Source organism: Enterococcus sp. DIV0421, assembly GCF_051713745.1.
Lineage (GTDB): Bacteria > Bacillota > Bacilli > Lactobacillales > Enterococcaceae > Enterococcus_D > Enterococcus_D casseliflavus.
In genome coordinates, this window is sequence record NZ_JBIOQM010000001.1 from 490,172 (window position 1) to 547,842 (window position 57,671).

Sequence of the window (57,671 nt, forward strand, 5' to 3'; positions counted from 1 at the left end):
CTTTGTTAAGGGAATTGGTTTACGTGCATGGCTTCGCTTGATTGGGATTAACCCTTAGCTAGAAAAGCATTCAACCAATGCTGGTTGATAGATCTCGTTGTATTTTGCCACAACTCGTCCACAACGTTCTTCAAGCTCGTCATGATCGGTCTCTTCATAACGGATCACATGCAAAACGGCACAACGTTCCATTTTTCTGACCACTTCTCCGATAACGCGGCTTTCTAAGCCAACTGGTTTACATTCATATGCTTTACCTAATACAATTGTTTCTGCTTCCATAATGCGCTCCTTACTACTCGTTTCTCTAATTGTATTATCATCTTATCATCTAATTCTAATAAAATAAAGCGATATGCATGTCTATTTAAAACAAAAATGAAAAAAGTGCCCATTATTCAATGAACACTTGCTTTGTAAACGTTATATTGTTTTTTGCTAATTATTAAGAAATGACGATTTATTTACGACTCGCTACTAGGATCGCCGCAAATTCTTCAAGATATTTCTGATCGATCGCATCATAGCTGTTCGTTTTGCCACTATCGATATCCAACACACCAATCAATTGATCATCAGCTATCATAGGAACAACGATTTCAGACATAGCTGCCGAGTCACAAGAGATATAGTTCTCATGTTCTTTGACATTCGGGACGATCAATGTCGTTTGTTTTGCGGCTGACTCCCCACAAACCCCTTTGCCCATAGTGATTCTAGTGCAAGATACTCTTCCTTGGAACGGGCCTAAGATCAGTTCGCCTTCTTCAAACAAATAGTAGCCGGCAAACACCGTATCTTCCAATGTTTCATTTAATAAAGCAGAAGAGTTTGCTAGATTAGCGATCCAATTACTCTCTGCTTCTAGTAATCCTTTTAATTGCAGAAGCATCAATTCATACGCTTCGATTTTTTTATTCATTTTCTCACCTCTGTCCTTGATTATAAGCAAAGACAGAGGATTTGTCTTGTCTAAATTACTGAGTATGGGAAACAATAATGTGAAAAAAGAACTGTTGCCTAAAATAGCCTATCCATCCACTCGTACCAATAGTCAACGCTACTCATAGCATTTCCTTCTCAGTCGTCTTTGAAAACTTACTAGGCATCAATCACAGTAAAGCGAGTGTTTTCATGTTGTACTGTTTCGATCTCATCGATAATTGCCTTAGCTAACGTACCGCTAGATGTCACCGATTCCTTTTGTTCGTTGAATAGTAAGTGATCTTTCCCTAAAATCGCTGGTTTAGCTGGTCCTTCTTGAAAGACATTCCCAGGAGAAATCCCCACCCAAGGGACATTTTTGACTGTTTCTAAAAAGAGATATTCGTCTAGCTGATTTTCTGGAATCGCAATCCAACTTTCGCTTCCTGGTGCTTTTTTCAACTCAGAGAGATTACGTTCCCCCGCTTCATTGAATAAACTGCCGGCTCCTAAGATGAAGAACAAACGAGTGTTTTTTTCTCGAAACAGGTGCACTAATTTTGCTGCCAGATCCACATGCAAGTAAGCTTTGTCAGGACTTGTCGCAAACGCGTCAACAAGCACATCAAAGTCACTGAGCTCTTCTTCTGTGAGAGAAAAAGCATCCTTTGTAAGTGTTTTGACCGTCTCACCAAGTTGTTCTTTGGCCTTCGCTTCATTTCTCACGATAGCAGTCACTTCGTGTCCTCTCTGTACTGCTTCTTGATAAATTGCTGAACCTGCATTCCCTGTTGCGCCAATAATACCGATTTTCATAATGATCATCCTTCCTACTTTTGTTTTTTTCAAAATCAGTTGTTACTAATTAAGTTACAACTAGAGTATAAAAGAAACTTTCTTCCCTGTCAAGAATTTGCCTAGCAGGTGAAAGTTCTTTTTTTACAGCCTTTTATGTGACACTTTTAATGATTGGCTTCTACTTGAATGCCGTCAATGATGGATTGTAGCGAGATAGCGCTCATTTCCTGCTCAATTTTCTTTTGCAGCACATCGTAAGTTTCCTCTAATACCGTTTGGATATTCCCCCCAATCAAGCAATTGGGATTGGTCTTTTTGTCCGCATGTAAAAGATGCTGATCTTTTTCAACACTCGCATAGATGTCCAACAAAGAAATCTCATTTGGTTCCTTCGTTAGTTTAGGGTTTGGTTTTCCTCTTTGGCTTTCGATCAATCCGGCAATACGCAGATCACTCATAATCCGGCGAACATAAGCAGGATTCGTTTCAACACTCTGGGCGATCCGATCACTTGATAGATCAGTTCCTTTAAAGAGGTGGATGTAAGCGAGGATGTGAATGGCGTCGCTGTATTTCGTTGAATATTTCACTTCGTCTCCACTCCTTTTTCTTGTATCATACCTCTTTTTTCAGATTTAGACAAAGGGTACTGACCAATCTTACAAAACTCGAGGATCCCATCAAGAAAAAGCAGCCCTCAAAAAGTTAGCACAAAAGCCTAACTTCTTGAGGGAACTGCATACTGAACCATTTTTTTCCTTTTTATTTAAACGAGCACTTTGCTAATAGCCCTTCATCCAAGCAGACTCAATCTGATTGCCGTCAGGATCAACGATTTCATAGCCGACCATCATGTCCTCTGGAATCCCCATATCAACTTGGAACGACTGTCCACCATTTTCTTCAGCGATTTTTGCAAAATTCTTTGCTTCTTCTGGTGTGTCAAAACTAAATGCGATCAATGCGCCACTCGTCTTCTTTGTATCTGCAATACTTCTACCATTTAGAAATTGTTGGTAAAACGCATGTTCTAACAGCATTAACCAAATCGATTCACTCCAAACCATTCCACTGCTGGTCTCGTTTGAGAACTCTTCATTTTTTACAAACCCCAGCGCTTCATAAAAGGATGTTGCACGTTTGATATCAGTGACAGGCAAGTTAATAAACACCATTTTGTTCGCCATTTTCTTGCTTCCTTTCTTTGGTAAGCTGCACTGCTGAATCCGTTCTCATTATAGCACCTATCGGTTCATTCACAAAAACATCAGTCTTTGTCCTCTGCTGCTAGTCTGAATAACCTGATCCAAAATTTTTTTCAAGTAAAAAAAGGCCTTGCACACATAGGCCTTTTAGCTTTTCTCATCTATGAAAAAGTAACTTGATAAGCATTAGCAAAGAATCATGTTTTCGCTAATACAATCAGCCCAAACTACTTTATTTAATACTCAAAGCTCGAGTCTTGAGTCGATCACGGTTACTTTCCCACGATAAATTTTTCGATACTCTTTGGGCGTATAAGAAGTTGCTTTTTTAAATTTCTTACTAAAATAATTTGGATCATTGAATCCTACTCTAACAGAAATTTCACTGATTGATCGATCACTTGTTGAGAGTTCTTTTTTGGCAACTTCAATACGATAAATCATCAAGTACAATGAAAAGGTCATTCCTAATGTATTCTTGATCAAACGGCTGGTGTGATACCGACTTAAATGCAGGTGATCTGCTAAAGTGTCTAACGTAATATGTTCTCTATAATTTTCATGAATATAGCGCAATATCTTATGTCTTAAAGAAAGCGAAGGAGAAGCTTCATTGTTTTTCTCGACGTGCAGCAAGGAAATCTGATTGATGGATTGAATCCCTCGGTCCAATGCATAAACAAAATCATTGGTGATCGGTTCGACCAAATAATCAATCAAGCCGTAACGTAACGCTTTTTGAGCGATAGCAAAGCTTTCTACTGCAGAATACAAAATTGCTTTTGCATTCGGGTAAAAAGAGAGCAATTCTTTGTATAATTCAAAACAGTCCTCTTCACCATCTGCATTAATCACTGCAATCTCAACCATCTGCTCAAGACAGGTACGCTGAAGTGCTTTTTTCGAATCAACCATTGGAAGCAAGATGACATTTGGGAAATGACGATCAATCAAACGAACCATCTCGCTAACTGCTCTTCGCTCTTCGCTGTCAATGATCAATAAATTACACACGAAATTTTCTCCTTCGCTAAAAATTCATAGTCGGTTTCTCTATTTTCGTTTATTTTTCTTGAAAATCAATGACCATTCGTCCTTTGATTTTTCCTGAAAGCATTTCATCAAAAATATCGTTGATCTCTTCTAACTGACGCATGACTACTTTAGGAACGACTTTCCCTTCCGCTGCAAATTGGAAAGCTTCTGCTAAATCAGTTCGTGTTCCAACAAGGGAACCGACAATCTTAATCCCATCCAATACAAGTCGAGGAATGTTCAAGTCCATGCTTTCTGGTGGGAGACCGACCGCTACAATCGTACCGCCCGCACGAACAGCATCAACAGCAGAATTGAAGGCTGCTTTTGAAACAGCTGTTACTACGGCTGCATGTGCGCCGCCGGTTGCTTCTTGAATGATTTTTGCCGCATCTTCTTTCGCAGGATTGATTACAAGATCAGCGCCGTGATCTTTTGCGAAGTCCAACTGTTTGTCGTTGATATCGATTCCAATCACTTTTGCATTAAAGACATTTTTAGCATATTGTAAGGCTAGGTTTCCTAGTCCCCCTAAACCATAGATGGCGATCCATTGACCTGGTTTAATGTCAGAAACTTTTACCGCTTTATATGTGGTTACACCTGCACAAGTAATGCTGCTGGCTTCAGCAGAACCTAAGTCCTCTGGAACTTTCACTGCATAGTCAGCTACAACGATACATTCTTCAGCCATACCACCATCTACAGAATAGCCGGCATTTCTAACCGAACGGCATAATGATTCATTCCCGTTCACACAGTATTCGCATGATCCACAGCTTTCATACAACCAAGCGACACTTGCACGGTCACCGATTGCTAGAGAAGTAACATCATCACCGATTGCAACCACTTTACCGATTCCCTCGTGTCCGAGTACGATCCCAGATGCATCTCCAAAGTCGCCATCTTTTACATGCAAGTCAGTATGGCAGACACCGCAACACTCCATTTTCAATAATGCTTCATTCGGACGAAGCGCTCTTAATTCTTTTTCCTCGATTTTTACAACCTTATCTTTTGATACTACAGCTGCTTTCACAAAGACACCTCTTTCAATTCGATTAAATAAAGAACTTCCTTTTATTTGTGAAGTAGTTAACTAACGCATAGAGGTCAGTAATAGCTAGATAAAAGAAAGTTCTCTATCGAGAAGATTACCATAGAAATCATCAAAAAAAGGGGAATTTATTGCTTTTTTTCTGTAATCATTTATTAGAAAACAATAATGAAATCATTCAAAATTTTTTCTTTATTTCCAGATTACATAAAATTAAAAATTAAAAAGATAGAGATAATTCATCTCTATAAATAACAATCGTTTCAATAAAAAACATCAAGACGATCTGATAGAAGACTGTAGGATGATTTGTACTCACTGTTCTTCTATCCTTCTATTTTTATCCCTTCGATGACTTGCGATTTATTTTCTTTCAGGCGCTGAATGTCCTATTGGTATTTAGCAAGATGTCCCTCGTCAATGTTTTTCTGAAAATTTCCATTCCCTTCTTCTCCTTTTCTACTCATAAAAGCAACTAGTGCACAAAGGCGGTCGATCAAACAATCGACAATCTGTACTCTGTCATTATTGGACAGCCGATAAGTATCCACAAAAAGTTTCAATCGATGGCATTGCGTTTCACTCAGACGACTGTTCCCACCAAAATACAAGGGTACCCAGCGGTACGCAGCATAAGAAACATCCCATAACCTGCTTCCTGGCCTTACTGTGTCAAAATCAAAAAGCCCAAAAGGCTCCCCAACTACGATCGGCACATAATACGGAAAAACATAGTAATCAATCAGCAACTACCTAATCACTCAAAATGAACTTCTACAGCCTAAATGTGTAGTGAACGTTTAATTAAAATCTCCGTTTATTGCCTCTTTGCCTTTTTTATAAAAAACTGCTGATCAGTAACAGTTGTTGAGAGGGAAATAAACTGGAATCTGAAGAAAGTATTCTGTCTTCGCAAAACTTTAGACGATCATTTCATGGTATCCTCTGCTAGATAAGCTAAAATCATTTATGAAAAAAGTTACTCTGACGTACATGTAATTTTTGTTGCACCAAATGAAGCATTGAGGGAAGTTGGATAGAAGTTTCAGAAACAACAGGCGGTTTGAATGACAAACCGTCTCCAGGCGTCATTTGCGCATGCTCCACTTGAAACATCGTAAGAAACGGCTAACGAATAGAAATAATTATTTTTGTTAGCACTACGTTTGCTCTTGAAGGAAAACCTGAATGGAATTTTTTAGAGAACGTCATTTCTTGATGTGTCTTTTTCTTGACCTAAAGTTAACTTCAACATTTATACTAACAATACTAACTTAAGAAAGAAGGATTTATATGAGAGCAGCAATTTTTGAAAAAGCAGGATTAGTTAAAGTGGAAGAAGTAAAAAAGCCAACTTTGCAAGCAGCCGATGATGTTATTATTAAAGTTGTCCGAGCATGTGTTTGCGGTTCTGATCTTTGGTCGTATGCCCATGGCGATAGTAAAGAACCTCATTCAGTTAATGATGGTCATGAGGCATTAGGCATCGTTGAAGAAATCGGTCCAGACATTACGACTGTGAAACCTGGAGATTTTGTCATCGTCCCCTTCACCCATGGTTGTGGTGAATGTGATGCTTGCCGTGCCGGCTTTGATGGCACATGCGACCGTCATCAAGGTACAACGAATTGGTCTAACGGTTTCCAATCTGAGTATATCAACTTCCATTACGGCAACTGGGCCCTTGTAAAAGTTCCAGGTCAGCCAGCTGATTATACGGAAGGTATGATCAAGTCTCTTTTAACTTTGGCAGATGTTATGCCCACAGGATATCATGCGGCACGTTGTGCACATGTAGAAAAAGGGGATAAAGTCGTCGTGATTGGCGATGGTGCCGTAGGACAATGTGCTGTCATCGCGGCAAAAATGCGTGGGGCTTCCCAAATTATTTTAATGAGCCGTCATAAAGATCGACAAGAAATGGCTCTTCAATCAGGTGCTACAGCTGTTGTGGCTGAGCGTGGTGAAGAGGGAATCGCGAAGGTACGCGAGATCCTTGGCGGAGGCGCGGATGCTGCTCTTGAATGTGTTGGTACAGAAGCTGCCATTACACAAGCCCTTGGTGTATTGCATAATGGTGGTCGTGTAGGTTATGTCGGCGTCCCTCACTATGACGATCGACCAATCGGTTCCACTTTTGCTCAAAACATTTCCATTGCAGGAGGATCTGCATCGGTCACAACATATGATAAGGAAATCCTGTTAAAAGCGGTGCTTGATGGTACTATCAATCCAGGCCGCGTTTTCACCCAAACCTATGATTTAGATGATATCAACCAAGCCTATGCCGATATGCAGGAACGAAAAACGATCAAATCTATGGTTGTTGTTTCAAGGGATGAATAGACAATGCTAATTAAAAAACGCTCGTCCGAACAATGGACAGCCTCTCGATAGACAAAGTACTAAAACCAGTACTTTGTCTTTTTATCCATGAAGAAAGAAAACACTGTAACAGCCTACCCTTTTTCCACAATTAATCAATTCTAGAACTTTAAAATGATAGAACATAACGCCGAACAAAAGAAAAAAGCCCTTGAAATCAAGGGCTTTTGCTTCATCTGATAATAAATGATTAACGACGAATTTCTTTGATACGAGCTGCTTTTCCGTGTAATGCACGCAAGTAGTACAATTTTGCACGACGTACTTTACCGTAACGAACAACTTCGATTTGTGCAACACGTGGTGTGTGCAATGGGAAGGTACGTTCAACACCTACACCGTTTGATACTTTACGAACTGTATAAGTTTCGCTGATACCAGCACCGCGGCGTTTGATGACAACACCTTCAAATAACTGGATACGTTCGCGAGTTCCTTCGACAACTTTCGCGTGAACGCGAACAGTGTCCCCAGGACGGAAAGCTGGGATGTCAGTACGTAATTGTTCTTGAGTTAGTTCTTGAATCAATGGATTCATGTTTATCATTCTCCTTATTCCCAAACATTCTTAAAGCATGAAAGCTCCAGCGGAACATCGTAATAGTTGAGTTTACACTCACTGAAATATCTTACCACAGTCGACCATAGGCTGTAAAGAGAATTTTCTTGTCATGGCGCAGAATATCAAAAAAACTGGCACTATTTTAGTTGCCAGTCTTCGCTTCGTCTTCAATTTCTTTTAAAAGCTTCTGCATTTCAGCGGTCAGCGGATAAGTTTCCAGCATATCTGGACGTCGCTGATACGTTCGGCGCAAGGATTCTTTTAATTGCCACTGCTCGATCAATTTATGATTGCCATTCATCAAAACTTCCGGCACTTTCATGCCTTTGAACTCTGCCGGGCGTGTATATTGCGGATGCTCTAATAAACCAGTGGAATGAGAATCAGTTTGTGCGGAGGTTTGATTGCCCAAAACTTCTGGTAATAGCCTGACCGTCGCATCGATCATAACCATTGCCCCCAATTCGCCGCCAGTCAAGACGTAATCGCCCAGTGACACTTCATCAGTGACCAATGAACGGATTCGTTCATCATAGCCTTCATAGTGACCGCAAATAAAAACAAGGTGCTCTTCGGTAGAGAATTCTTCCGCCATCTTTTGATCAAAGGGTTTTCCCGCTGGGTCTAATAGGATCACCCGCTTTTTCGTTTCTGGTGTCGCTTCTTCGATCGCTTTGATATTGTCATAGACAGGTTGGACTTTTAATAACATTCCTGCTCCGCCACCATAAGGATAGTCATCCACTGTTTGATGCTTGTTGTCAGAATAATCACGGAAATTAGAGACATTGATTTCTAACAATCCCTTTTCCCGTGCTTTACCGATGATCGATTCTCCAAGAGGCCCTTCAAACATTCGTGGAAATAGTGTCAGCACATCAATTCTCATCGTCTAACAACCCTTCTGGGATCTCAACGATGACCTGACCATTTTCAAGATCGATGGTATGAACAACAGATTCGATATAAGGAATCAAGGCATCCTTCTTCCCTTTTCGCTGTACCACCCAAACATCATTGGCGCCTGGTGAAAGGATCTCTTTGACTTTACCAATGACTGTGCCATCTTCTTCGACGACTTCCAGACCAATAATTTCATGGTAGTAAAACTCATTTTCTGCTAGATCCACCAAATCATCCTTGGTAACTTTTAAAATGCCGTTACGAAACGGTTCAACGTCGTTGATGTTGGGATAGCCCTCAAACGTTAACAAATCAAAATTTTTATGTTTGCGATGACCTGAAACAATCAATGGTAATGGCTCTTTATTTTCACGAAAAAGTGTCAATTCAGCCCCTTTACGGTAGCGTTCTTCTGGAAAATCCGTTTGTGATATCACTCGTACTTCTCCACGGATCCCATGTGTATTGACGATTTTCCCTACGTTTAAATATTCTGTCACGTTCGTTCCCCATTTCTTCTAACTTCTGTTCTATTTTAGCATAGCAAAGTAGCGAATTCTAGCCGTTTCCTAGCGCCCCCTGTTTTCCTCAAAATCATCGCACGAAAAACGCCCCTTCGACGCTTGATCAAAGGGGCAATGTCCTAATCTGAAACTTATTGATTCATTGAAACGGCCATTTCCAATGCTGAACGTGCATCTTGATGTTGCACCGTTCGAAGCATCTTTTCTTGTTGCCAGACCACGGTAGTTGCTGTATGGTCATTTTTTCCCATATCGATGGTGATTTGACCGACCTCAGGTGCTGGAAGCATGGCTTCTTCTAGATACGCTACCACTTCTTTGGCAACCGGAACTGGATCTTGTTCCTCTTGGTTGACTGCTCGAACAGTCAATGACCAATTTCCTTCTTGCCAGCTCAAATAACTGGAGCCAGCAGCTCCTTGCATATGCCCAGTAATGCCATAGCCGAGATCGACGGCTTGTCCGCCATCATCCGCTGTTACATTGACCGCTGCAGCCGCTTCATCCGCTGATTGATACTCTTTTGATTGAAAAGCAGCAAGCGGTGTTTCTTCGTTCAATGCCTTGTCATTGAGAGACAATTGCTGATCAAGTCCATAATAAAGAATCGAGACATCGGATTGACTGCCAGCTGTGGCAGCATTCAACACTTTACCCGAAGCAAGCGGAACGTCCTTTGGCAAGACAAGATCAGGGAATACCGCTTGTATTTGGCTATAGATGTCTGTGGTGCTACTCGTATTTGAAGAATCCTCAGAAACCGCCTGACTAGTCGATGCAGTTGATTGACTGGTTTCTGACTGACTACTTTTTTGTGTTTGGGTACTTTCCACCATAGTCGTTGCTGTTGTTTCAGCTGTACTGGCTTGACTGGTTTCTTGGTCTTTTTGATTAGTACAGCCAGCCAAGGTTCCGATCGCTAGCAGCGTAACAAATAATCCTAGTTCTTTTTTCATGATGTTCCCCTCCTTATACAAAGGATACCCCTCAATAAAAAAAATGACAAACAAGTCAGATTGTCTGTCATTTTTTTGTCGATTTTTTAAAGATTAGTGACCCAATTTTGCAGTGATTGGAAGCCGTCCTTGATCCATTGCCAAACTTGATTGGCGATCGTCGATAGGTCGCCCCAACGAAAGTTTTGTGTCCATTGGTTCAATTGGGTCATGATCTCCTCACGATAGACCCAAATTAAAAAGAGCAACAACAAGATCCCTAGCGTTCGCCAAAGAAAAGAACCGATTTTATAAATAAAGACGAGAATCAAAAGAACGACGATCCATGCGATTAGTTGAGACATACAAGCACCTCCTCATTTTTGATTATCTCAAAACCATCCTTTTTTGTCCTCCATCTTAAGCATGAATTTTACAAAAAAAGCATTTCTCTTTGAGAAATGCTTTACACTCTTGCTTATTTACCATCAATGATATTCAAACGAACTTTTTTCGGTCCATTTGTCCGTACACTGTAAACGATCGTTCGAATTGCTTTGGCAACCCGACCTTGTTTACCGATGATACGGCCAATATCTTCTGGTGCCACAGTAAGATTATATTCCAAGAAATCATCTGACTCTACCAGCTCAAGCTTGATATCCTCAGGTTTGGTAACAAGTGGTGAAACGATCGTTAAGACTAATTCTTGCAAATCTTTCATCCAAAGTCACCTTATTTCTTAGTGAATTTTGCTTCGTGGTGTTTTTTCATAACGCCTTCTTTAGAAAGGATGTTACGAACTGTATCTGAAGGTTGCGCACCTTTAGATAACCAATCAAGAACTAGATCTTCTTTGATTGTTACTTCAGCTGGGTCTAGTAAAGGATTGTAAGTACCAACTGTTTCGATGAAACGTCCGTCACGAGGAGAACGTGAATCTGCTACGACGATACGGTAAAAAGGTTTCTTTTTAGAACCCATGCGTTTTAAACGAATTTTTACTGCCATTATTTACACCTCCATTGATTTAATCACAAGAGCTAGTTTAACAGGTTTTTCTGATGGTGTAAAGAGTTTTTTCTTTACAGCTGAAAAAAGTTTTTCTTTCCTGTTTTTTCGGCATGGTTATCTTTTGCCAGAATGAATTTGGACGCGTATCATGAATACTAGAGAAACCTTTTTAAGGTCAAATCGTTTTATTTGCACCATTCACTTACTTTTGGTAAGCTAAATGAGTAGAAAACAACAAGGAGGAATTTTACATGACAAAAAAAATCGGTTTTATCGTCGGCAGCTTGCGGGAAGGTTCTTACAATAAACTCGTAGCGAAAAAATTCGCATCACTATTACCAGAAGGTTTTGAAGCATCTTTCATCGAGATCGGCAACTTGCCTTTTTACAATGAAGATTTGGAAGTTGAAGGAAAAGTTCCTGCTGAATGGACAGCATTTCGTGAAGCATTAAGCGCCGTTGATGGTGTCTTCTTCTTTACACCAGAATACAACCGCTCTGTTCCTGCAGCCTTGAAAAATGCTTTAGATGTTGGTTCTCGTCCTTACGGTGCGAGCAGTTGGGGCGGCAAACCAGCCTTAGTCGTCAGCGTTTCTCCAGGAGCGATCGCTGGATTTGGTGCGAACCATCATTTGCGTCAATCATTAGTCTTTTTGGATATGCCTACTCTGCAACAACCAGAAGCCTACATTGGCGGTATCACAAACTTGATCGATGAAAACAATGAAATCAATCCAGATACAGTAAGCTTCTTCGAAACGATCCTTGCAAAATATATTGAATTCTTTCAACGATTCAACTAATGAAGATTCCATACAAAAAGACCAAGAAACTCGGCACTGAGTTTCTTGGTCTTTTTTACTGTGAAGAATAATCGTTTGCGCTTTTTACTCGCTGCCTGACACAGACTTTCGGACAAAATGGAGTTCTGTCAGTTCTCCCATCTGTTTTGTTTCAACAAACGTCAAGCGTCTCGAATATCCCCCCGGTTCAAACAGCCGCTTGCCTTCTCCTAAAAACACCGGCGCGATTTGAATAAACCATTCATCGATCAAATCAGCTTCCAGCAATGGTTTTAATAAGGAACCTCCCCCTACTACCCATACGTTTTCCTCTTGTTTTAATGCTGAAACAAATGCCACTGGATCCGTTGACACTAGCGTTGCATCTGGCAACGGTTCTTTTTGTGTACGGGAAAAAACATAATTTGTCGTTTCAGGATACAACAGTCCACCATCCATAAGTTTCTTTGCTTCTTGATAGGTCTTTCTCCCCATCACTGTCGCATCGATGGTTGCAAAAAATGCTTCATAAGTCGTGGCGACACCGGTATCAGTTTGAAACAGCCAGTCCAGTTGATCCTTCAGACCTGCTAAATAGCCATCGAGGCTGATCGCACCATAGAATATCACTTTTCCCATTATGCTCGCTCCTTTATTCTTTGTTTGCTGCTGATGTTCGACAAACACAAGTGACTAAATGGTCGTTGACCATGCCGACAGCTTCCATAAAGGCGTAAATAATGGTCGTTCCGACAAATTTAAACCCTCGCTTTTTCAAATCTTTCGCTAGCTGATCAGAGATTTCCGAATGGGTCGGTACATCGGATTGCTGCTCAAATTCATTAATGATCGGCTGATGATCGACATATCGCCACAAGAATGCGGAGAAACTACCATATTCTTGCTGGATTTTTAAAACTTCTTGGGCATTGCTGATCGCCGCTTCAATCTTTCGCCGATTGCGGATGATTCCTGGATTCATCATCAGTTCTTCCACTTTTTCTTCCGTATAGTTCGCTACTTTGGCGATTTCAAACTGATCATACGCCGTATCAAAATTCGCCATTTTATTTAAAATCGTTTGCCAGCTCAACCCTGCTTGATTCATATCTAACACCAATTTTCGAAACAACTGCTGATCCTCATACTCAGGTTTCCCCCAGATTGTATCATGATACTCCTGCATCGCTGGTGTACTGTTGGCCCACTCACATCGTTCCATTGTCCTCATCAGCTCCTTTTTGTTTATTTTATCATAAAAGACTTTACTTCCACTAGTGTACTACGTATACTAGTACACATAAATGAAAGGAGCTGATTTTGTGGTTCGCATTAACAAAGCCAGCAGCAAACCTTACTATGAGCAATTGGTTTTAAGTATCAAAGAAGATATTCTGAACGGTGTTCTAACCGCTGGAGATCAAGTACCTTCGGTTCGTGAAATGGCCAAGCACCTGTTGATGAATCCAAATACCGTCAGCAAAGCCTACAAAGTATTGGAAAATGAGCAAGTGCTTGTCACCATCAAAGGAAAAGGCACCTTTGTGAAAGTTACTGAGGATCTGCCACGCGATGAGATTCGGATCTTACAAGTGAAAGAACGTTTGAAAGAATTGGTGATCGAAGCACGCCATTTACAGATCAGCATGCGTGAGCTGAGCGATTGGATGAATGGCTTTGAACAAGAGTTAGGAGGCGATCCACAGTGAAGATCGAACATGTGACCAAGAAAATGGAACAAACAATTATCTTAGAAAACGTGAACTTCTCTTTGGAAAAAGGAGAACTCGTAGGATTGATCGGCCGCAATGGTTCTGGGAAAACCACGCTGTTTCGGACGGTCGCTGGACATTATTTACTAGATGATGGCGAGATTTCAATCGATAACCAACGCCTGGATCAGCACCCGGAATTAAAAGAACAGCTTTTTTATATCGATGAAAAAGAAAACTTTCTGGCTGCCTACTCGTTAAAAAAAATCAATCAATTTTATCGGCTTGCTTATCCGAATTTTGATCAAAATCTTTATTTAGAATTGATGCAAAGCCATGGTCTGCCGCTAACGCTTTCTTACCGGCGAATGTCAAAAGGAATGCAAGGTCTTTATAAGATGATTCTAGCGATCGCTTCAAATGCGACGTTCTTACTGTTAGACGAACCTTTTGATGGGCTTGATGTGATCGTCCGTAAAAAAGTGATCGGACTATTGCTGGAAAGCCTCAGTGAGTCGAATCGTACCGCATTGATCGCTTCCCATAATCTAAATGAATTAGAGCATATTATTGATCGTGCCTTGTTGATCAAAGGGAAAACGATTGAAGGAGACTACCGTTTGGAAACGATTCGCGAACAATCTCGCAAACTTCAACTCGTCTTTCGCAGCAAGCAGATTCCTCCCCTTATCAAGCAGCGCTCCAAGCTGATTCAAAAACAAGGTCGAGTCTTGACCGCTTTGTTTGACAATTACACAAAAGAGCTGGCGGCTGAGATCCAGCAGCTTGATCCTTTGGTTTTCGAAGAATTGCCATTGACCTTGGAAGATCTGTTTGAAGCAAATTTACGACAAGAGGCATTAGTGGAAGGATAGAGGTGGAAAACGATGTTAAGCAATATATTTAAAGAACGCTACGGCAAGCTGCTGATCGGCTTTTGTTTTGTCTTACTCTTAATGTATCTTGGTGATGGCTGGCAATCACAAAAAGCCTGGCATCAGCAAGAACGCTATTTGACATCTGAAGAATTTATCAAAGATTTCAACGAAAATCGAGAGTACTATGTCAAAAGCTACAAGGGTGAAACCCCGGTTTACTTTGATTCGGCAACAGAGTACCGCGATGCGGTATTGACGATCAGCAATGAGTCCCCTGATGAGATTTATTACAATCGCCCTTATATGACCACCATGAATCAATTTGTGATTGTCTTCCTGTTTATTTGGGGCTTCTTGTCCTTTTTTGTCGATGGCCGCACCAATTTCAATCGCTTTTTATTTGCTTTACCCTTTAGCAGAAAGCACGTCTTTCACAAGAAACTGCTTTTTATCGGCTTACCCTTGACCGCTTGTTTAGTCTTGGGTCTGTTAGGTCATATCCTGATCGAATACACGATGATCCCAGCTCGCTATCTCGCTGTGCCGCTTCAAGACGTGCTGCTTTCTGCCCTTAGTACCTTGGCAACGAATCTGCTAGTATTTGCTGCAGGTCTCTTGTTAGGCGTTTTGCTGGGGAATCTGTTTACTGGCGTGCTCTCGGTCTTCTTCACTATTTCGCTAGGATCAATGGGGTATAGCTTTTTCCAATGTACCCGCGAGTTTTTTAGTTTTGTGTTTCTTGGTCATGGGGATTTTCTGATTCCTTTTCAAACCTGGATCGATTGGCCGCAAGGATATGTCTACCCTTGGTGGCTGCTGCTCCTTTACCTCGGCTTGAGCGGCTTGCTGATTCTTGCTGCCGAAAAAGTGTTCTCGAAAATCTCTTTAGAAAATGACGGTGATTATTTAACGATCCCTAAATTGCGCGCACCAGTTTATTGGCTGCTTTCTTTGGGAACCTGGTTCTATTTATCCATGATTTCTTATTACCCACTAGAAATTTTTTACCGTAATCTCTATGAGGGGTATGATGTCAGTCTTTGGAACATCGCCCTTCGGCTCGGTTTATTACTGCTTGCCTGCTTATTCATCAGTTTGCTGCTTGTCTATCCTAAAGCGCTGATGAATTGGTGGTACAAACGAAAAAACAAACAAATCAGTGGAATATAAAAAAGCATCCCTGCAACATGTTCTTGTTGCAGGGATGCTTTTAAGTTTAATGTCTAGGTTTGTCGTCGTCTTTTTTGTCAAAGAAGTCATTTACTTTACGAGAAACATCATCCGCAAAATCTTCAACCTTATCTTTGGCTTTCCCATATTTATTTTGGGTTTTGCCTTTTAATTCTTCGGAGTCATCTCCTGTAAGTTTCCCTTTTGTTTCGGTTACTTTTCCTTCAATGCGATCTTTGTTTGTCATCGTAAAAAACTCCTTTCATACTTGCTATAAATTAATAGTAGCACCATTTAACAGAAAGCACGAATGTTCTGCTTCTATCCTATTCTTAGAGTTGTCCGCAACGATAGTTGATCGCTATTTTTGACTCTTGGACGATTTGAGATATTCGGTAGAAAGCTGGCTTTCTCTATAAAAAAGGATGTTCTCTAGATGTTCTATTTGATGTTCTTTGAAGGAGTTCATTTAAAGAGGACGCTGTGAGCATAAAAAACCATGACCTGAAGAAGGCAATCTGAGGAGCTGCAGTTGCTAGAATTAGCAGGTACAGCTTCTCGATTTGGTGCCTTTTCAGATCATGTTTTTTTAATTACACGAAGATAAGGTTCAGTTCTCAGTTCCTATCAGTGTTAAACGATTATTTGCGTTTTTTCTTTTTCTTCTTTTGTTTCTTGACCATGCGGTTCATGGCCATTTTTCCAAGTTTCCCTTTGACCCCACCGCCAAACATTTGATCCATGCCAGGAATGTTCATATTCCCTTTACTCATTTGCTGCATCATTTTGCGAGATTCTTTGAATTGTTTGATCATACGGTTGACTTCGACGACACTATTTCCAGAACCAGCAGCAATACGGCGGCGACGGCTTGGATTTAACAAATCAGGATTTTCCCGTTCAGCTGGTGTCATAGAATAAACCATGGCTTTTTGTCGAGCAATTTGTTTCGGATCAACTTTGACATTTTCGATACCAGGCATTTGACTCATTCCCGGAATCATTTTTAAGAGATCTTCAATTGGGCCCATGCCCATAACTTGATCGATCTGTTCGACAAAGTCATTGAAGTCGAAGGAGTTTTCCTTCATTTTTTGAGCAAGCTCTTCTGCTTTTTTCTCGTCGTAATCTTGCTGTGCTTTTTCGATCAAAGTCAGCATATCACCCATACCGAGAATCCGACTAGACATCCGATCTGGATGGAATACTTCAAGGTCGGTCAATTTTTCACCGGTACCAGTGAACTTGATTGGAGCGCCCGTAACTTGACGAATCGACAATGCCGCCCCGCCACGAGTATCGCCATCTAGTTTGGTGATGACTACCCCTGTGATCCCCAGTTGTTGATTGAAGCTTTCCGCCACGTTGACAGCATCTTGTCCTGTCATCGCATCCACTACCAGTAAAATTTCATTTGGCTGTGCCAAGTCCTTGATTTGTTTTAGCTCTTCCATCAAGTTTTCATCGATATGCAAGCGACCTGCCGTATCGATCAAAACGTAGTCATTTTTCTTTTCCCGAGCCAAAGCCAATCCTTGGCGGACGATTTCAACTGGACTGACATCAGTTCCCATATCAAAAACAGGTACATCCAATTGCTGCCCTAATACTTTCAACTGGTCGATCGCAGCTGGACGGTACACGTCACCAGCGATCATTAATGGACGTGCGTTTTCGGTTTTGATCAAATGGTTGGCTAATTTCCCAGCAAAGGTGGTTTTCCCTGCCCCTTGCAAACCAGCCATCATGATGATCGTTGGGATCTTCGGTGATTTTTCGATCCCAACTGTTTCTGATCCTAATGTTTTGGTTAATTCTTCATCAACGATCTTAACGATTTGTTGCGCTGGAGATAGGCTTTCTAATACTTCTACCCCCACTGCCCGTTCACGGACATTTTTGGTAAACTCTTTTACAACTTGCAGATTGACGTCGGCTTCTAATAAAGCTAGACGAATCTCACGCATCATTTCTTTTACATCTGCTTCAGATACTTTTCCTTTTCTGCGCAGTTTGCTCATTGCCTGCTGGAGGCGTTCAGTTAAACTTTCAAATGCCATTTTTTTTCATTCCTTTATTCTTCAATTTCTTGGAGCTGTTGAATAAACCCCTGTAAGGTTTCGTCTTTTGGATAGTGGGTTTTCGTATACTCGCTTAGCTGATCCAGCAAGTCTTCCCGCATGATATAATCCGAAAACATATGTAGTTTTTTTTCATAGTCTTCTAAAATACGTTCGGTGCGTTTGATGTTGTCATAGACTGCTTGACGGCTAACTTGATACTCTTCAGCGATTTCTCCTAGAGAAAAATCATCTGCGTAATACAATTCCATGTAATTCATCTGTTTTTCCGTCAATAACGTGGAATAAAACTCAAACAACGCATTCATGCGATTGGTCTTTTCAATTTCCATTTGCTTCCTCCTGTTTTGCAAGCCATTCGACATCGGACAAAACAGTCATGCCTTGTTGTCGAAAATAGGCACAAGCGACACCGACCCCTGTTTTTTTGATTCCAGAAAAATTGCCATCATAAATCGTCTGACTGCCACAAGAGGGACTTTTCTCTTTTAAGATCAGTTGGGTGATGCCTTGCTCTTGTAATTTTTGATAAGCAATTTTCGCGCCTTTAGTAAATTGTTCCGTCACGTCTTCTCCTGAAATGGTGACGACCTTCGCTCGTTGCGCCCAAACATCCACCCCATCGCCACCGACGATTTCGGCCGGTTCACGTGGAATCGGCAAGCCGCCAAGAACTTCTGGACAGACCATCATGGCTTGACCCGCACGAACAAGTTCGATCAATTGTGGTACTGCTTGATGTTTTCCATCGTAGCGGCAAAGGGCACCGCCTAGACACGCACTGATTCCAATCATTTAGCACCCTCAGCTTTCCTATGAAATCGTCCTTTATTATAGCATTTATTTAGTGGTTGCAATAGTACCAATTGTCTATTCATGCTAAAATAGGACTTGTTCGTTGAAATTTAATCGTTTCTTGAAAAAAAGAAACGAAAGGAGTCTATCATGAAAAAAATACTCGTTGTCGATGATGAACCTTCAATCGTCACACTTTTAACCTTTAATTTAGAAAAAGAGGGCTACCAAGTCGTTTCCGCCTCAGATGGTCAAAAAGCCTTCGACTTGGCGTTGTCAAAACCTTTTGACTTTATCATCTTGGATGTCATGCTGCCGAATTTGGACGGTATCGAAATCACAAAGAAATTACGTCAAGAAAAAATCGAGACACCGATCCTCGTCTTGACCGCAAAAGATGATCCGATCGACCGGATCTTGGGCTTAGAGATCGGGGCTGACGACTATCTGACGAAACCCTTCAGCCCTCGAGAAGTATTGGCTCGAATGAAGGCCATCTTCCGTCGCTTAGAACCTCGTCAACAAGCACGAGAAGAAGATCAACCTGCAGAAATCTTGCAAATCGGCGGAATCCAAGCCGATCTGACCAATTTTCAGGTCAGTGTGGATGGGGAGAAAATCTTCCTGACACCGAAAGAGTTCGAGTTGCTGGTTTACTTTATGAAACGTAAAGGCCGTGTGATCGATCGCGATACCTTACTCAATCGTATTTGGAATTTCGACTTTGATGGACAAAGTCGCATCGTGGATGTTCACATCAGTCATTTAAGAGAAAAATTGGAAGCTGATCCAAAGCGTCCAGAATACTTGGTGACCGTTCGAGGATTTGGGTATAAATTTCAGGAGCCGACCCAATGAAAAAACGCTATGGCTATGGTTTATGGTCAATCGGTCTATTGCTGATTTTTTTCCTGTGTTGGCAAGTTCTAAGCAGTTTTTACCGTCAGCAAGTCATCGCCCAGCAAGTGGATTTTCTGCAAGAGAAAGCCGCTGTGTTTTTGAATCTCTCAGATAACCAAACCGCAGCGCTCGAACAATTTGCCGATGCCTATGTTCAAGACAGCAATAGCCGCATCACTTTGTTAGATGATCAAGGCCAAATCATTTTCGATACTTATGATCATACTCTCCATGAAAATCGCTCCGATCGTCCAGAAGTTCAAGCCGTTTTGCGCGGAAGCGCCGTTGGTCAATCGTTGCGGGAAAGCGACACCTTGCATGAAGAATTGCTTTACGTGGCGATTCCTGTCAAAGAAGATGGAAACTTAACTCAAATCTTGCGGATCGCAGAACCGACTGCTGCTTTTTTTGCGAAAAACCAAGGAATCAAGCAATCGATCTTGATTGTCTATCTTGTCTTTTGTTTCTTGATCAGCCTGCTGATTTTTCACACGCTGCGTCAGCGGAATCGTCCAATCCAAACGATTCTGCCCGTCGTAAAAAAAATGATCACCTCGCCCGATCAACAAGCAATCATTATGCAAGAAACCCCTGAACATGACGAGTTGTATCAACTGATCAATCAGCTGAGCGAACAAATGAGCCAGACCTATCGTGCCTATGCGGCATCTGAACAACAGCTGTACGGCTTGCTCAGTGAACTGATGATCGGTGTCTTTATCATTAATGAAGAAAATCAACTGCTGCTGTTGAATCCGACGATGCAAGAACAGTTGGGGATGGAAACTGCGCCAACCTTGCCGCAGCCCTTCACTGAAGTGATTCATGACACACAACTGATCCAATTGATCTATCAATTTAACGACGAGACCCCTATTTTCCATGCGGAAACCACCCTTAGCGGAGAACGTTCAAAAGTCTTGGATGTTACCTTGCGAAGCTTCCAAGAAAACCAGTTGATTGGTATTTCTTATGACTTGACGCGCATCCGACAATTAGAAAAAATGCAAAAAGATTTTGTCGGCAATGTTTCCCATGAATTAAAAACGCCGGTAACTTCCTTGATTGGGTTTACCGAAACACTGCTGGACGGCGCCAAAGAAGACCCAGAAACATTGCAGACCTTTTTAGAGATCATTCAAAAAGATGCTTATCGCTTGAAAAATCTAATACAAGATATCATCCAACTGTCTCAAGACAGTGATTCTTTCCAGTATGTCGACCAACCGATCAACTTTTCTGAGCTGCTGCAACAAGTCGTTCAAACCTATGGTCCCGCAGCTGGTAAGAAGCAATTGACCTTTCAATTTGAAGGACCCGAACCCTTCATTTTATCTACCAAAAAAGAGCTGCTGCAGCCCATCGTAAAAAATCTGGTAGAAAATGCTGTCACCTATTCAAAACCTGGTGGTGTCATCACATTATCCTATTCAGAGCAAGACGACCAGCTGTTATTTCAAGTGCAGGATCAAGGCATCGGCATCGATGAAGAAGATCAGGAACGGATTTTTGAGCGGTTTTATCGGGTGGACAAAGCCCGCGCTCGCAATTCTGGCGGCACTGGACTTGGGCTGGCTATCGTCAAAGACTATACCAAATTATTAGGCGGCAGCATCAAGGTTGACAGTTTCCCCAAAATTGGTTCTACCTTTACGGTGACTTTGCCGCTTCATGAAAAAGATGATTATTGATAAAAAACAGCCGATAACAGGTGAATAATTGTTATCGGCTGTTTTTGTAGTTGTTTTTCATTACCAAATGAAGCACCAGCTAATAGCATCTTCTTGATGCTCTAAACAAAAAAAGAAGGAGCATTCTCCTTCTTCGGTCATTTCACTATTCAACATTCGTTACTTCGCCGTCTACACTGCGTTCTACTTTCATATCAGTGATTGGCAAGTAACCTAATTCGATAACGATTCCTTGTTGGACATCGTCTGTCATGATGTAATCAAGAAAGGCTTTGACGTTTGCATCTGGCTCGCCGTTCGTGTACATATGCTCGTAAGACCAGATTGGCCATTTGTTATCTGCAATATTTTCAGGAGTCGCTTCTACCCCATCAAGAGATAGCGCTTGGATCGAATCGTCCAAATAGGATAAAGCAAGGTAGCTGATTGCTCCTGGTGTTTCAGCAACGATTTTACGGACTGTTCCAGAAGAATCTTGCTCTTGTGTTTGGATCGTCTCTGCACCATCTAAGCCCCATTTTTCAAAGGTCGCTCTCGTACCGCTGCCTGATGCGCGGTTGATTACAGAGATTTCTTGATCTGCTCCGCCTAGTTCAGACCAATTCTTCACTTTGCCTGTAAAAATATCGATTAAATCTTGTTGGCTAAGGTCCGTAACGCCTGCGTCTTTATTTACCACTGGTGCCATACCAACTACGGCTACTTTATGGTCAACTAATTTGCTAGCATCCACACCATCTTTTTCATCCGCAAACACATCGGAATTGCCGATCGTCACCGCGCCTGCTTCTACTTGACTTAAGCCAGTTCCGCTGCCGCCACCTTGAACCGTAATTGTATAATTGGGATTGTCTGCTGAGAAGCTTTCACCTGCTGCTTCAACCAAGGGTTGCAATGCCGTTGAGCCCACAGCTAAAATTTCTACATTTTCATTTGATGCGGCACCTGATGAAGATCCGCCTGATGCTTGACTGCTCTCAGTGCTTGCGCCACCGCTCCCACAGCCAGCTAATAATAATCCAGTTGCAAAAAATAAAAGTCCCAATTTTTTCATTTAGTAAATCTCCTTTCGTTATATGCTTAGTTTAGCAAGGCGGTGTAAACCCTTGATGGATTTCATGTAAAGAATCGATAAAGCGATGTAAATCTTTTGTAAAGTTCGTCGATTGCCTAAAAAAGCCCCCGCTGCATCCAGCAGAGGGGGCTTACTTTATCTAACACTTATGAACTAAAGAAACGTTTGTAGAATCAATTGCTTTGCATATAGCGTGTCAAGCGATCCATCGCTTCCACCAAGTTTTCTATACTTGCCGCATAGCTTAAACGAACATAGCCTTCTGCTTCGGGACCAAAGGCGATCCCTGGAATGATTGCTAATTGATTCTTTTCGGCTAAGTCGACACAAAAAGCCATGGAATCTTGGTTGAAACCTGCTGGTATTTTGGCAAAAATGTAGAATGCACCAGATGGCTTCGCCATTTCAAAACCAAGGGCAGTCATCTTTTCAAACAAGTAATCTCGGCGTTCACGGTAATCGGCTTTCATGACTTCTGCATCGTTGATGCCTTCGATCAATGCCCGCACTGCGGCTTTTTGAGAAATCGTTGATGCCGCGGTCACTAAGTATTGGTGGACCTTAATGATCTGAGCAGTCAACGCTGCTGGTGCAAAAATGAAGCCGACGCGCCAACCAGTCATCGCGTGTGATTTCGACAAGCCGTTGATCACGATCGTTTGATCCCGCAAGTATTCAGCAATGGATACGTGGGTTTCATCATAAGTCAACTCACTATAAATTTCATCGCTAATAACAAAAACGGGGTATTTTTCTAAAACTTCTGCCAATGCTTTGACTTGTTCTCGGGTATAAACGACCCCTGTTGGATTGCTAGGATAATTTAAAATGACTGCCTTGACTTGCTCCCCATGTTCTTTTAAGGCTGCTTCCAAAACTTCTGGCGCTAAAACAAAGTCATTATCCGTCGTATCAAGATAAATCGGTTTGGCATGAGCTAAATGGATGACTGGTTCATAGCCTGGATAAATTGGTGCTGGTAAAATCACTTTATCACCAGGTTCTAACGTAGCTAATAACGAAGCTGAGATTGCTTCCGTTGCACCGATCGTCACTAATACTTCTGATTGAAAGTCGTAATCAAGCTGATATTTATTTTTCAAAAAGAGACTGGCTGCTTGCCGAACATCTGCTAAGCCTGCCATTCCAGAATAGTGGCTGAAATTTTGTTCGATTGCTTGGACACCCGATTTTTTCACGTGCTCCGGTGTGTTGAAATCCGGCTCGCCTAACGTTAACTTTAAAATATCAGGAATTGAAGAAACCCGTTCATCAAATTTACGAATCAATGAAACAGCTATATTGTACACTTCATGATTGAAGCGTTGGCTTACGTCTGCCATAGTATCACTCCTTTGAATTAAGCAAATTCATTCGCTATTGTTGTTAATCCTAACACAAAAAGGCGACGATTTTAAGCAACGGATGAAATTAATCTAATAACGATAAATCCGTTTGCTTATTTACAAACAAATCCAAATTATGTTAGTATATATCTAAACAACAAAAGGAGAATCCAAAATGAAACCTTATCAAGAGTTTACCCTTTCTGATTATCAGCAAGGATATGTCGCAACACCAACGGATTATTGTTGCGTCTTTTGTCAGGAGACCTTCGACAAAGAAGAAATCTATCCCATTGATGGCGCCTTTTTTACAGCAAAAAAACGAATGATGCAGCATATCACTGAGCATCACGGAACCGTTTTATCCGCATTGTTGACTTTACCCAAAGAACAAACAGGCTTATCAGAAAGCCAACAGGAGATTTTACAACTGTTTGCCCAAGATGTTAGCGACACTGTGATTGCCCAGCGCTTAGGTATCTCTTCTTCGACTGTCAGGAATCATCGCTTTAAGCTAAAAGAAAAACAGCGACAAGCGACTGTTTTTTTAAGCATCATGTCCTTGTTGCAAGATACCCCGTTGCTGCCGCCTCACAAAGGGGCGACGATGCTTGATGATCGCTATGCCATTACGGCTAGTGAAAGAGAAAAGATCATTGCTACTTATTTTGATGAAACGGGGTTTATCAAACAGTTTCCCAGCAAAGAAAAGCGCAAGATCGTTGTCTTGAGTGTACTGGCACAAAAATTTGATCCGAAGAAAAATTATTCAGAAGCTGCCGTCAATGATGTATTAAAACAAGCGATCACCGATTACGTCACTGTCCGACGTTATTTGATCGAATACGGATTTATGCAACGGACGAAAGACGGGAAAACTTACTGGCTGACTTAAAACCTAGTCTGTAACTGGCTGGAACTTTTGTTGGTTGGATGAGCAATATCTTTCACAGTTTTAAAAAAATTAACAAGCTCCAGTATTTTATAGAAAAAAAGACAAAGTACGAACACATCCGTACTTTGTCTACCGTCTGAAACGCTGGGACAAGTTCCAGCGTTTATTTTTCTTTTAGAAAGATTTTTTTGATGATCAATTTATCAAATAATTGCGTTTGATTGTCTTGTTCTCCAATGACTTCAGCGGTCACCGATTTACCATCTTGTTTTTTACGTAGCTGGTAAACGATCTTGCCTGTTTCTTTCAATTCGTTCACCATGTCAACGACACCGCCAAAACCAGTTTTACGAGTGATGAACCCTAACGCCACCATTCGCTCATCTAAATTTTTTGCCGAGATGCTCGCACCGGTGATCAGCGCTTGCCGCATGATTTGTAAGAATTCCTCTAGCCCTGCCACTGGCGGCTGTTCGGGTTCTTCTTCCATCATCGGTCGCTGACGCAAATAATCTAATTCCTGCAATAACGTTTCATACTGCTCTTGTGTCAACATGACCCCCGCCACTTTTTCACGATTGAATACATATACTGCTGTTCCTGCTTCTCGCGCTTGATTAAATACATCCATCGGAGATTTTTTTACTTCAGTAATTGAAGTAGTGGGAACATCCAATTTCTTCAGTTCCATAATCAACGTCCTCCTTGTCTCAACGAACACATTATAGCATAAATCCAGAAGCAGATTATAGAGGTATTTCACTGCTCCTAGGAAAAGAAACAAAAAAGCGGCTAATCGCCGCTTTTTTCGATTGATAAGGTCATTGCATTGATGGCAACGATGATCGTGCTCATAGACATCAAGACAGCTCCGACTGCTGGGTTCAAAATGATCCCGATCGGTGCGAGGACGCCAGCTGCCAAAGGAATGGCAAAAATATTGTATCCTGCGCCCCACCAGAGATTTTGAATCATCTTGCGTCTTGTTTTTTTCGCCAAAGTCAAGAAGTGCAAGATGTCTTGAGGTTCGCTATTCGTCAAAACGACATCGGCTGAATCGATCGCTACATCGGTACCAGCTCCGATCGCAATCCCGATCGTCGCTCTTGCAAGACTTGGGGCGTCATTGATCCCATCGCCTACCATTACGATGCGCTTGCCCTCTTTGACATAGTCACTGACTAGACGTTCTTTATCGTCTGGCAACATTGCCGCATGGAAGGCTTCGATTCCTAGGTAATCGGCTACGGCTTGCGCCGCTTCTTGGTTGTCTCCAGTAGCCATAACTGGTGTGATGCCTAAGTCTTTCACTTTTTGAATAAATTGACTCGCTTCTGGTTTCACCTTATCCCCTAATGCGACGATTCCTTCCACTTTGCCGTCATGAACCAAATAGCTGATGGTATTGCCCTGTTCTTGATAATTTTCCAAGGAGTTCCCTTGATACTGAATGGCTAATTGCTCCAATCCTTTTTGATTGACGATCGCCCACTTCTGCCCATCGATCACGCCTTCCAGACCAATCCCTGTCCTTGTTTGAACAACAGTCGCCTTTTTGGCTGTGATGTTTTCCTTTTCAGCTTGGGCTAAAATACCTTCTGCGATCGGATGATTGGCGGTTTTCTCAAGACCTGCTAGGTAAGCTAGTACTTCTGATGCAGAAAGACTGCCTGTCGCCTCGATGCCAGTTACGGTAAACGTTCCTTCTGTTAACGTACCGGTCTTATCGAGGATCAGATAATCAACATGATGCGCATTCTCCAGTGCGTTGCGATTTTTTAAGAGCAAGCCATTTTTGGCAGCGATCGATGTCGAGCGAGCAACCACAAGGGGAATCGCTAGCCCTAACGCATGGGGACAGGCAATGACGAATACCGTGACCATTCGATCAAGAGCAGTCGGTAGGTCAGCAACAAACAGCCATACAGCAAATGCCAAGACACCAGCAACTAACGCAATATAAAACAGCCATTTTGCCACTTTGTCCGAAAGTGCTTCTAAGCGGGATTTATCTGCTTGGGCTTTTCGCACCATTTCCATGACTTTCGCTAAGTAGCTGTCTTCCCCAGTTCCTGTGACTTCCATCGTGATGGTACCATTGCCGTTGACAGATCCTCCAATGACAGTACTGCCGACGGTTTTAGGTACCCGTCTGGATTCACCAGTCACTGCCGACTCATCGATTGTTGTTTCTCCTTCAAGGATCGTTCCGTCGGTAGGAATCTTATCTCCTGAGCGAACGATCAACTGTGTTTTGTTGGTCACTTCTTCTAATGGAATCTGTTCTTCTGATCCATCCGCATTTTTCCGAATCACTTCTTTTGGCAATAGTTCTGCTAATTTCTGTAATGCATTGCCAGCATTAGAAACGGCATTCATCTCGATCCAATGGCCCAACAACATGATCACGATCAAAGTCGCTAGTTCCCAGAAGAAATCCATTACATGAGGAACAGCAAGAAAATGATTGGCGATAAATGCGTAAAGACTATAAAAATAAGAAACCGTGATCCCCATAGCAATCAACGTCATCATGGCTGGGCTTTTTTGTTTCAATTCCATTTTCGCACCACTTAAAAACGGCTGCCCTCCATAGAAAAACAGGATCGTTCCTAAAAGCAATACGACCCAATCTGAGCCAGGAAACGTGAAATGAAAGGGCAATTCGATGCCCATCATTGGTGATAAAATGACGATTGGAATCGCCAAAACCAAGGATAGCCAAAACTTTTGCTTAAAATTTCCCATATGCATACTATGATCCATGCCACCCATTCCATGATCCATATGACTATGATCCATACCAGACATCTCATGATTCATGTGACTATGTTCCATGCCAGACATCTCATGGTCCTTATGGCCGTGATCCATGCCAGACATCTCATGATCCGTGTGACTATGTTCCATGCCAGACATCTCATGATTCATGTGACTATGGTTCATGCCAGACATCTCGTGGTCCTCGTGGCCGTGATCCATGCCAGATATCTCATGGCCCTTATGGCTATAGTCCATGCTGGACACTTCATGATCCATAGGACCATGGTTACTATCGGAGCTTTCATGCTCCTGCTGTTTTGATGTCGCCTTGTGATGATCCATCCCATTCATCTCATGGCTAGGCTCAGGGACTTCTGTCACTTGTGATTGCGCATGTTGCTCTTTTCCCTGTGTACCATTATCCCGCTCATTCAAAGCAGGTTCATGCCTATGATGGCTTGACGTCTGACTATTACTTGCGGAAGACGTTTTTTTCTGATTCATCCTAGTATTCCCCTTCCTATTTCACTGAATGTGCGTACAGTCTTGCTCCTTCATACAAAAGCTTCAAGCGGCTGGACACTTTTCATTTGTTTTGATTTTTCATTTTCACTTTAGCAATTCCATTGCTTACTTAAATACCCCTTGATAACCCGCTTCGGTGACCGCATTGACTAAGGCTGTTTCTGTCACTTGCGACTCGTCAAACTTGACTGTTCCGCGAGCTTTTTTCAAATCCACTTTGGCTTTTTTCACACCCGGTACTTCACTAAGCGCTTTTTCAACTTTTGCGGCACAATGGGCACAATTCATTCCGCTGATTTGCATGTTTTTTTTCATTACGATTCCTCATTTCTTTTGACAGTTCGTTGGCTACTTATTTTGTTTCATGGGTTTTGCATTGGCACTGACCAGGAATACAATTACATGAAATCGCTGCTACTGGCACTTTTTGGTCGACTGCTGCTTGGAGCATCGCCAAATCTTCTGCCGTCAATGCTGCTTCTTGGATCATTTCTGCTAATGTCTGCCCAACTTTTTTGGCACAAATATGAGAAAAAAGATTCTCAGCTGCACTGCGAACGGTTGCTTCTTCGGAAACAAGCGGCGAATAAACAAATTTTTTTCCTTGGCTTTCTGTTTTCAATACGCCTTTTTTGACGAGTCGTCCTAAAAGCGTCTTGACCGTTGCTGCTTTCCAATTTTTATTTTCGCTCAATAAAGCGGTGATCTCTTTCGCGTCGGATTGTCCTAATGTCCAGATCACACGCATGACTTCCCATTCAGAATCGCTAATTTTGATTGGTTCGACCACAGATTGCATTTGTCCACTTCCTTTCATAAGTGATTCACATTTTTAAGTTTACATCTGTAATCGGATTTTGTCAAAAAAAAGCATCGCCAAACTTTCTGCGTTTTGACAATGCTTTTTTCTATTTCATTAAAAATGATTTGGTTCCTATGCTTAAAAGTGGACCTGATACGTCGTCACAGAGTGGAAGGGTTCTTCTGGACGCAACACGATCTCACCAAAGTGGGTAAATTTCTCAGAACCAGGAACACCTTGTGTTTCGATCGCCATCCCGCCATGATTGGCAAAAGGACCAGTCTTCATTGGTGCGCCAGCTTCTCTCTCACCCGTTGTGTAAATAACAACGGCAGGACGGTCAGTAGTTACAGTCAGCTGCACTTTTTGATCGGGACTGGTTACTTTTAGATCCCACTCTTGTGTATGGTCTAATAAGAACGGATCATCCAACATCGTCGTTCCCATCGGGCGTTCTTGTCTAAAATCAAACTTTGTGCCTGCGACAGGCGTTTTTTCACCGGTCGTCGTCACATCGTCATTCGTTTCAGCCACATGTTCGGCATTGATTTGAACCAAATGGTCATCGATCGGCTGTTGGGTATCACCTGTCAAATTGAAATAACCGTGGTTCGTTGGGTTAAATAAAGTCGCTTTGTCAGTGTTGGCATCATAAGCAAGCAATAGTTCATTGTCATTCGTCAACGTATAGGTGACTTGATAACGAACATTCCCAGGAAACCCGCCATCGCCATCTTGCCGTGTGGTAGTAAAAATCACCCCAGCTTTGTCTGCTTCTTCAAAGGTTTCAGTAATCCATGTATCAGTATCCAGCCCCTTTGAACCGCCATGAAGCGTATTGCCGCCATCATTGTCTTCCGTTTGGTATTCTTGTCCGTCGATCTCAAAGCGAGTACCTGCGATCCTTCCCGCCACAGGGCCGATCGTTGCGCCATAATAACGTGCTTGGCGATGTCCTTCGATCGTGTCATAACCGACCACGATGTCGCGACCTTCTTCTACTGGAACGACCCAATCCAATAAGCGTGCGCCTTCAGGACTTAGCCTTACGATGGTACCGCTATCATTGGAAAGCTCATAAATTGTTCCCATTTTTTCTGACGTCAGTTGTTTCACATTTGGCATTCGTTCATATCCTTCTTTCTTTGATTAGTCTGCTACTCTTTTTAAGTATAGACGTTTAGGGCTAGATCCGTCAATTCAAGACGGAAGAATTCGACAGGAAATAATATTTGTCTGACCATTTTTCAAACAAACAAAAAGCGGCAAGTATCGCCAACGGATTGATCGAATCATCGACAGCTGATCGTAAGAGAACGCGCTAGAAGAAGCACTGACTCCTCCTGACCTTCAACGATCACTCGTATTCATCTCACCTGTTGGACACCTTTGCCGCAACTGTATCGTTTATTTTTTGTGTTTTGCTTGGTAATGTTTTCTCTTTCGTCGCTTTTCCTTGATTTGAGAAGCGCTAGCAGCTAAATCTTCGCTTTCCTCTTCTTGCTTGTCTTTTCTCTTTTCCGCTCGCGCCTTCAAGACTTTTTGCCTGAATCGACGGTTTCCAAGAAACTTCAGCGCGCACATGAGTGGTTGACGATTTTCTCCCACCAAACCAATCAACTCGATAAACAATTCGATGCCAAAACCTGTACTAATGATCAGCAAGATGATTGCGGTGTTACTGGCATAATTCATCAATAATGCAATAAATGAAAAAACCATCGCCAAGGCATAGATCGTCAAGACCGTGCCACGGTGGGTAAACCCTAATGAAAGTAAGCGATGATGCAAGTGCATTTTATCTGCTGAAGAGATCTTTTGTTTATTGAATTTTCTACGAATCATCGCATAGACGGTATCGGTAATGGGTACCCCTAAAATCAGCATTGGGGTGATCACTGTAATGAAGGTCGCATTTTTTAAGCCTTGCAACGATAGGACGGAAATCATGAAACCTAGAAAAAGCGCCCCAGTATCGCCTAAAAAAATCGTGGCTGGATAAAAATTGTAAGGAAAGAAGCCTACGATCGCGGCAATCAATGTAAAAATCACCATCGGTACTTCAACGGAGTTTGGTAAAAAGAAGTAACTAATGATCCCAATCGTTGTCAGACTGATAATGGAGACCCCACTCGCTAGACCATCTAAACCGTCAATCAAGTTGACCGCATTCGTGATCGCCAAAATCCATAGGATCGTCATAGGTAAGCCTAACCAGCCCAAGTCAAAAACCCCGAGATAAGGGATCGAAACCGTGCTGATTTTGATGCCAGCCACAAAATAGATCTCCAAAGCCGCTAACGTCAAACCCAGTGTTTTTTGCAGGGGCGTCAACTCAAAGATATCATCCAATAATCCAGTAACTACGACGATGGCTGCACCTAAAAGCATCGGCCAGACATAGTCAAAAGGAATCATTGCACGGAATTCCCAAAGCAATGCAAAAGAGAACGAAAGAAAAATACTCAGTCCCCCTGCGGTCGGCATTGTCTTGGTGTTGATTCGGCGATCTCCTGGTCGATCGACTGCGCCGATCTTAAAAGAGATCAATTTAATGATCGGTGTTAGGATTAAAGACACGATCATTGTTATAAATAAGCGCATTACAAATTTGAATGCAAAATCCATCGTTTATTCTCGCTTTCCGTTATTTCTCTTTATTGGTAAATGTATCTTCGATTTTCGAAGAAATCCGCTGAACAGGATCTGTTCGTTCTTTGATCTCTTGTCCCGACACATACTCTTCTACCACTGCGTTGATGATTCCACCCAAGATAATAATCGTCGCAGCAAGATTCAACCAGATCATTAAAACAATAAAACTTCCAATAATTTGATAGCCAATGATTTTCGCAGCAAAGTAACGGGCGTATAAGCCAAACACTTGTGACAGCAACATCCAGCCAATCGTTGCAAAGATCGCCCCTGGCAAAGTCGAACGCAACTTGACCTTTGCATTCGGCACTAACCAATAGATCAGCATCATGATAAACAGCAAAGCAACGATCGTGACTGGCCATTTGACTGTTTGGAACGTATCGATCAGATTGTCTTGAAACTTAAAAATCGGCTGCAAAAAATCAAGAATGATTTTTCCAAGCCCAAATACCATCGTAACACCAACGATCGCAATCATAAAGAGCAGGATGATCACAAATGATACTGCGCGCACCACGATAAAATTGGAACGTTGGTCCACACCGAAGGCTTTGTTCATCGCAATTTGCAAGGCATTGATACTTTGACTCGCAGACCACAACGCAGCCAAGGCGGAAATCGATAACAACCCGCCAGAGCTTGTGGTGAGGAGGTTTTCGATCGCTGGTCCGATAAAGTCATAGATTTGACTAGGGATCAATTCTTGTACATAAGATAAAACCGTGTTCGGATCAATCGATAAATAAGGCAACAGATTTCCCAGCGCAATCATTAACGGGAAAAGTGAAAGCAATAAATAGTAGGCGACGACGACCGATGTGGTCCCCATCTCTGAATCGGTTATTCTATTTTGCGTTGTTTCAATGAAACGCATCAGCTTTTGATTGCTTTTTACTTTATCAACGATTTTCATGTTTCTTCCTCCGCCAGCGAATCATCTGCCTTTTTTTCTTTGTCATACGTAACAATCAGAAGTCTCCTACCGCCAAAATTTAGTAGGTTCCTTCTTCTCCTTGAGAAGTCAAAATGCGTGGCCCTTCTTTGGTGATCGCCAAACTATGTTCGTATTGGCAACTTAAGCCACCATCTAGAGTATAGGCGGTCCAGCCGTTAGGATCCATTTTCATTTTCCACGTCCCTGTATTGATCATAGGTTCGATGGTAATAACCATTCCTTCTTTTAAACGTAACCCTTTGCCGGCTTCTCCGTAGTGAGGAATCATCGGACTTTCATGGATCGTTGGACCAATGCCGTGTCCAACGAAATCGCGCACGACACCGTAGCCTTCTTTTTCCGCATAGGTTTGAATGGCATGACCGATGTCACCGATTCGGTTGCCAACTTGGGCTTGTTCGATTCCTAGATACAACGCTTTTTTGGTTACTTCCATTAAACGATCGATCTCAGGCGTCGAGTTTCCTACCACATAACTCCAGCAAGAATCAGAAATGGCGCCTTTTAAATCAATACACATATCAACTTTGATCAGATCGCCATCTTTCAATGGTTTTTTTCGGGGGAACCCGTGACAAATCTCATCGTTGATACTGCAGCAAGTGGCATATTTGTAATCTTCAAAACCAATTTGGGCGGCAATTCCGCCATGGCTTTCAATATAATCTCTGACAAACACTTCGATATCCCAACTGGTGATACCAGGTTTGATGAAGCTGCGTAATTGTTTGTGGACATCTGCTAACAGCGCGCCGGATTCGGCCATGCGGTCTATTTCTCTGGCAGATTTTAATGTAATCATGTTCTCGTCTCCCTTAATTAAATTCCTCTTATTTTACCATAGAAATCCCTTATTTTACAAAATTCACAGACATTGTAAAGAGTTTTTCAAGTTTTGTTTTCAATCTTTCGTGCATTTGCTATAATCTGTAAGAGAGTTTTCCTTGAGAATAGGAATGAGATTGGAGGAAAAAGCCCATGGCTTTAGCAAAAATCGTCTATGCGAGTATGACGGGGAATACGGAAGAAATTGCAGATATCGTTTCTGAAGCCCTTGAAAATCTTGACATGGAAGTTGAAATGAATGAGTGTACCCAAGTGGATGCCGATGAGTTTGAAGACGCCGATATCTGTATCGTCGCAACCTATACATACGGTGACGGTGAATTGCCTGATGAGATCGTCGATTTTTACGAAGATTTGCAAGAACTTGATTTAAGTGGCAAAATCTTTGGGGTCTGCGGCTCTGGCGATACGTTTTATGATGACTTTTGTAAGTCCGTCGATGACTTTGAAGCCGTCTTTAGTAAGACAGGTGCAACAAAAGGGGCAGATAGCGTCAAGGTCGACTTGGCTGCGGACGAAGACGATATTCAAAACTTAGAAGCCTTTGCCAAAAAGCTAGCGGAAGCATTTGCAGAATAAAACAAGAAAACCTCTGACAAAATCACTTGATTCTGTCGGAGGTTTTCTTGTTTGCTTAATGATAACTGATATCGATGGGTGTTTCTCTTGCTAAAATATTATCGGTGGTTTCCGTCATCAGCTTAGCAATCTGATCTTCTGTGGGATGAATGATCCCCGAAGACATCAATGCCGCTAAGCCAGTAGCGACGATCCAGACACCAGTATGCAAGGACTGTAATTTCACGTCCGATAGATCTTGATACTTTGGTTCTTTTTTTACTGATTTCACAAAAAGGTCAAATGAAAACTGCTGCATGGAATCCCCACCACCATGCTCTTCTAAGTATAGCGCTCGGTATAATCGTTTTTCTTTATTTGCAAAGCCAATATAATTTAACGTTAAGTCAACGATGACATCTCCCCGTCTTTCAACTGGAAAAACTTCTGTCGCTAAGTAGTCGTAAATCTGATTGATCAATGCATTTTTTAAGTCATCCATATTTTTAAATTCTAAGTAGATCGGTTGCGTTGAACATTTCATCTTCGCTGCGATATTGCGTGCGGTAAAACGTGTAAATCCTTCGGTTGCGACAACTTCATAGGCAGCTTTTAAAATCTGGTCTCTAGTAATAGTTTTCTTTCTTGCCATAATTTTTTAATCTCCTTAATTCTGCTATACATCGCTTTCAGAAATACCTTTTACTTATTGTATCATGTTTTTTTAAGTTTGCAAAAAAACTTTTAAAATTATTGCCCCTAGTGTTTCCAGATTTTCAATTTGAAGACCTCTGTTTTTTTGCTCTCTTTTTCGTTTGTTTTCAAAAATACTTAGTGCTATCATGAAGACAGTTATAATTTTAGAATAAATGGAGGAATTTTAATGGTTTTACCAAACTTTAATCAGAACCTTGAAAAATATGCCCAACTGATCACAGAAGTTGGTGTAAATGTCCAAAAAGGGCACACCATCGTCATCCAAATCGCCGTGGACCAAGCACCGTTAGCTCGACTATTGACAAAAAAAGCGTATGAGCTAGGCGCTGATGAAGTAATCGTTCAATGGACCGACGATGTGGTTCAAAAAGAATTTCTTGCGCATGCAGCTGAGGATCGTTTGTCTACGATCCCTCAACACAAAATTGATCAGACAGAAGATTGGGTCGAAAAAGGTGCGAGCCGCATCAGTGTCGTTTCTGCCAATCCCGATGCGTTAGCGGGCGTTGACTCAGATCGGGTCGCCGCTTTCCAAGCAGCTTCTGGTAAGGCGATGATGAAACTGCGTCAAGCAACACAAGCCAACAAAGTCAGCTGGACCGTTGTTGCTGCTGCAGGTCAAGATTGGGCACAAAAAGTGTTCCCTGATGCTTCCCCAGAAGAAGCACAAGACAAGCTATGGGATCAAATTTTCAAAACGACGCGTATCTACGAAGAAGATCCTGTTGCTGCTTGGAAAAAACATGATGAAACACTGCAAGTCAAGGCAGAAGAATTGAACAAAGAACAATTCAGCGCATTACACTATACAGCACCGGGTACCGATTTGATCATCGGCCTACCAAAAAATCACTTGTGGGAAGGTGCTGGCAGCTACAACACCCGCAATGAAAAATTCATGGCGAACATGCCGACAGAAGAAGTCTTTACTGCCCCAGATAATCGTCGCATCGATGGCTATATTTCAAGTACGAAACCATTGAGCTACGCAGGTACGATTATTTCTGGCATGAAATTCACCTTCAAAGACGGTAAAGTCGTGGACTTTTCTGCAGAACAAGGCGAAGAAGTGTTAGGCAAATTGCTAGCGATCGATGAAGGAGCGAAATCTTTAGGTGAAGTCGCTTTAGTCCCTGACCCTTCCCCTATCTCACAATCTGGCATCATCTTCTTCAATACGTTGTTTGATGAAAATGCCTCAAACCACTTGGCTTTAGGCTCTGCTTATGCCTTCAGCTTACAAGGCGGCACTGAGATGAGTGAAGAAGAACTGGCAGCGGCTGGTTTAAACCGCAGCCAAACCCACGTAGACTTCATGGTCGGCTCTGACCAAATGTCCATCGATGGCATCAAAGAAGATGGCACCACAGTTCCTGTCTTCCGCAATGGTGATTGGGCTTAATAAAAAAAGGCTGAGGTGGAGTAGCTCCCCTCGGTCTTCTTTTTACATAGAACATTGAGAACCGGCGGCTTTTTTCATAGTAATCAGCTGGCTTTTTTGATAAAATCTACTTTGATAGTCTTTGATAAGAGAGGATGGATCCGATGACACCAAATCGTGAAGATTATTTAAAGCTCATCTTAGAGCTTGGTGGTGACCAAAAGAAGATCAATAACAAACAAATCGTGTCAGGTCTGGACGTCTCAGCAGCTTCAGTAAGTGAAATGATTTCAAAATTATTAAAAGAAGGCTTAGTGGAACATTCACCTTATCAAGGGGTACAGTTGACTGAAACTGGTTTAGCTTCTGCAAGTGCCCTCATTCGTAAGCATCGTTTATGGGAAGTCTTTCTTGTAGAGCACCTGCATTATTCATGGAATGAAGTTCATGATGACGCAGAAGTTTTAGAACATGTCACCTCAGAAACATTGGCGAGCCGCTTAGAAGCCTACCTTGATCATCCTCGGTATTGCCCACATGGGGGAATGATTCCTGAACAAGGAGAACTCATTCACGAAGGCGAAAAAAACACCATGAGTTCTTATCCGGTAGGAACCAAGATTCGTATCGCCCGTGTCCTTGACGAACGAGAACTGCTGGATTATCTCGTTTCGATCAAATTGAATATTCATGAAGAATACGAGATCATCGATGCGGCAGCATACGAGGGTCCGATTACGATCAAAAATGACACAAAAGAAATTGCTGTCAGCTACAAAGCCGCCAGCACGATTTTTGTCGATAAACTGTAAGGAGTGAAGATGATGGAAAAAAAGGTCCTTTTTACGATTTTTGGCGGTACGGGCGACCTTGCCCAACGCAAACTATATCCTTCTTTGTTTCGGTTGTACAAAAAAGGCGATTTGAAAGAAGATTTTGCAGTCATTGGTACTGCACGCCGTCCTTGGTCGGATGAACACTATCGTGAAGTGGTGATGGGTACAATCAAAGAGTTGAGTGACTCACAAGAACAAGCAGAGACATTCGCTTCTCATTTCTACTACCAATCACATGATGTAACAGATACGAGCCATTATGATTCATTAAAGGATTTGGCGGAAACCTTAGATCAGAAATACCATTTAGAAGGCAATCAGATTTTTTACTTAGCAATGTCCCCTAATTTCTTTGGGACGATCGTTTCTCACTTAAAATCCCAAGGAATGCTGGATACTGACGGCTACCATCGGGTGATCATCGAGAAACCGTTTGGAAGCGACTATAATTCAGCAAAAGAATTGAATGAAGAGATCAATCAAGTCTTTACGGAACAAGAAATCTACCGAATCGATCACTATTTAGGAAAAGAAATGATCCAAAATATTTCTGCGATTCGTTTTGCCAATAACATTTTTGAGTCAATGTGGAACAATCGTTACATTGACAATGTTCAGATCAATATCGCAGAAAACTTAGGCGTAGAAGAACGCGGCGGCTATTATGATAAGAGCGGTGCCTTGAAGGATATGGTCCAAAATCATATTCTGCAGATTCTTTCCTTATTAGCCATGGAACCGCCAGTGGCTTTTTCTGAAAAAGAATTACGGACAGAAAAAATCAAAGCCTTAAATGCGATCCGTATCTACTCCGAAGAAGAAGTGAAACAACACTTCGTACGTGGTCAATACGATAAGGGACAATTAGAAGACAAGAAATTTGTTGGCTACCGTGAAGAAGCCAATGTGGATGAAGAATCGGCAACGGAAACCTTCGTTGCTGGGAAATTTTTGATCGATAACTTCCGCTGGTCCGGCGTACCATTTTATGTACGCACTGGGAAACGGTTGACGGAAAAAGGCACTCGCATCAACATTGTCTTTAAACAAGTCCCAGTCAATGTCTTTAAGCAAGACCTGAATGAACAAAAGCAAATCGAGAGTTTGGCACCGAATGTGCTGACGATTTACATTCAACCGACGGAAGGCTTCTCTCTTTCCTTGAACGGAAAAGAAATTGGCCAAGGGTTTGAGACATTGCCAGTGAAGCTCGATTACCGAAATAGTACTGAAATCGTCGAAAACACCCCTGAAGCTTACGAAAAACTAATTCTAGATGCCTTGAACGGTGATGGCACTAACTTTACCCACTGGGATGAAGTTGCCCAATCTTGGCGCATCGTTGATGTGATCCGTCACGCTTGGGACCAAGAAACACCTGATTTTCCAAATTATGCCGCAGGAACGATGGGCCCCCAAGCAGCCTATGATCTCTTAGCTGCCGATGGCTTTGAATGGATCTGGCGTCCCGATGAATGGTATCGTGAGCGAGATTTACTAAATGAGAAATAAGCAAATGGTCAATTGGATGAGGAAAAAACATCCAATTGGCCGTTTTTCTTTTTTACCGACTGTTTATAATAGAAAGAAATGAGAAATGAAAGGAGCAGCAGACATGAAACAAGTCTTATCGATCGCCGGTCTCGACAGTTTGGCAGGTGGCGGCATGACGGCTGATTTGAAAACATTTGAGGAATTCGGGGTGTTTGGCCATGCCCTATTAACATGTGTGGTCGCCATCAAGGATGATCTTATGTTCCATGATCTCCCTGAGCCTGTGATCCAAGCACAACTGGATTCACTGCGTTCGGTCGTATCCCTAGATGCAATCAAAATCGGGCTGCTTCATCAAACCGCCATCATTGAATTGCTGCGAGATTTTTTACAAACATTTACCGGACCGATCGTGCTCGATCCCGTTCTCGCCTTCAAAGAAGGAGATACTGCCTTTAACCACTCCTATCAAGCAGGATTGATCTCATTGTTTCCTTACACAGCATTAGTGACACCTAATCTACTCGAAGCACAACACTTATCTGGACAAAGCATTACCTCTTTAGCAGAGATGAAAACCGCGGCGAAAAAAATCCATGCATTGGGTGCCCCAAATATCCTGATCAAAGGTGGCAGTCGACTAACTGGAGAAAGAGCCTACGACCTTTTATACCACTCTGGGCAATATACTGTTTTCGAAGCAGAAAAAAGTACCCGAACGACTACCAACGGTGCTGGGTGTACCCTTTCATCGGCGATTGCCGCTTTACTTGCCAAAGGCACTTCATTGGAAACAGCTGTTCAAACTGCAAAAGCATTTGTTTGGGCAGGGATCGAAGACGGTCTGCCTTTAGGAACCTCTGGCAACGTCAATCAGCTCGCCTATTTTAAAAAGGAGGAACACCTATGAAAGTAAGAAATTTAACTACGATCGCTATGCTGACGGCACTCACGTGTGCACTTTCTTTGACCTTTATCATTCCTGTTCCGCAAACGAAGGGTTTTGTGACCTTATGTGAAGCAGGGATCTATATCTCGGCCCTTTTGTTTGGTCCTAGCGCCGGGGCCTTCGTCGGTGGAATGAGCGGCGGCATCATTGATTTTCTATCAGGTTACCCTGAATGGGCCTTCTTTTCCATCGTGATTCATGGTGTACAAGGCTGGATCGTAGGCAGAATGAGCCACCGGCCACTAGCAGCCGTCATTGTCGGCAGCTTGATCATGATCGCCGGCTACGCAGCAGCAACAGTTTTACTATTCGGGTTAGGCGCTGGGATCGCCTCGATTCCAAGTAATTTGATCCAAACGGTCTTTGGCAGCATCGTTGCTTTACCGCTGACGCATGCCTTGCGCCGCACGAAAAAGTTTTCTTTAAATGAAAGGTGATTCTTATGACAGATATCAATCAATTAAAAACGGATTTAACTACGATCGTTGAAGAAGTCATTACGACAGCGAACGTTGGTGAAAACGATCTTTTTGTCCTTGGCTGTTCAACAAGTGAAGTCGTGGGCGGCTTGATTGGCAAAAATTCCAGTCAAGAAGTAGGCATGATCATCGTCGAAACACTGCGAGCGATCTTGCGTCCTAAAAATATTCATTTAGCCGTTCAAGGCTGTGAACACCTCAATCGGGCTTTAGCCGTTGAGCGTGAAACGGCTCGACTATATCAATTAGAAGAAGTCGCAGTAGTGCCCCAGCTGCATGCAGGCGGTGCTTGCTCAGTTGCGGCTTTCCAGTTGTTCGATGAGCCTATCGAAGTGGAGCACATTGTGGCCAAAGCGGGTATCGATATCGGCGACACAGCGATCGGTATGCATGTCAAACATGTTCAAATCCCGATCCGTCCCTCTATCAAGACCCTTGGCGCTGCCCATGTCACAGCTCTGGGATCACGGCCCAAATATATCGGTGGTCCTCGTGCTCATTACGCATAATAAGCGAATCGTATAATGAGCGAAAAACCATCTTCAAAAGGAAAAAGCATGCTTCGGCGTGCTTTTTTTGTGTCAACGTTCCTGCTATTGCCTCTCCTTTCCTTCCTTAAATGTGCTCTCCTTTCACTATTTTCTCCGCTCCATCTTATGGCAGCTTTTTCTACTTCAAATTCTGTTTCCTTTCTTGCGTAAAAAGAGCGGCAGCTGTCGCCTTCCTTTTGTCATAAATTCGTCACAATTTCATCACAAAAAGAAAAGAAAGATGCCAGTAAGCCCGCAAATTTCTTTTTTCTTTCCTTGGTAGACTGAATGCAGCAAGAATCGAAAAGTGGAAGGAAGAAAAATATGAAAAAAATCGCCATTATTTTTGGAGGCAATTCACCGGAGTACGCCGTTTCTTTAGCCTCAGCAACTAGCGCAATCGAAGCACTCCTATCATCTCCCGATGACTATGACCTCTCTTTGATCGGGATCGCCCCAGATGCTATAGATTGGTATTTGTATACAGGAGAACTGGAAAACATCCGACAAGACACGTGGTTGTTGGATACGAAACATAAACAGAAAATCCAGCCGCTTTTTGAAGGAAACGGCTTTTGGCTAAGTGAAGCGCAGCAAACGTTGGTACCTGATGTTTTATTTCCCATTATGCATGGCAAATACGGGGAAGATGGCAGTATCCAAGGATTGTTTGAATTGATGAAACTACCTTATGTAGGCTGCGGTGTGGCGGCCTCCGCATTATGTATGAACAAATGGTTATTGCATCAAGTAGCAGAAGCGATTGGCGTACAAAGCGCTCCTACGATTCTCTTGACAAATCAAGACAACCAGCAAAGACAAATCGAAGCCTTTATCCAGACCCATGGCTTTCCGGTTTTCTTTAAGCCTAATGAAGCTGGCTCCTCAAAAGGGATCACAAAAGTGACTTGTGTCGAAGAAATTGCTCCTGCCTTGAAGGAAGCCTTCGCTTATTGTTCAGCAGTGCTCTTACAAAAAAATATCGCTGGCGTTGAGATTGGTTGCGGTATCTTAGGCAACGACTCTTTGACTGTCGGTGCTTGTGACGCTATTTCATTAGTAGAAGGCTTTTTCGATTTTGAAGAAAAGTACCAGTTGATTAGCGCCAAGATCACCGTTCCTGCACCATTGCCTGAAACGATTGAAACCAAGGTCAAAGAACAAGCTCAGCTGCTCTATCACAGTCTTGGTCTTAAAGGACTTGCTCGCATCGACTTTTTTGTCACGAATCAAGGAGAACTATACTTGAATGAAATCAATACTATGCCGGGCTTTACTAGTCACTCCCGCTATCCGGCCATGATGGCAGCGATCGGCTTATCCTATCAAGAACTACTACAAAAACTGCTTGTCTTAGCAAAGGAGGAAGTCAAATGAATCCCTATCTACAGTTAGTTAGCAAAGAATTTCCGTTAGAAAAAAACCAAGAGCCGCCTCATTTAGTCCTTGCTGCCTTCAGTGAAGACGAGGTTTACTTGCAACCAGAAGTAGCCAAACAATGGAAACGGCTAGTCAAAGCTTTAAAGCTTGAAGACGAGATCTGCTTATTAGATGGCTACCGAACCGAAAAGCAGCAACGGTATTTATGGGAATATTCCTTGAAAGAAAATGGGCTAGCCTATACGAAACAATTTGTGGCATTGCCCGGGTGCAGTGAACATCAGTTAGGCTTAGCGATCGATGTTGGTTTAAAAGGCAGCCAGGATGATTTGATCTGCCCACGATTTCGTGACAGCGCAGCGGCGGATTTATTTACCCAGGAAATGATGAACTATGGGTTTATTTTACGCTATCCCGCGGACAAACAGGAAATTACAGGGATTGGCTATGAACCATGGCATTTTCGTTATGTCGGTCTGCCCCATAGTCAAATCATCGCCAGCCAACAGTGGACCTTGGAAGAATACCATCAATACCTTGAACAAACGGCGAGGCAGTTCGCATGAAGAAGAATCAAGGAATCGAGCAATTTCGGGTAATTTTGGCGATGATGGTGGTCGCGATCCACTGTCTGCCTCTTCACCGCTTATGGCCTGACGGTGATATCCTGATCACGTTGACGCTCTTCAGAATCGCCGTCCCCTTCTTTTTTATGATCAGCGGGTATTATGTGTTCAGTGATTTAGCCACCCAAAACAGCTATCCTGCCAGACAACGTATCTGGCAGTTTATCAAAAAACAGCTGCAAGTCTATCTCATTGCCACACTGCTCTTTTTGCCGCTTGCTTGGTACAGCGGCATACTAGGATTGAACATGCCACTAGACACTTTTATTCAAACTTTGCTAGTCAACGGCATTCTTTACCATCTTTGGTATTTTCCTGCGATCATTACCGGCGGTCTACTAGTGATGGGCCTCTTGACACGGCTTTCTTTCAAGCAGGTGTTTTTCATTGCTGTCGGTTTGTATGTGGTTGGTTTAGGTGGGGACAGTTGGTCTGGCCTGGCTGCACAAACACCCATCACGCCACTCTATTCACTGATTTTCCAACTATTGGATGGCACTCGCAACGGCATTTTTTTTGCTCCCTTATTTTTGATCTTAGGGGTACTAGCCAGAAGATTTGCCAAAAAACCTGCTTCTCCCCATCGCTATAGTTATCTGATGATTAGTCTGATTTGCTTGCTTTTGGAAAGTTATCTCTTGCATCACTTTACTACACCTAAACATGACAGCATGTATGTCTTTTTGCCCTTCGTTCTCTTGTTTTTATTTCCGATCATTCAGCAATGGCAAGCACCCATGATCTGGAAACAAGCGGGTCGTCTGTCCCTTTGGCTCTATTTGCTCCATCCTTATACCATTGCAGTAACCCATTTTCTTAGTCAGAAACTGCCCTTGCTTCAAAACAATCTAATCAATTACTTCGTGGTCTTAGGATTGACCATCGGGTTGATTTATGGTCTCTTTGCTTTGCAAAAGCTGTTGCCGTTTCCGAAAAAAACGCCGCTCCACTTGCAGCGGGCAGCCAAAGAATTCTCAGCCCCCGCCCTGTTGCACAACTTGCAGGAAATCAAACGAGTGATTCCATCCACAACAAAAGTGATGGCGGTCGTTAAAGCAGATGCCTATGGTTGCGATGCACAATTGGTCGCTCGTACCTTGGAAAGAGTAGGCGTCGATTTTTTTGCTGTTGCCACCATAGAAGAAGCCATCGAATTACGGCGAGCTGGCATTAAAAGTCGCTTACTGATTTTAGGGTACACTTCTGCCCAACGTGCCAAAGAGCTGAACCGATATTCCTTAATTCAAACTATCGTCAGTGAAGCGCATGGACAAGCGTTAGCCCGAACAGGCCTTCCAATCGAATGCCATTTAGCGGTAGATACCGGCATGCATCGTCTAGGCGTTGCCCCTGACCTTGAAACAGTTAGAAGGCTTTATGCCTTGCCATCCCTCAAGATCACAGGCATTTTTTCCCATCTAGGCTCTTCAGATCAGCTAGATACGGCAAGTATCTTACGGACACAAGCCCAAATCATTTGTTTTGATGATCTATTGGCTGGCTTATCCGCTAGAAATATCGCCTATGGTCTGACGCATCTGCAAAGCAGTTACGGAATATTGAATTATCCAGAGAAACAGTATGATTATGTGCGCCCGGGTATTCTTTTAACTGGTTCCCTGAGTGTCCCGAATGAACCAACAAAACAGAAGATAAACGTACAGCCGATTCTGACCCTAAAAGCCTTACTAGTGGACAAAAAAACAGTCGCCGCTGGTGAAGCGATCGGCTATGGACTAGCCACTGTTTTTGATCGACCTACCACGATTGGGATCGTTAGTATCGGCTACTGTGACGGAGTCCCCCGTGCCCTATCAAATCAAGGATTCCAATTGTCTTATCAAGGGGGGTTACTCCCGCAGGTTGGGTTGATTTGTATGGATATGCTCTTGATCGATTTAACGGACTATCCAGAACTGGCGGTCGAAAGTTGGTTAGAAGTAATCAGCGATTGGACGAATACAGCTGATCAAGCACAAACCATTCCCAATGAATTGATCAGTCGACTAGGTTCCCGCGTCCCTTCAATGTCAAAGTAGAAAACGAATGCATTCGCTTACCGATTACGGTATGATGTGGGTAGAGTAAATGGTAGTTTAAATGAAAAAAGATCGTAGATAGTTGGAGTGAATCAAGGATGGCAGAAAAAATAATTGTTGTTGATGATGAAAAAGAAATCGCCGAGTTAGTCACGACGTTTCTAAGGAATGAAGGCTTTCAAGTGGAACCTTTTTATGATGGAACGAGTGCTTTGGCTTATCTCGAAAAAGAAACAGTCGATGTGGCAGTTTTAGATGTGATGCTGCCGGATATCGACGGCTTTCAGCTGTTACAGACCATTCGCAAAACCCACTTTTTTCCAGTACTGATGCTCACTGCCAAAGGAGAAGATCTGGATAAAATTACCGGTCTAAGTCTAGGTGCAGATGATTATGTGACGAAACCCTTCAATCCATTAGAAGTTGTTGCTCGGGTCAAAACGCAACTACGGCGATACCAACGATACAATCAGTCAGCTGTTCCGCAGAAGATTGAAGAATACGAAAAGGAAGGCTTACTGTTGAAAATCAACAGTCACCAATGTTATCTTTATGGCAAAGAGGTTTTCTTGACCCCCATCGAATTTAAAATCCTGCTTTACTTATTTGAACACCAAGGATCGGTCGTTGCCTCAGAAACTCTTTTTGAAGCAGTCTGGAAAGAAAAATATTTAGACAACAATAACACAGTGATGGCACATATTTCCCGTCTGCGGGAAAAGCTAAACGAACAACCCCGCAAACCGAAATTAATCAAAACTGTATGGGGGGTCGGCTATATCATTGAAAAATAGAAGTCCATTGATCCGGAAACTTTTGACTCAATACTTTATCACCACAGGTGTTTTAATGCTCCTTTTGATTCTGATCCCTTTAACTGTTCGCTTTGTAGCAGGATTGAGGGTTTGGTACGGCTATGAGCCCATTTATCAAATATTACGGCTTTTTGCTGATTATTGGCTCGTCTGTCTAGCAATCGGTGCCTTGCTGATTTGGGTGAGCACAACGATTTATTATATGAGTAAAGCCATCAGCTATTTGAATGAAACGATTCAAGCCACGAATCAATTGATTGCTGAACCTACGAAGCGAATCGTTCTTTCCAGCAATCTGATCGACGTGCAAGAAGAAATGAACCAGTTGCGGGAAAAAAATCTACAGGATCAACGAGCTGCCAAAGAAGCAGAGCAGCGGAAAAATGATTTGATCGTCTATCTCGCACATGATTTACGCACACCTTTGACCAGTGTGATCGGCTATTTGACACTTCTAGAAGAAGAACCGCAGCTTTCTTCCGAACTACGCGCACGCTATACCAAGATCGCCTTGCAAAAAGCCCAGCGGCTAGAATTATTGATCAGCGAGTTTTTCGAAATCACCCGTTTTAATCTTACAACGATCGCCTTACAGACCGAAACCACGGATCTGAGCTTGATGCTGGAACAGTTGACGTTTGAATTTTTGCCGCTGTTAGAAGAAAAAAACCTTCATTGGCAACTGCAGCTGCAGAAAAAAGTCTATGCGACTGTCGATACAGAGAAGATGGAACGCGTCTTTGATAACTTGATCCGCAATGCCATCAATTATAGCTATCCTAACTCCCCTTTGCGTTTAGCCATCAGCGAATCTGATGATATCCTGATTCGTTTGACCAATCAAGGAAAAACGATCTCAGCTGAAAAGATCGGCTTGATTTTTGAGCCTTTCTACCGCATGGATGCTTCCCGAGCAACAGCGACGGGTGGGACCGGTCTGGGGCTGCCGATCGCCAAAGAAATCGTTGAAGCATTAGGTGGAAAAATCTGGGCGGAAAGCCGTGACGAAACCATCGTCTTTTCGATTCGTCTACCGAAGGTATCAATGGAAAAAAATGAACAGCGGTCAAAGCCCCATCCATCTGAACCAACTGCTTAACAGGCAAACAACCTGAGCATTTCGCTGTTCCCCTTCTAATTCAGAGGGAGGAAGAGCTGCTCAGGTTGTTTTTTATTGATTGCTTATTGATACACCAATGATCGTAACGCTTGATCGACTTTTTCTGCCGCTAAGCGTCCTTCGCGAATCCCCCAGATGACTAAACTCGGTCCTCTTTTAGCATCTCCTGCGACTAACACTCGTTCATTGTTCGTCGTGTAATCATCGTACACTTCTCGCACACCAAAGGCATCGAAGAGTTGGGTCTCTGCACCAACAAAGCCCATTGCCAACAAAACCAAATCCGCCTTGATCACTTGCTCTGTGCCAGGGATCGGCTGAAACTGTTGATCTACTGAGACCGTTTCGATGGCGATCAACTGGCCGCGTTCGGCGCCGATAAAGGCTGTTGTGGACACCCCATGATACGTCACTTGTGTTTGCAGGACTTCAGCCGCTTCTTCTTGCCCATATCCTGTGCGGGCTGTCATTGGGTATTCAGGCCAAGGATTGCTGTCGGTACGTGTCAATGGCAGTTGGGGCGTGATCTCCAATTGACGCACAGAAGCGGCTCCTTGCCGAATCGCTGAACCAATACAGTCATTTCCAGTGTCGCCGCCGCCAATCACGACGACGTGCTTGCCAGCAAGTTTTTTACTTGTTGCCGCTTTGCCATGCTTTAAGACATCTTTGGTTGCTTCCGTCAGATAATCGACTGCAAATTGCACCCCAGTCAATTCACGACCTGGAATCTTCAAGTCACGAGGAACACTAGCTCCTGTTGCCAAAATGACCCGATCATACTGAGCGGACAATTCTTCTGCTGATAAGTCACGACCGATCTCCGTATTAGCGACAAAGGTCACGCCTAGCTCTGCCATTAGATCAATACGTCGCTGCACGACATCTTTGTCTAATTTCATGTTTGGGATACCATACATTAGCAAACCGCCAAAGCGATCGCTGCGTTCATAGACCGTCACTTGATGTCCTAGTTGATTCAAGCGCCAAGCAGCGGATAAACCAGCCGGTCCACTACCAACAATGGCCACCTTGAAACCAGTCGCATCTTGAGGCAACCCGGAAGCTTTGACCCAATCGTTTTCAAAAGCAGTATCGATAATAAAACGTTCATTGTCATGGATCGTGACACCTGAGCCATTCAGTGCCTCGGTACAGCCTTTTTCACATGGAGCAGGACAGACACGCCCTGTCATTTCTGGTAGTGGATTGGTTTTGGCTAAACGCTCAAAGGCGGCTTGGAAACGCCCTTGATAAACCAGATCATTCCATTCAGGAATCAGGTTGTCATTGGGACAACCTGAAACCGCCCGTTGCCCGCCGTAAAAAGAACCAGTATGACAAAAAGGAATGCCACAATTCATACAGCGCGCCGCTTGCTCTTGACGCTCATTTTCAGGCAATGGCGTCTGTAATTCTTGCCAGTCTTGGATACGTTCTGAAACCGGTCGGGTAGGATTTTCTACTCTTGGGTACTTTAAAAAACCAAATGGATCTGCCATATTAGTCGCGCTCCTTTCCTGGAATAGTCAATTGTGGACCGACGACGGCTTCGAAAGCTTTCGTCACAAGTTCCTCCCCGATAAATCCTTGCTCAGCCAAAGTCTCCGTTGCTTGGATCATCTGATGGTACTCTGTCGGATAGACTTTGATGAAATGTTGCTGCTGATTTTCCCAATCTTCTAAAATCTCAGCCGCCTTCAATGAATCCGTATAGGCAAAATGCTGCTGGATCATCTCCTTCAACTGGTGGTCATCACCGCTTTCACCAATCCGGTACAAATCAACCATTTCCCGATTGCATTTATCAGCAAAGGTTTGATCGGGATCGTAAACATACGCCACGCCACCGGACATTCCAGCACCGAAGTTGCGACCGGTTTTTCCTAAAATTACCACGACACCGCCAGTCATGTACTCACAGCCATGGTCACCAACGCCTTCGACAACGACTTTGGCTCCACTGTTACGGACACAAAAGCGTTCGCCAGCAATGCCGCGGAAATAGCCTTCACCACGATTCGCCCCGAAACAAGCAACATTACCGACAATCGGTGAATGCTCTGCATCGTAAGCAGCATCTTCAGGCGGCACAATGATCAAACGGGCACCACTCAATCCTTTGGCTACATAATCGTTGGCCTCGCCAATCAGTTTCAACTGGATTCCCTGGGTGGCAAACGCCCCAAAACTTTGTCCAGCAATGCCGCGGTACGTAAACTGCAACAAGCCTGGTGTTACTTCGTAATTGCCAAAGCGTTCTGCGATCCAGCCCCCTAAACGAGCGCCGACTGAACGTTGAACATTATTGATCGTATGATTCATAACGATTTCTTGATTGTTGTCGATAGCAGCTTGGGCAAAAGCATCTAATTCTGGCCATTGACGTTTCTCAAGGAATGGGTCCTTCACTTTGCGTTCGATCGGGATCGTCGTTCCAATCATTCTGGAAAAGTCTAATGATTTTGCTTTGCCTTTGGCAACGAAGCGTGGTGTCAACAATTCCGCGTGTCCTACCATCTCATCAATCGTGCGAAACCCTAGCTCGGCCATCGTTTCCCGTAAATCTTCTGCTAAAAAATACATCGTATTGATGATGTGCTCAGGTTTCCCTGCGAAAAATTTGCGCAACGCTGGGTTCTGTGTAGCAATGCCGACAGGACATGTATTGATACTGCAAACTCGCATCATGACACAACCAATCGCAACTAGCGCTAAAGAGGCAAAGCTATATTCTTCTGCTCCTAAAAGAGCAGCAATGGCGATGTCACGCCCCGTCATCAATTTTCCATCTGTCTCTAAGGTCATTCGCTGCCGCAAATGATTCATAGCTAACGTTTGATGGGCTTCTGCAAGCCCCATCTCCCAAGGCAAGCCAGCATCCCGAATCGAATTTCTCGGAGAAGCACCGGTCCCACCGTCATAGCCTGAGATCACGACTACGTCTGCACCGGCTTTGACGACACCGGTAGCGATCGTACCCACACCTGTACTAGAAACCAATTTGACATTGATGCGGGCATACGGGTTGATTGCCTTTAAGTCATAGATCAGCTGGGCTAAGTCTTCAATCGAATAAATGTCGTGATGTGGTGGCGGCGAAATCAATCGGACCCCAGGTGTTGAGCCACGAATCTCAGCGACCCACGGGAAGACTTTGTTGCCTGGCAATTGCCCCCCTTCACCAGGTTTCGCCCCTTGCGCCATTTTGATCTGGAGTTCGTCCGCACTCATTAAATATTCGGCGTTGACACCAAAACGGCCAGAAGCTACTTGTTTGATGCGACTATTATAATTAATGCCATTCACTGGTTTGAAACGATTTCGGTTTTCTCCACCTTCTCCACTGTTGGATTTTGCCCCGATCGCATTCATTCCTTCAGCAATACAGCGATGTGCCTCTTCACTTAGAGAGCCGTAAGACATCGCACCGACTTTAAATCGTTTGACGATCGTTTCAACTGGCTCCACCTCAGCTAATGGAATACTGCGTCTTGTGTTCGCAAAAGTCCACATATAACGGAGGGTCGTTGGATTCTCTAACGCGTCTTGGTTCATCTCCGCCGCATATTCTTTATAAAGCGCATAGCTGCCGGTACGAACAGCTTTTTGAAATCCATAGATTGTTTTTGGATTGAACAGATGATGTTCCCCGTCAGCTTTGTATTGGAAACTACCACCCGAATCAAGATAATCCACGCGTTTCTCGCCATACGCCGCTTCATAACGCGTTAAGTATTCTTGCTCGATTTGCGCTAATGAAAGTCCACCGATACGAGTAACCGTGCCGGTAAAGTATTCGGAGATAACTTTCTCAGAGATACCAACAGCTTCAAACAATTGCGCCCCATGGTAACCGGCAATCGTTGAAATCCCCATTCGTGACATGATTTTGACAATGCCCTTTTCACATGCCTTACGGTAACTTTCGATCTTCTCTGAAAGCTCAAAATGTGCCAATGTCTGGTAAGCCCCATAAGGGTGGACCCCACTTACTCCGTAGCCGACTAACATGGCATAATGATGGACCTCACAGACTTCCGCAGTATCCGCAACGATTGATGCCAAGGAACGTTTGCCTTTTCGCACCAAGTAATTGTGCAGACCTGATACCGCCAAAAGGATCGGAATCGCCACTTTTCCTTCTTGCGCTTGGATGACTTCCCGATCACTTAAAATGACGATCGTTGCCCCAGAATCGATTTTTTGCTCCGTCTCTTTAAAAAGCGCTTCTAACGCTTGTTGCAAAGCTGCCCCGTTTTCTGGTACATAATCATAAAGAATCGACTGTAAAGCCGCTTTTTGACCATTTTGATCTAACTGTTTGATTTTTTCATATTCACTCGTTTTTAACACCGGACTAGCAATCTTCAGCTTATTACAATTGATTCGAATGTCCTTTGAAACATCCCCATCTCGACCTAAAAACAGCTCGGTACCGATCACTAATTTTTCGCGAATCGCATCAATGGGTGGATTGGTCACTTGGGCGAATTGTTGCTTGAAGTACGTAAACAAGGATTGGGGACGTTCGCTCAAAATAGCTAAGGGTGAATCAAACCCCATGGAGATCACTGGTTCTTCTCCCGTTTGAGCCATTGGTAAAATCAACGTGCGAATGATCTCATCCGTGTAACCATTTCGTTTCCAAAGGGTCTGGATCGCATCATCTGCTGTTTCCTCCTGCTTCTCAGTCTCAGGAAGCAGCTCTGGTGTCAATAAGTGATCCGCTAGCCACTCCTGGTAAGGATGGGCATTCGCATAATGCGCTTTGATTTCTTGATTGCGTAAGATCACCCCTTTTTTGGTATCCACCAAAAACATATTTGCTGGTCCAAGCACCCCTTTTTCAATCACTTCCGATGCTGGCAAATCGACAACACCTGACTCAGAGGCCACGACCACAAAACCAGTTTTCGTGATCGAGTAGCGAGATGGCCGTAACCCATTTCGATCGAGTGCAGCCCCTACCAAATCCCCATCGGTAAAACATAAAGCTGCCGGTCCATCCCAAGGAGCCATAAAGCTTGCGTTGTACTCATTAAAAGCTGTCAGCTCCGGCGACAATCCAGCTTCTTTGGACCACGCTTCTGGCACCATCATCAACAGTGCTTGAGGAATATCTCGCCCTTGACGGTACAAATATTCCATACAATTTTCTAGTTTCGCCGAATCAGAATTTTCATCATCATAGACTTCGATCTGATGTCCATGCATCCAATTTTCTGCCCCGCGTAACGTGTTGATTTCGCCATTATGGGCTAAGAAACGAAAAGGTTGCGCCCGACTCCAGCTTGGAAAGGTATTTGTCGAAAAACGAGAATGGGTCAATGCGATACAAGAGGTCATTTCTGGGCTTTGAAGATCTTTGAAAAATAAGCCAACTTGATAGGCATGCAGCATTCCTTTATAAACAACTGTCTTACTGGACAAGCTGCAGATAGACAACTCATCAGTATGATACGTTTTTTCCAGTTTACGTCGTAGCCGGTAAAGCTGATCTTCAAAGGGACGGCCAGCAGTTACATCGACAGGTTTTTCAATAAAGACTTGCACAAATGAGGGCATGACTTTTTGCGCCCCCGGTCCACACTGATAATAATCATAAGGCACATCCCGTTGCCATAAAACGGTAAAACCCATTTGTTGAATGTCTTTAGTTACTTCTTCTTGGACCTGTGCTGCTCGGAGCTTTTCTTTCGGTAAAAAAAACATCCCAACAGCATAGGCGCCTTTTTCAGGCAATGAGATTTCGGCCTCTTTTGCTCGCTGTTGAAAAAATGGGTCAGGCATTGCCATCAAAATTCCAGCTCCGTCACCTGTGTCAGGTTCAGCGCCAGTTCCCCCTCGGTGGTTCATCCGTTCTAACATTGTTAAGGCATTTTGCACAAGTTCTCGGGAATAGCGACCATCTTTTTGTGCAATAAACCCCATCCCACAAGCATCTTTTTCAAAAGCGGCATCGTACATCGTTTGGTTCGTTTTCCTCATCATCTCTAAATCACTCATGGAATCACACTTTCTTTCAATATTCTGAATATTCCGATTTTTAACAGTTTACAACCTGTTTTTCTATCTGGCAAGTTTTTTTTACTTGATCCGAGCTCGTTGGTTTCTTCTGTTGACTGTGAAATACTCTATCTCGAACAAACAATTGCCTACAGACCTTAAGGAAGAAACTTCGTCTAGTAAGGTTTTTTTATTATACAATAAACTGTCGAAAAATTATTGCAAACAAATGAGAATCGTTATCAATTGCCACCTATTTTCTCATATTCATGTCAGAAACGTGCGTTTTTCTCCCATTCTCAAGGAATAAGAATGAGCAAGCGCAAAAAAAGATGACCCGCAATGGGGTCATCTTTTTTCGTTCTTTTATTTTTCAAAGCCTTCTGCAACTGCTTCGGGATAGTTTTCTTTGACGATGGTTGCACAATGCCCACAAAGTGTTGGCAGTTGCTCTTCTACACCAACATCTACCCGGACTTGGCGACAACGTTCACATACTTCCCCTTCGGCTTTTTCAACTAAGATCGCCACATCCTCAAATTGATATGCCATTTCAGGAGCTGCTTCACCGGCTTCTTTGATCGTTAAGAAATCTGGTGAAATGATCAGCAGTTGTGCAATATCTGAATCGATAGCTTTTAGCAATGCCGCAACTGGCTCAGTTGGATAAACAGTGACTTTCGCTTCAAAGGACTTTCCGATCAATTTTGCATTACGCGCTTCTTCTAATGCTTTTAAGACATTGTCACGGAAATCAAGGAAAGCACGCCATAAATCAAGCAGCTCTTCTTGGTTAGCAAATGTATCATAGCCAGGGAACTCCGCTAATTGGACATATTCCTCTTCTTCTTTCAAATGTGACCAGATTTCTTCTGCCGTATGCGGAATGATCGGCGTCAGTAATTTCGTCAACGCAACCGCTGTTTGATAAAAGACGGTTTGCATGGCGCGACGTTGGAAATCATTTTCAGCTTCGATATAAACGACATCTTTCGCAAAATCCAAATAGAAGGATGACATATCGACTGTCAAGAAGTTGATGACTGTTCGGTAAATATGCAAGAAGTTGTATTTTTCATAACCATCTTCTCGGATCGTTTTGATCGTTTGATTCAAACGAACCATCATGTATTTATCAACAGAACGCAAGTTTTCAAATGGTACGCTGTCTTTTGCTGGATCAAAATCATTCGTGTTAGCCAATAAGAAACGCATGGTATTGCGAATTTTCCGATAGACTTCTGATACTTGATTCAAGATATCCATAGACACTCGAACATCCGCTTCGTAGTCAACACTGCTGACCCAAAGGCGCAAAATATCCGCACCCATTTGGTTGATCACTTTTTCTGGTGCAATGGTATTTCCAAGAGATTTACTCATCTTACGGCCTTCGCCATCTAAGGTGAAGCCTTGAGACAAGACGGCTTTGTATGGTGCGACTTCATTGATCGCCACACTAGTTGTGATACTTGAGTTGAACCACCCGCGATATTGATCAGAACCTTCCAAATACATGTCAGCTGGGAACGTCAATTCTGGACGTTGACGTAACACGGCTTCGTGAGAAGAACCTGAATCAAACCAAACATCCATGATGTCAGTTTCTTTCGAGAATTTACCGTTTGGTGAGCCTGGATGCGTAAAGCCAGCCGGCAGCAATTCTTCGGCTTCTTTTTCAAACCAAATCGTTGAACCATGTTCAGCAAACAAGTTTGCCACATGCTCGATCGTTTCAGGCGTGATGATGGCTTCGCCGTTTTCTGCGTAAAAGATTGGCAATGGTACACCCCACGCACGTTGACGAGAGATCACCCAGTCGCCGCGATCGCGAATCATATTGTATAAACGGGTTTTGCCCCATGGAATGATCCAATCTACTTTTTCGATCTCATCCAAAATGTTTTGACGGAACTTATCAATTGAAGCAAACCATTGTGGCGTTGCCCGATAGATGACTGGTTTTTTCGTCCGCCAATCATGTGGATAGCTGTGAGTAAAGAAGTTTAGTTTTAATAGCGCCCCTTTTTCTTCTAAAAGCTCAGTGATCATTGGATTGGCTTTGTCATAAAAGACCCCTTCAAATCCTGGTGCTTCTTCTGTGAAGACCCCACGGCTATCGACTGGCGATAAGACATCTAGCCCATATTTTTTGCTGACGATGTAGTCATCTTCCCCGTGTCCTGGTGCAGTGTGGACCAAACCAGTACCGGCATCCAATGTCACATGATCCCCTAACATCAACAGAGACGTACGGTCATAGAAAGGATGTTGCGCCGTCATTTTTTCTAATTGATCGCCTGCCAATTCTTGCAATACTTCGACAGATTCCCAACCAATCTCATTCGTCACGGTTTCTAATAAATCTTTTGCCACGACAAATTTACGACCATCAGCCAAGATTTGAACATAGGCAAAGGTTGGATTCACAGAGATTCCTAGATTCGCTGGCAAGGTCCATGGCGTCGTCGTCCAGATAACAAAAGATGTATCTGAATCAAGCAAATCTTTGCCATCTGCGACTGGGAAAGCAACATAGATCGATGGTGATTTTACATCTTTGTATTCGATCTCGGCTTCTGCTAGTGATGATTCACTAGATGGTGACCAGTAGATTGGTTTTAATCCTTTGTAGATATAGCCTTTTTCTGCCATTTTTCCGAAAACGCGAATTTCTGCAGCTTCATAATCGGGCGTCAGTGTGATGTATGGGTGCTCCCAGTCACCAGAAACCCCTAAACGTTTGAAGTCAGCTCTTTGTGTATCCACTTGGGTCAAAGCATATTCTTCACATTTTTTGCGGTATTCTGCCAAGCTCATTTCTTTGCGCTTGATTCCTTTATTTGTCAACACTTGCTCGATCGGCAAACCATGGGTATCCCAACCAGGTACATAAGGGGAACGGAAACCTGACATTGATTTGGAACGTACGATAATGTCTTTACTGATTTTGTTCAATGAGTGTCCGATATGGATGTTCCCATTTGCATAAGGAGGACCATCGTGTAAGACAAAGGTTGGCTTGCCTTCATTTAATTCTTGACGGCGTTGATACAATCGATTTTCTTCCCATTCTTTTTGCCAATCCACTTCGCGGTTCGGCAAGTTGCCTCGCATTGGAAAAGCGGTTTTTCCAAGATGCAGTGTTTCTTTCATTTTCATTCTTGTTTCGCTCCTTTTCGTCTCACTACGTTTCCGTATAATTTCTAAATCCATTGACTCGACCAATCAATTGCTTCTATTGAACGTATCAAAATGGATTGGTTGCCATGACTTCCTTGTGTTTAGGTCTCACTGATTTTAAAAATCAATCCTAGTGATTCCTCGTTTGGTTACTACGCTCCCTACGGTCGCCTAGTACTGTTCATCATCTGCTCTGTTCCGCATTGCGGACCAATCATAGTGATTCCTAGTAGGGTTACTACGCTCCCTACGGTCGCCTAGTACTGTTCATCATCTGCTCTGTTCCGCATTGCGGACCAGTCGCAGTGATTCACAGCAAAAAACACGTCCGTCCCTGGCAAGGGACGAACGTGTTCGTGGTACCACCCAAATTTTAATTGTCGTTAGACAATTCTTTGATGATCGGTAACGGGATCAGGCGTCGTTCTCTACTTGAGTCTTTGGATAATCGGCTCTTTAAAGAACGCAACTCACAGATGATCTGATTTCTTACAGGGTTTTATTTGGCTTCCACTCTCCCAAACTCGCTTGAAAAATATAAGAAATTTTTCTGTTCTGTGTCTTAGTTGTTATCTGTTTTGTTCAATTCGTCTAATAAGTTTCTCGCATCATCTAATGTTTTCACTTCAGGGCTTTCGCTTACATCAACGATTTTTTCATCTGATTCAACAACGTCCACATCAAATGTGTCCACTGCTTCTGAGTTTACTCCAGAACCATTTTCACTGTCAAGTTCTTTTGATAAAACTTCTCTGATTACTTGATGGGAATCTTGCACGTAGCTTGAAAATGGCGCCAAAATCTCTTCCCACTCGGGGCTCTTCACTTGTTCTAATTGGGTTTGTAACATAACCAATAAGTTGTTGTGGAAGACTCTGGTTTTCTTCTTCAAGTCATTTGTTTCTGTTGCCAATTGACGGGCATTGTCTGTTGCATCCGTTAAAATCTCTTTGGCTTTTTCTTCCGCTGAGGTCATCAAGGCATGGGCATGTTTTTCTGCAGTAGCAACCATTTCATCCGCACGGTTTTGGGCAGACGTAACGATCACTTCTGATTCTTTGCTTGCGCTTGTTTTTACTTTATCCGCGGTATCTTGAGCCACGATGATGGATTGGTTCAAAGCGTCTTTCAGTTCATTGAAATACTCTAGTTTTTCTTCGGCGTGTTTCAATGATTTCTCTAACTCGCGATTGCGTTGAACCGCTTCTTCATAATCGCGGACGATCATATCCAAAAAGTCATCGACTTCGTCTTGGTTGTATCCTCTCATTTTTACTGAAAAGTTTTTATTTTGAATGTCTAATGGAGTTAATGCCATATTCTATACACCTCTTTGATTTATTTACGTAATACACCTAATAACAATCTAACTTTTTCTTTTTTCGTGGTTCCTTCTAACCCCTGTATTTGAATCCGACCAAATCCTCTTACTGAAACGATATCCAGTAAATCCAGAACAAAATCTGGTCGTAGTGCTTCTGTCCAGTTTACTTTTACTTTTCCTGATTCGATCAACTGTTTCGAACGCTGACGTGAGATGTTGTATACGGCAGAGATCACTGTATCAAGACGCAATGAACTAACCGTTTCTCTTTCCTCGGTCCAGCCATCTTTAGGAACGATCAACTCGGTGTATTTTGTTTCTTCCAAGCGCACCGAGACGTTTCCGATTTTATCCACTTGGAGTTGGATAAAATGACTGACTTCAGCGGCAACGAATACTTGCCATATTTCACCATCGGAAAGAATGTCTCCAAAGTATTCCCTCTTGACTCCAGTCCCCATTAACGTGCCTAAAACTTTTCCATGACTCAACACCGTAAATTTTTTCGGGTATTGAATCGTAAACAAAGTCATGTCAAACTCATCGGTGGTGGGCTCATAATAATCGGGATAAATCAAACAACGTCGTCTTTCAGCAGCTTCGTAACCACCAAAAAAGCGGAAGCTTAAATCCGTTGATTGACGAATCAAGCTTTCTAAAATATACGCTTGTCTCGGATCTAAAAAATCAGTTAAGTAAGGCGCATACTGCATTTGCACTTGTTCGATCCATCCTTGAGCGGAATCAATAAAAGGGCGTTCATCGTTTCGAAAATGTTGATAGACATTTGCGTTCACCGATAACCACCCCTTACGTTAAAATAAAATTGATTGTAAGATCAATATCAATGCTTGTGATGCTAGCTGTAAGACGATAATTGCAAACGCAATCGTAAAATCAATACCAGCAAAACTTAATTTCAATCGATCAAATAAACTCAAATACGGTTCACACACTTTTGCTAAGAAACGGCCAAAAGCGGATTGATACCCTCCTGGAAACCAAGACAAAA

General features: G+C 42.9%; 58 protein-coding genes and 1 other annotated feature (1 of these 59 cut by a window edge). Of the genes, 20 read left to right on the forward strand and 38 right to left on the reverse strand.

Going from position 1 to position 57,671, the window contains the following annotated elements; genetic code table 11:
- Positions 1-54: 54 nt before the first annotated feature.
- The 8 genes from IGI96_RS02305 to IGI96_RS02340 form a co-directional block, all read right to left on the reverse strand.
- Positions 55-282, reverse strand: a complete 228-nt coding sequence (locus tag IGI96_RS02305) for a hypothetical protein (RefSeq protein ID WP_005229082.1) — start codon at positions 280-282, stop codon at positions 55-57.
- Positions 283-460: 178 nt separating this feature from the next.
- On the reverse strand, positions 461-922 hold the full coding sequence (locus IGI96_RS02310; protein ID WP_074536031.1) for a GAF domain-containing protein: 462 nt from the start codon (positions 920-922) through the stop codon (positions 461-463).
- A 179-nt stretch (positions 923-1,101) separates the two neighbouring features.
- On the reverse strand, positions 1,102-1,749 hold the full coding sequence (locus IGI96_RS02315; RefSeq protein ID WP_016608699.1) for an NAD(P)H-binding protein: 648 nt from the start codon (positions 1,747-1,749) through the stop codon (positions 1,102-1,104).
- Between the two features lie 137 nt (positions 1,750-1,886).
- Positions 1,887-2,312, reverse strand: coding sequence for an Rrf2 family transcriptional regulator (locus IGI96_RS02320; RefSeq protein ID WP_010749722.1), 426 nt, complete (start codon positions 2,310-2,312; stop codon positions 1,887-1,889).
- 192 nt (positions 2,313-2,504) lie between these two features.
- A complete protein-coding gene (locus tag IGI96_RS02325) occupies positions 2,505-2,909 on the reverse strand; it encodes a VOC family protein (protein ID WP_005229066.1) in 405 nt (134 codons plus the stop codon).
- 261 nt (positions 2,910-3,170) lie between these two features.
- Positions 3,171-3,890 (reverse strand): helix-turn-helix domain-containing protein, encoded by a 720-nt coding sequence (locus IGI96_RS02330; protein ID WP_176323996.1) that lies wholly within the window; start codon positions 3,888-3,890, stop codon positions 3,171-3,173.
- Between the two features lie 100 nt (positions 3,891-3,990).
- Positions 3,991-5,004 (reverse strand): alcohol dehydrogenase AdhP, encoded by a 1,014-nt coding sequence (gene adhP / locus IGI96_RS02335; protein ID WP_005229064.1) that lies wholly within the window; start codon positions 5,002-5,004, stop codon positions 3,991-3,993.
- Positions 5,005-5,411: 407 nt separating this feature from the next.
- Entirely contained in the window at positions 5,412-5,771 is a 360-nt protein-coding gene (locus IGI96_RS02340) for a hypothetical protein (RefSeq protein ID WP_375838553.1), read from the reverse strand.
- A 544-nt stretch (positions 5,772-6,315) separates the two neighbouring features.
- Here IGI96_RS02340 and IGI96_RS02345 point away from each other — a divergent pair.
- The gene (locus tag IGI96_RS02345; protein WP_015510131.1) at positions 6,316-7,368 is read left to right on the forward strand and encodes a zinc-binding dehydrogenase; all 1,053 of its coding nucleotides are present in this window, start codon (positions 6,316-6,318) and stop codon (positions 7,366-7,368) included.
- 229 nt (positions 7,369-7,597) lie between these two features.
- On the opposite strand, the gene rplS is transcribed toward IGI96_RS02345, so the two are convergent.
- From rplS to rpsP, 7 genes are all read right to left on the reverse strand, one after another.
- Positions 7,598-7,945 (reverse strand): 50S ribosomal protein L19, encoded by a 348-nt coding sequence (rplS, locus tag IGI96_RS02350; RefSeq protein WP_002357176.1) that lies wholly within the window; start codon positions 7,943-7,945, stop codon positions 7,598-7,600.
- Positions 7,946-8,111: 166 nt separating this feature from the next.
- Positions 8,112-8,858, reverse strand: coding sequence for a tRNA (guanosine(37)-N1)-methyltransferase TrmD (gene trmD, locus IGI96_RS02355; RefSeq protein ID WP_010749727.1), 747 nt, complete (start codon positions 8,856-8,858; stop codon positions 8,112-8,114).
- Entirely contained in the window at positions 8,848-9,372 is a 525-nt protein-coding gene (gene rimM, locus IGI96_RS02360) for a ribosome maturation factor RimM (protein ID WP_010749728.1), read from the reverse strand. The genes trmD and rimM overlap by 11 nt, the downstream gene beginning before the upstream one ends.
- A gap of 155 nt (positions 9,373-9,527) precedes the next feature.
- On the reverse strand, positions 9,528-10,352 hold the full coding sequence (locus IGI96_RS02365) for a hypothetical protein (protein WP_086338002.1): 825 nt from the start codon (positions 10,350-10,352) through the stop codon (positions 9,528-9,530).
- An 86-nt stretch (positions 10,353-10,438) separates the two neighbouring features.
- Positions 10,439-10,696 (reverse strand): hypothetical protein, encoded by a 258-nt coding sequence (locus tag IGI96_RS02370; RefSeq protein WP_005228919.1) that lies wholly within the window; start codon positions 10,694-10,696, stop codon positions 10,439-10,441.
- A 113-nt stretch (positions 10,697-10,809) separates the two neighbouring features.
- The gene (locus IGI96_RS02375) at positions 10,810-11,055 is read right to left on the reverse strand and encodes a KH domain-containing protein (RefSeq protein WP_005228918.1); all 246 of its coding nucleotides are present in this window, start codon (positions 11,053-11,055) and stop codon (positions 10,810-10,812) included.
- A gap of 11 nt (positions 11,056-11,066) precedes the next feature.
- Entirely contained in the window at positions 11,067-11,342 is a 276-nt protein-coding gene (rpsP, locus tag IGI96_RS02380; RefSeq protein WP_005228917.1) for a 30S ribosomal protein S16, read from the reverse strand.
- A 254-nt stretch (positions 11,343-11,596) separates the two neighbouring features.
- Here rpsP and IGI96_RS02385 point away from each other — a divergent pair, with 254 nt between their 5' ends.
- Positions 11,597-12,148: an NADPH-dependent FMN reductase gene (locus IGI96_RS02385; protein WP_005228916.1), complete on the forward strand. Its 552-nt coding sequence runs from the start codon at positions 11,597-11,599 to the stop codon at positions 12,146-12,148.
- An 84-nt stretch (positions 12,149-12,232) separates the two neighbouring features.
- On the opposite strand, the gene IGI96_RS02390 is transcribed toward IGI96_RS02385, so the two are convergent.
- Both IGI96_RS02390 and IGI96_RS02395 read right to left on the reverse strand, forming a co-directional pair.
- On the reverse strand, positions 12,233-12,766 hold the full coding sequence (locus IGI96_RS02390) for a dihydrofolate reductase family protein (RefSeq protein WP_086338001.1): 534 nt from the start codon (positions 12,764-12,766) through the stop codon (positions 12,233-12,235).
- A gap of 13 nt (positions 12,767-12,779) precedes the next feature.
- On the reverse strand, positions 12,780-13,349 hold the full coding sequence (locus IGI96_RS02395) for a DNA-3-methyladenine glycosylase I (protein WP_438784808.1): 570 nt from the start codon (positions 13,347-13,349) through the stop codon (positions 12,780-12,782).
- Between the two features lie 100 nt (positions 13,350-13,449).
- Here IGI96_RS02395 and IGI96_RS02400 point away from each other — a divergent pair, with 100 nt between their 5' ends.
- From IGI96_RS02400 to IGI96_RS02410, 3 genes are read left to right on the forward strand one after another with little or no spacing between them, the layout of a single operon-like run.
- The gene (locus tag IGI96_RS02400) at positions 13,450-13,836 is read left to right on the forward strand and encodes a GntR family transcriptional regulator (protein ID WP_005228910.1); all 387 of its coding nucleotides are present in this window, start codon (positions 13,450-13,452) and stop codon (positions 13,834-13,836) included.
- Positions 13,833-14,714 (forward strand): ATP-binding cassette domain-containing protein, encoded by an 882-nt coding sequence (locus tag IGI96_RS02405; RefSeq protein WP_015510136.1) that lies wholly within the window; start codon positions 13,833-13,835, stop codon positions 14,712-14,714. Before IGI96_RS02400 ends, IGI96_RS02405 begins: the two co-directional genes overlap by 4 nt.
- A gap of 12 nt (positions 14,715-14,726) precedes the next feature.
- The gene (locus tag IGI96_RS02410; RefSeq protein WP_438784809.1) at positions 14,727-15,887 is read left to right on the forward strand and encodes an ABC transporter permease; all 1,161 of its coding nucleotides are present in this window, start codon (positions 14,727-14,729) and stop codon (positions 15,885-15,887) included.
- Between the two features lie 46 nt (positions 15,888-15,933).
- On the opposite strand, the gene IGI96_RS02415 is transcribed toward IGI96_RS02410, so the two are convergent.
- The 4 genes from IGI96_RS02415 to IGI96_RS02430 form a co-directional block, all read right to left on the reverse strand.
- Entirely contained in the window at positions 15,934-16,134 is a 201-nt protein-coding gene (locus IGI96_RS02415; RefSeq protein WP_005228904.1) for a CsbD family protein, read from the reverse strand.
- Between the two features lie 394 nt (positions 16,135-16,528).
- Positions 16,529-17,947 carry a signal recognition particle protein gene (ffh, locus tag IGI96_RS02420; protein ID WP_005228902.1) on the reverse strand — a complete coding sequence of 473 codons (1,419 nt, stop codon included), beginning with the start codon at positions 17,945-17,947 and terminating at the stop codon, positions 16,529-16,531.
- A 14-nt stretch (positions 17,948-17,961) separates the two neighbouring features.
- Complete coding sequence (locus IGI96_RS02425; protein WP_005228897.1) at positions 17,962-18,300, reverse strand: putative DNA-binding protein; 339 nt, start codon at positions 18,298-18,300, stop codon at positions 17,962-17,964.
- Complete coding sequence (locus IGI96_RS02430; protein ID WP_016608717.1) at positions 18,290-18,763, reverse strand: DUF523 domain-containing protein; 474 nt, start codon at positions 18,761-18,763, stop codon at positions 18,290-18,292. The genes IGI96_RS02425 and IGI96_RS02430 overlap by 11 nt, the downstream gene beginning before the upstream one ends.
- A gap of 150 nt (positions 18,764-18,913) precedes the next feature.
- Here IGI96_RS02430 and IGI96_RS02435 point away from each other — a divergent pair, with 150 nt between their 5' ends.
- Both IGI96_RS02435 and pnpS read left to right on the forward strand, forming a co-directional pair.
- Positions 18,914-19,621, forward strand: coding sequence for a response regulator transcription factor (locus IGI96_RS02435; protein WP_005228895.1), 708 nt, complete (start codon positions 18,914-18,916; stop codon positions 19,619-19,621).
- Complete coding sequence (gene pnpS, locus IGI96_RS02440; protein WP_086337999.1) at positions 19,618-21,354, forward strand: two-component system histidine kinase PnpS; 1,737 nt, start codon at positions 19,618-19,620, stop codon at positions 21,352-21,354. The genes IGI96_RS02435 and pnpS overlap by 4 nt, the downstream gene beginning before the upstream one ends.
- A 145-nt stretch (positions 21,355-21,499) precedes the next feature.
- On the opposite strand, the gene IGI96_RS02445 is transcribed toward pnpS, so the two are convergent.
- Entirely contained in the window at positions 21,500-22,408 is a 909-nt protein-coding gene (locus IGI96_RS02445; RefSeq protein ID WP_016608721.1) for a phosphate ABC transporter substrate-binding protein PstS family protein, read from the reverse strand.
- Positions 22,409-22,602: 194 nt separating this feature from the next.
- Positions 22,603-23,772, reverse strand: coding sequence for a pyridoxal phosphate-dependent aminotransferase (locus IGI96_RS02450; RefSeq protein WP_086337998.1), 1,170 nt, complete (start codon positions 23,770-23,772; stop codon positions 22,603-22,605).
- 178 nt (positions 23,773-23,950) lie between these two features.
- Here IGI96_RS02450 and IGI96_RS02455 point away from each other — a divergent pair, with 178 nt between their 5' ends.
- Positions 23,951-24,670 (forward strand): DUF2087 domain-containing protein, encoded by a 720-nt coding sequence (locus IGI96_RS02455; protein ID WP_270287782.1) that lies wholly within the window; start codon positions 23,951-23,953, stop codon positions 24,668-24,670.
- Positions 24,671-24,833: 163 nt separating this feature from the next.
- Here IGI96_RS02455 and IGI96_RS02460 read toward each other — a convergent pair whose 3' ends face one another.
- The 8 genes from IGI96_RS02460 to map all read right to left on the reverse strand — a co-directional run bounded on the left by IGI96_RS02460 (position 24,834) and on the right by map (position 33,175).
- Complete coding sequence (locus IGI96_RS02460) at positions 24,834-25,361, reverse strand: hypothetical protein (protein WP_010749742.1); 528 nt, start codon at positions 25,359-25,361, stop codon at positions 24,834-24,836.
- A 101-nt stretch (positions 25,362-25,462) separates the two neighbouring features.
- Positions 25,463-27,937 carry a heavy metal translocating P-type ATPase gene (locus tag IGI96_RS02465; RefSeq protein ID WP_438784810.1) on the reverse strand — a complete coding sequence of 825 codons (2,475 nt, stop codon included), beginning with the start codon at positions 27,935-27,937 and terminating at the stop codon, positions 25,463-25,465.
- Positions 27,938-28,063: 126 nt separating this feature from the next.
- On the reverse strand, positions 28,064-28,273 hold the full coding sequence (gene copZ / locus IGI96_RS02470) for a copper chaperone CopZ (RefSeq protein ID WP_086337996.1): 210 nt from the start codon (positions 28,271-28,273) through the stop codon (positions 28,064-28,066).
- A gap of 37 nt (positions 28,274-28,310) precedes the next feature.
- Positions 28,311-28,757: a CopY/TcrY family copper transport repressor gene (locus IGI96_RS02475; protein ID WP_086337995.1), complete on the reverse strand. Its 447-nt coding sequence runs from the start codon at positions 28,755-28,757 to the stop codon at positions 28,311-28,313.
- Between the two features lie 141 nt (positions 28,758-28,898).
- Positions 28,899-29,885, reverse strand: coding sequence for an aldose epimerase family protein (locus IGI96_RS02480; RefSeq protein WP_086337994.1), 987 nt, complete (start codon positions 29,883-29,885; stop codon positions 28,899-28,901).
- 282 nt (positions 29,886-30,167) lie between these two features.
- Positions 30,168-31,388: a glycosyltransferase family 4 protein gene (locus tag IGI96_RS02485; RefSeq protein ID WP_015510147.1), complete on the reverse strand. Its 1,221-nt coding sequence runs from the start codon at positions 31,386-31,388 to the stop codon at positions 30,168-30,170.
- Between the two features lie 19 nt (positions 31,389-31,407).
- Complete coding sequence (locus IGI96_RS02490; protein WP_005228865.1) at positions 31,408-32,331, reverse strand: YihY/virulence factor BrkB family protein; 924 nt, start codon at positions 32,329-32,331, stop codon at positions 31,408-31,410.
- 79 nt (positions 32,332-32,410) lie between these two features.
- Complete coding sequence (gene map / locus IGI96_RS02495; RefSeq protein ID WP_005228863.1) at positions 32,411-33,175, reverse strand: type I methionyl aminopeptidase; 765 nt, start codon at positions 33,173-33,175, stop codon at positions 32,411-32,413.
- 176 nt (positions 33,176-33,351) lie between these two features.
- Between map and IGI96_RS02500 the strand changes: the two genes are divergently transcribed.
- A complete protein-coding gene (locus IGI96_RS02500; RefSeq protein ID WP_086337993.1) occupies positions 33,352-33,798 on the forward strand; it encodes a flavodoxin in 447 nt (148 codons plus the stop codon).
- 55 nt (positions 33,799-33,853) lie between these two features.
- Here the strand turns inward: IGI96_RS02500 and IGI96_RS02505 are convergent, their stop codons facing one another.
- Positions 33,854-34,429: a TetR/AcrR family transcriptional regulator gene (locus IGI96_RS02505; RefSeq protein WP_005228861.1), complete on the reverse strand. Its 576-nt coding sequence runs from the start codon at positions 34,427-34,429 to the stop codon at positions 33,854-33,856.
- A gap of 231 nt (positions 34,430-34,660) precedes the next feature.
- Between IGI96_RS02505 and IGI96_RS02510 the strand changes: the two genes are divergently transcribed.
- The 11 genes from IGI96_RS02510 to vanS all read left to right on the forward strand — a co-directional run bounded on the left by IGI96_RS02510 (position 34,661) and on the right by vanS (position 46,122).
- A complete protein-coding gene (locus IGI96_RS02510) occupies positions 34,661-35,896 on the forward strand; it encodes an aminopeptidase (RefSeq protein WP_015510149.1) in 1,236 nt (411 codons plus the stop codon).
- A gap of 143 nt (positions 35,897-36,039) precedes the next feature.
- Entirely contained in the window at positions 36,040-36,687 is a 648-nt protein-coding gene (locus IGI96_RS02515) for a metal-dependent transcriptional regulator (protein WP_015510150.1), read from the forward strand.
- 9 nt (positions 36,688-36,696) lie between these two features.
- Positions 36,697-38,223, forward strand: a complete 1,527-nt coding sequence (gene zwf, locus IGI96_RS02520; protein WP_010749749.1) for a glucose-6-phosphate dehydrogenase — start codon at positions 36,697-36,699, stop codon at positions 38,221-38,223.
- Positions 38,224-38,326: 103 nt separating this feature from the next.
- A complete protein-coding gene (gene thiD, locus IGI96_RS02525) occupies positions 38,327-39,115 on the forward strand; it encodes a bifunctional hydroxymethylpyrimidine kinase/phosphomethylpyrimidine kinase (protein WP_086337992.1) in 789 nt (262 codons plus the stop codon).
- A complete protein-coding gene (locus tag IGI96_RS02530) occupies positions 39,112-39,591 on the forward strand; it encodes an ECF transporter S component (RefSeq protein WP_015510153.1) in 480 nt (159 codons plus the stop codon). Before thiD ends, IGI96_RS02530 begins: the two co-directional genes overlap by 4 nt.
- Positions 39,592-39,596: 5 nt before the next feature.
- Complete coding sequence (locus IGI96_RS02535) at positions 39,597-40,142, forward strand: TIGR01440 family protein (RefSeq protein WP_176285398.1); 546 nt, start codon at positions 39,597-39,599, stop codon at positions 40,140-40,142.
- 345 nt (positions 40,143-40,487) lie between these two features.
- Positions 40,488-41,540 (forward strand): D-alanine--D-serine ligase VanC, encoded by a 1,053-nt coding sequence (gene vanC, locus IGI96_RS02540; RefSeq protein WP_086299201.1) that lies wholly within the window; start codon positions 40,488-40,490, stop codon positions 41,538-41,540.
- Positions 41,537-42,109 (forward strand): D,D-carboxypeptidase/D,D-dipeptidase VanXY, encoded by a 573-nt coding sequence (gene vanXY / locus IGI96_RS02545; RefSeq protein WP_438784811.1) that lies wholly within the window; start codon positions 41,537-41,539, stop codon positions 42,107-42,109. Before vanC ends, vanXY begins: the two co-directional genes overlap by 4 nt.
- Positions 42,106-44,208, forward strand: a complete 2,103-nt coding sequence (gene vanT, locus IGI96_RS02550) for a membrane-bound serine racemase VanT (RefSeq protein WP_086337991.1) — start codon at positions 42,106-42,108, stop codon at positions 44,206-44,208. Before vanXY ends, vanT begins: the two co-directional genes overlap by 4 nt.
- A gap of 98 nt (positions 44,209-44,306) precedes the next feature.
- Positions 44,307-45,002 (forward strand): vancomycin resistance response regulator transcription factor VanR-C, encoded by a 696-nt coding sequence (gene vanR-C / locus IGI96_RS02555; protein ID WP_438784813.1) that lies wholly within the window; start codon positions 44,307-44,309, stop codon positions 45,000-45,002.
- Positions 44,992-46,122 (forward strand): vancomycin resistance histidine kinase VanS, encoded by a 1,131-nt coding sequence (vanS, locus tag IGI96_RS02560; RefSeq protein WP_303393663.1) that lies wholly within the window; start codon positions 44,992-44,994, stop codon positions 46,120-46,122. Before vanR-C ends, vanS begins: the two co-directional genes overlap by 11 nt.
- Before the next feature lie 83 nt (positions 46,123-46,205).
- Here vanS and IGI96_RS02565 read toward each other — a convergent pair whose 3' ends face one another.
- The 6 genes from IGI96_RS02565 to IGI96_RS02590 form a co-directional block, all read right to left on the reverse strand.
- Positions 46,206-47,645, reverse strand: a complete 1,440-nt coding sequence (locus tag IGI96_RS02565) for a glutamate synthase subunit beta (protein ID WP_016620658.1) — start codon at positions 47,643-47,645, stop codon at positions 46,206-46,208.
- 1 nt (position 47,646) lies between these two features.
- The gene (gene gltB / locus IGI96_RS02570; protein ID WP_086337990.1) at positions 47,647-52,152 is read right to left on the reverse strand and encodes a glutamate synthase large subunit; all 4,506 of its coding nucleotides are present in this window, start codon (positions 52,150-52,152) and stop codon (positions 47,647-47,649) included.
- 366 nt (positions 52,153-52,518) lie between these two features.
- Positions 52,519-55,314, reverse strand: a complete 2,796-nt coding sequence (gene ileS / locus IGI96_RS02575) for an isoleucine--tRNA ligase (RefSeq protein WP_086337989.1) — start codon at positions 55,312-55,314, stop codon at positions 52,519-52,521.
- Between the two features lie 358 nt (positions 55,315-55,672).
- Positions 55,673-55,902, reverse strand: a binding site (T-box leader).
- Entirely contained in the window at positions 55,898-56,653 is a 756-nt protein-coding gene (locus IGI96_RS02580; RefSeq protein ID WP_005228824.1) for a DivIVA domain-containing protein, read from the reverse strand. It overlaps the preceding feature by 5 nt.
- A 20-nt stretch (positions 56,654-56,673) precedes the next feature.
- The gene (locus IGI96_RS02585; protein ID WP_010749763.1) at positions 56,674-57,456 is read right to left on the reverse strand and encodes an RNA-binding protein; all 783 of its coding nucleotides are present in this window, start codon (positions 57,454-57,456) and stop codon (positions 56,674-56,676) included.
- A gap of 18 nt (positions 57,457-57,474) precedes the next feature.
- Positions 57,475-57,671 carry the 3' portion of a YggT family protein gene (locus IGI96_RS02590; protein WP_005228822.1) on the reverse strand. Its footprint extends 67 nt past the window's final position, so the window shows 197 of its 264 coding nt (coding positions 68-264); its start codon lies beyond the right edge, outside the window; the stop codon is at positions 57,475-57,477.

Bases quoted from the DNA above. Each gene is read 5' to 3' on its own strand.
- rpsP (WP_005228917.1), bottom strand. From the start codon at position 11,342: ATGGCAGTAAAAATTCGTTTAAAACGCATGGGTTCTAAAAAGAAACCT.
- ffh (WP_005228902.1), bottom strand. From the start codon at position 17,947: ATGGCATTTGAAAGTTTAACTGAACGCCTCCAGCAGGCAATGAGCAAA.
- copZ (WP_086337996.1), bottom strand. From the start codon at position 28,273: ATGAAAAAAAACATGCAAATCAGCGGAATGAATTGTGCCCATTGTGCC.
- IGI96_RS02310 (WP_074536031.1), bottom strand. From the start codon at position 922: ATGAATAAAAAAATCGAAGCGTATGAATTGATGCTTCTGCAATTAAAA.
- IGI96_RS02385 (WP_005228916.1), top strand. From the start codon at position 11,597: ATGACAAAAAAAATCGGTTTTATCGTCGGCAGCTTGCGGGAAGGTTCT.
- IGI96_RS02370 (WP_005228919.1), bottom strand. From the start codon at position 10,696: ATGTCTCAACTAATCGCATGGATCGTCGTTCTTTTGATTCTCGTCTTT.
- ileS (WP_086337989.1), bottom strand. From the start codon at position 55,314: ATGAAAATGAAAGAAACACTGCATCTTGGAAAAACCGCTTTTCCAATG.
- trmD (WP_010749727.1), bottom strand. From the start codon at position 8,858: ATGAGAATTGATGTGCTGACACTATTTCCACGAATGTTTGAAGGGCCT.
- IGI96_RS02510 (WP_015510149.1), top strand. From the start codon at position 34,661: ATGGTTTTACCAAACTTTAATCAGAACCTTGAAAAATATGCCCAACTG.
- IGI96_RS02580 (WP_005228824.1), bottom strand. From the start codon at position 56,653: ATGGCATTAACTCCATTAGACATTCAAAATAAAAACTTTTCAGTAAAA.
- IGI96_RS02460 (WP_010749742.1), bottom strand. From the start codon at position 25,361: ATGGAACTGAAGAAATTGGATGTTCCCACTACTTCAATTACTGAAGTA.
- IGI96_RS02395 (WP_438784808.1), bottom strand. From the start codon at position 13,349: ATGGAACGATGTGAGTGGGCCAACAGTACACCAGCGATGCAGGAGTAT.
- IGI96_RS02415 (WP_005228904.1), bottom strand. From the start codon at position 16,134: ATGACAAACAAAGATCGCATTGAAGGAAAAGTAACCGAAACAAAAGGG.
- IGI96_RS02475 (WP_086337995.1), bottom strand. From the start codon at position 28,757: ATGCAATCTGTGGTCGAACCAATCAAAATTAGCGATTCTGAATGGGAA.
- IGI96_RS02515 (WP_015510150.1), top strand. From the start codon at position 36,040: ATGACACCAAATCGTGAAGATTATTTAAAGCTCATCTTAGAGCTTGGT.
- IGI96_RS02430 (WP_016608717.1), bottom strand. From the start codon at position 18,763: ATGATTGGAATCAGTGCGTGTCTAGGCGGTGCCCTTTGCCGCTACGAT.
- vanR-C (WP_438784813.1), top strand. From the start codon at position 44,307: ATGGCAGAAAAAATAATTGTTGTTGATGATGAAAAAGAAATCGCCGAG.
- gltB (WP_086337990.1), bottom strand. From the start codon at position 52,152: ATGAGTGATTTAGAGATGATGAGGAAAACGAACCAAACGATGTACGAT.
- IGI96_RS02305 (WP_005229082.1), bottom strand. From the start codon at position 282: ATGGAAGCAGAAACAATTGTATTAGGTAAAGCATATGAATGTAAACCA.
- IGI96_RS02535 (WP_176285398.1), top strand. From the start codon at position 39,597: ATGACAGATATCAATCAATTAAAAACGGATTTAACTACGATCGTTGAA.
- IGI96_RS02375 (WP_005228918.1), bottom strand. From the start codon at position 11,055: ATGAAAGATTTGCAAGAATTAGTCTTAACGATCGTTTCACCACTTGTT.
- IGI96_RS02325 (WP_005229066.1), bottom strand. From the start codon at position 2,909: ATGGCGAACAAAATGGTGTTTATTAACTTGCCTGTCACTGATATCAAA.
- IGI96_RS02450 (WP_086337998.1), bottom strand. From the start codon at position 23,772: ATGGCAGACGTAAGCCAACGCTTCAATCATGAAGTGTACAATATAGCT.
- IGI96_RS02425 (WP_005228897.1), bottom strand. From the start codon at position 18,300: ATGGAAATTGAAAAGACCAATCGCATGAATGCGTTGTTTGAGTTTTAT.
- IGI96_RS02465 (WP_438784810.1), bottom strand. From the start codon at position 27,937: ATGAATCAGAAAAAAACGTCTTCCGCAAGTAATAGTCAGACGTCAAGC.
- IGI96_RS02365 (WP_086338002.1), bottom strand. From the start codon at position 10,352: ATGAAAAAAGAACTAGGATTATTTGTTACGCTGCTAGCGATCGGAACC.
- thiD (WP_086337992.1), top strand. From the start codon at position 38,327: ATGAAACAAGTCTTATCGATCGCCGGTCTCGACAGTTTGGCAGGTGGC.
- vanT (WP_086337991.1), top strand. From the start codon at position 42,106: ATGAAGAAGAATCAAGGAATCGAGCAATTTCGGGTAATTTTGGCGATG.
- IGI96_RS02410 (WP_438784809.1), top strand. From the start codon at position 14,727: ATGTTAAGCAATATATTTAAAGAACGCTACGGCAAGCTGCTGATCGGC.
- IGI96_RS02315 (WP_016608699.1), bottom strand. From the start codon at position 1,749: ATGATCATTATGAAAATCGGTATTATTGGCGCAACAGGGAATGCAGGT.
- vanXY (WP_438784811.1), top strand. From the start codon at position 41,537: ATGAATCCCTATCTACAGTTAGTTAGCAAAGAATTTCCGTTAGAAAAA.
- IGI96_RS02490 (WP_005228865.1), bottom strand. From the start codon at position 32,331: ATGAAAATCGTTGATAAAGTAAAAAGCAATCAAAAGCTGATGCGTTTC.
- zwf (WP_010749749.1), top strand. From the start codon at position 36,697: ATGATGGAAAAAAAGGTCCTTTTTACGATTTTTGGCGGTACGGGCGAC.
- map (WP_005228863.1), bottom strand. From the start codon at position 33,175: ATGATTACATTAAAATCTGCCAGAGAAATAGACCGCATGGCCGAATCC.
- IGI96_RS02435 (WP_005228895.1), top strand. From the start codon at position 18,914: ATGAAAAAAATACTCGTTGTCGATGATGAACCTTCAATCGTCACACTT.
- IGI96_RS02330 (WP_176323996.1), bottom strand. From the start codon at position 3,890: ATGGTTCGTTTGATTGATCGTCATTTCCCAAATGTCATCTTGCTTCCA.
- IGI96_RS02345 (WP_015510131.1), top strand. From the start codon at position 6,316: ATGAGAGCAGCAATTTTTGAAAAAGCAGGATTAGTTAAAGTGGAAGAA.
- IGI96_RS02445 (WP_016608721.1), bottom strand. From the start codon at position 22,408: ATGAAAAAATTGGGACTTTTATTTTTTGCAACTGGATTATTATTAGCT.
- IGI96_RS02505 (WP_005228861.1), bottom strand. From the start codon at position 34,429: ATGGCAAGAAAGAAAACTATTACTAGAGACCAGATTTTAAAAGCTGCC.
- IGI96_RS02455 (WP_270287782.1), top strand. From the start codon at position 23,951: ATGAAACCTTATCAAGAGTTTACCCTTTCTGATTATCAGCAAGGATAT.
- IGI96_RS02390 (WP_086338001.1), bottom strand. From the start codon at position 12,766: ATGGGAAAAGTGATATTCTATGGTGCGATCAGCCTCGATGGCTATTTA.
- IGI96_RS02480 (WP_086337994.1), bottom strand. From the start codon at position 29,885: ATGCCAAATGTGAAACAACTGACGTCAGAAAAAATGGGAACAATTTAT.
- IGI96_RS02565 (WP_016620658.1), bottom strand. From the start codon at position 47,645: ATGGCAGATCCATTTGGTTTTTTAAAGTACCCAAGAGTAGAAAATCCT.
- IGI96_RS02500 (WP_086337993.1), top strand. From the start codon at position 33,352: ATGGCTTTAGCAAAAATCGTCTATGCGAGTATGACGGGGAATACGGAA.
- IGI96_RS02530 (WP_015510153.1), top strand. From the start codon at position 39,112: ATGAAAGTAAGAAATTTAACTACGATCGCTATGCTGACGGCACTCACG.
- rplS (WP_002357176.1), bottom strand. From the start codon at position 7,945: ATGAATCCATTGATTCAAGAACTAACTCAAGAACAATTACGTACTGAC.
- vanC (WP_086299201.1), top strand. From the start codon at position 40,488: ATGAAAAAAATCGCCATTATTTTTGGAGGCAATTCACCGGAGTACGCC.
- pnpS (WP_086337999.1), top strand. From the start codon at position 19,618: ATGAAAAAACGCTATGGCTATGGTTTATGGTCAATCGGTCTATTGCTG.
- IGI96_RS02485 (WP_015510147.1), bottom strand. From the start codon at position 31,388: ATGGATTTTGCATTCAAATTTGTAATGCGCTTATTTATAACAATGATC.